The organism is Bacillus sp. NH11B, from assembly GCF_001884205.1.
In the GTDB taxonomy this organism is placed as follows: domain Bacteria; phylum Bacillota; class Bacilli; order Bacillales; family Bacillaceae_G; genus Bacillus_A; species Bacillus_A proteolyticus.
This window is the reverse complement of sequence record NZ_MAOG01000109.1, coordinates 1-57,671: the sequence shown is the minus strand read 5'-3', so window position 1 is coordinate 57,671 and position 57,671 is coordinate 1. Positions and strand designations below refer to the sequence as shown.

The following is a 57,671-nucleotide window of genomic DNA, read 5'->3' as shown; positions in this document are numbered from 1 at the left end:
TGTCTCCACGATTTTCAATAACCTCTTTTAAATGGTAAATATCTTCTACAAAGCAACATGTAATACGGATGCCAATAATATCTTGTAATTGTGTTTGAGCATTTTCAACTGTTGGTGATAAGTTTTTACGCTCAAGCTTTCTAATGATACTTTCGGGTTGTTTAAGTCTTGTTTTTATATGTTCAAACGGGTTGTAGTCTTCTAAAAATTGAGCTTCCCGGTTCATAATTTCAAATTTAGTTTTTAACTCTTCTAAAGCGAATGTATAAGGTAATACAAAAGCTTTCCAGTAGTTAACTGTTGATTGGTTATATTCCATTTATATACACACCTTTTCTTATTTACAAGTGAAGTTGTTATTATACTAAACACCAAATCATGTAGGCGCAAGCAGCAAATGATGAAATCATAAAGCGATATTTAGTTTTCATATTTTCAACTCCTTTCAAATGAAATTTTATATATTAATAAACGCAGTTGTTAGTAAGTTCACTATGTACAATTCCAATAGTAATAGATTCATGTGAAATTCGTATGAACTAATTGTTTCAGTTTTTTGTCTTTTTGTTAATGAGTTTTGGTTTTGTTTGTTATAATTACCTTAAATTGTAATAAGGGGAAGGTATAATGAATCAAAAAGATAAAGAAAGAAAAGAGCAAGTGGCTCATATTATTAACATTCCAGATGATTATAGGCTTGTTGTAGATGATCAAGAAGGTGTGGATGACCCATATCATCTATTATGGTGGGAGCATAAAGAGGATGAGGAGAGAACGGTACAAATTACGTTGAATAGACATACTGGTAGTTTAATTGAATTTAGGATAGAGGATGACAATTCTTTTTCGAGCGGTAAGGAAGCGATAGAGGAGAATAAAGCAAGAGAAATTGCAAATGTATTTATAAAGAAATATGTGAAAGAAAGATTAGAAAGTTATACATATGTGAAGGTCAAGGACGACAGGCGTGGCTGGAAAGAAATAAATTATATGCAAGAAGTGAATGGGTATCCATTGCCGAATACGGGGTGTGTTGTGCGTGTTCATCCTTCAGGTAATGTTGTGAATTTCCATTATAATGGACAAAAAGCGATAGAGAAAAAACCGTTATGGCCAAGTGAAATTGTTGAGGAGAATATCGTTTTAGAAAATTTGAAAGCTAGACAAGATATGAGACTTGTATTTGTAGATTTAACATACTCCTCATGTAAATATGAAAATGGGGAAGAAGTAAAAGGGTACCATCTTGTATATGAACCAGAGCCTAGTCATGCGTTTATTGATGCAAGTACAGGTAAAGATTTATATGGGCCAGGCCATTATAAATTACCTTCTACCGTACTTATTGATAAACCGCTAAAGAGTAGTCCAAAAAAAGATGTGCTTGATTTATTTGATTGGGACAAGGAGAAATTTGTAAAATTAGATGGAAAAGTAGATGAGGATGAAGTCCGGATAAAATTTGTATTAAAAGAAGAATTACAAAAAGAAATAGAAGAGAAGGATCCATATTCAATGGATGAGTTCTATAAAAAACACGTTCCAATGCTGAAGCATGATGAATTTGTTGTAATTACTCTAGATAAAGAAACAAATCAATTGCTTTCTTTTTTTATGTGGAAGGATGAGAAAAAAAGAAGAACAATCTTATCAAGAGAGCAATGTTTAAGCAAAGCACTTCAATTTTTAGAGCATACTATCCCAGATGCGACAAAGTATATTCAGCTTTGGGATGATTATGAAGAGGAAGAGGGGATAGAGAGGTTTTCCTTTTCAATGTATGTAAATGACATTCATGTAGAGCAGAAATATATTATGATCAACATCAATGCAGAAAATGGTGCAGTGATGCACTACTCTGGAGAGTCTAGCAAATTTATAAAAGAATTACTTACATATGAAACAACACCAAAAGTAACAAAAGAAAACGCGTTACAAATATATATAGATGCCATCCGAGTCAAATTAAAATGGCATATAGATGTTGATGCAGAGGAAACGAAATACGAACTACTGTATAAGCAAACGACGGATGAAAATCATAAAGCCCCCTTCGACTGTATTCGAGAAATTCGTTATATTGATGCGCATACTGGGGAGAAAATTTGGAGTGAATATTAGTAAAAGCCAATCGATATATTTCGATTGGCTTTACTATGTTCATAGAATAATGTATCACGCATAAAGTGGCAGTAAAAGTTCCACTTTATTAATTGCCGTTAAGTGCTTGAAGAACACCATCTTGAGCTTTCGACCACTCATATAAATTCCCATCTGATCCTACTGCGAAATTTACAGCACGTTGATGTTCACCGTCACCACGTGTGTATAAAACGTCATATAGCTTAATACCATTTACTGTGCCGATTAGTTGGTCTTCCCCAGAGCCGTAATGAATTTCAGCTGATCGAGCTCCCATTCTTTTTTCGAGAACTCTCACAGCATCTTCACTTGTGAATTTAATAGTATCAGTTTGTTTAGTTGGTTGTTTAGCTGGTTGTTGATCTTTCTGTGTGTTTTTAGATTCTGTTTCAGTTTTTGTATTGTTTTTAGCTGTTTCGTTATTTTCGGTTTTTTTGTTGTTTTCAGTAGTTGTGTTGTTCTCAGTTTTTGCGTTGTTCTCGGTTTTTGCGTTGTTCTCGGTTTTTACGTTGTTCTCGGTTTTTACGTTGTTCTCGGTTTTTGCGTTGTTCTCAGTTCCCGCATTGTCTTCAGCTTTTTGGTTATCTTCCGTTTTTGTGCTGTCTGTTGATGCTGCAGTATCTTGTTTAGTAGTTTCAGTTTTTGTGGGCGAAGTTTGTTGTCCGCAAGCTGACAGTAAGAAAAAAGATAGTGTGAGTACTACAAGGTTTCTTATTTGTGAAGTAAAGTATCGCATGAAAACACCTCTTTCAAAATTTTGGAACTTAAAATATTGTAATACATTGGAAAAAATATTCAAGGTATGAAAGGCTTATTTCGTTCGACAAAAAGCTAAGGATTCCATATTTATGTCGTACAGACACAAACAACCCTACGCCCACATACACATAATAAAGACCACTATTTTGGCGGAGGTGAAAGGTTTGAGTCTATTCGCCGCAATTGGATATATGGTTCGAGAGGTGTTTGTCTTTGTTTCTTATGTGAAGAATAATGCGTTCCCGCAGCCGTTATCATCAGATGATGAGAGAAAGTACTTAGAGTTAATGGAGCAAGGTGATGCTCAAGCGAGAAATCTTTTAATTGAACATAATTTACGGCTTGTAGCTCATATCGTTAAGAAATTTGAAAACACCGGTGAAGATGCAGAAGATTTAATTTCAATTGGTACAATTGGGCTCATTAAAGCGATCGAGAGTTATTCTGCAGGGAAAGGAACTAAGCTTGCGACGTATGCAGCACGCTGTATCGAAAATGAAATTTTGATGCATTTACGTGTGCTAAAGAAGACGAAAAAAGATGTTTCACTTCATGATCCAATCGGGCAAGATAAAGAGGGGAATGAAATATCGCTTATTGATATATTAAAATCAGAGTCTGAAGATGTAATTGATATGATTCAGCTTAGTATGGAGTTAGAAAAGATTAAAGAGTATATAGATATTTTAGACGAACGAGAAAAGGAAGTTATCGTGAAGCGTTTTGGACTTGGGCTTGATAAGGAAAAAACGCAGCGGGAGATTGCTAAGGCACTTGGTATTTCCAGAAGCTACGTATCAAGAATTGAAAAGCGCGCTTTAATGAAAATGTTCCATGAATTTGTAAGGGCAGAGAAAGAGAAGAAAGCGAAAGAATAGAGTATAGGAAAGGCAACCGTATTTCAAAAGCGGCTGCCTTTTCTTCTGTAAAAAGGAAAGAAAACGAGCTACTCTAAGAAGAAATACATGTTCACTGTTGAAAATGGCGGGTTCTATCTGTAATATTAGAAGGTGCTAAACAATTTAAGAATAAAAATTATACTTAGTTTTCTTCATGTATAACGAGACGGCTCCATGCTATATGTGGGAATAAGAACCAATTCTACATATGATATAGAGAGAAAAAAAGGAGAAACTAAAGTTATAGACTGGTTAGGAGGTTTCGTAATTTGCGACGTACATTATATCGACTTATGATCGAACTTACAAATGGTCGTTTTACTTCTTATATATTACGTAAATTTGCACAATCGCGTTTGAGCTCTATCATTATTCCATCGTATGCGAAAGTTTTTCAAATTAATCAAGATGAGATGGAAAAGGGTTTGAAGGAATATCAAACATTGCATGATTTATTTACGCGTAGGCTAAAAGAAGGAAAGCGTAGTATTGATGCAGATGCATCGAGTATCGTTAGTCCTGTTGATGGTGTTTTTGCTGATCAAGGTCCTATTGAGGATACAAAAACATTCGATATAAAAGGAAAGCGTTATTCAATTGTGGATATGCTAGGTAATGAAGAGCGTGCAAAGCGATATGCAGGCGGTACATACATGGTAATTTATTTGAGTCCAAGTCATTATCATCGTATTCATAGTCCGCTCTCTGGATCTGTCACTGAAAGATTTGTACTTGGCAGAAAATCATATCCGGTAAATGCAGCGGGTATGGAGTATGGAAAAGAACCATTGTCAAAAAATTATCGCTCTGTTACAGAAGTAAATAGTGAAGGTGAACATATGGCGCTTGTAAAAGTAGGTGCTATGTTTGTTAATAGTATTGAGCTCCTTCATGAAAGAAGTACTGTTCAAAAAGGTGAAGAGATGGCATACTTTACATTTGGTTCAACAGTTGTTTTATTATTTGAAAAAGATATGATTGAAGCAGTGCAGGAATTGACAAGTGGACAAGAGCTGCGTCTGGGTGAAAAAATTGCAACACGATTATCTCATAAGTAAAGAAAAGATTTTATAATATACTTATGAAGCTCTAATCAAGAAATATGGACAAAGATGCTTAATGAAGAAATCCCCTAGATGGGAGTACTTGTTTATTCGAGAGCCATCGCAGGATGGCTCTTTTTACAGGTCAACCAGCAATCTATATGTACTCAAGAAGATTTGACGAGCTTGTCCTCTAACGAGCGTCGAATAATTTCTTGTTTTATAAGTAAAATGAAGTCGGGATTTAATTTTAGTTCTTTTGCTTTATAATAAGACTCAGTGAGTAACTCAGTAGATAACTGTTCCATATGTTTTGTTTTCAAGGTGAGTCACCTCCTAATAATATAAGGATTGATTCGTTGTTGCATTTAATGTACCAAAAAAATATGACAGTCACAAACAAGAGGTTATCCACATACCTCAGTGGATAAAATGTGTATAGATTGTTAGTAAATTCTAAATTAACTGAAAAATTAATGTGGAAAGTGTGTACAAGTTTATCCACAGGTTATCTATCGAAAAATGTTGTCGAAAAATTTTATGAAAAATCCTCAAAGAGGTGAAAGAAATTGAAGTTATTTTTACCAAATGAATATGTGAAAAATGTATATCATGTTCAACCAGAAGATTTGAAAAAGCGTGGAATTAAAGGAGTTATCACTGATTTAGATAACACTTTGATTGAATGGGATCGTCCAAACGCAACACCACAGCTTGAAGAGTGGTTTTTGAAAATGAAAGAAAATGATATTCAAGTAACGGTCGTTTCAAATAATAACGAGCAACGCGTTAAAGACTTCGCTGACCCATTAGGTATTCCGTTTATTCATAGCGCGCGTAAACCGTTTGTTCGTGCCTTTAAGCGCGCAATAAACGAAATGCACCTGCAACCAGATGAAGTTGTAGTAATTGGAGATCAGTTACTAACGGATGTGCTCGGTGGGAATCGTGTGGGACTTCATACAATTTTAGTTGTACCAGTAGCGCAAACAGACGGATTGGTAACACGCTTTAATCGAAAAATTGAACGAAGAATTATGAGAAACATGAAGAAAAAAGGCTTAATTAATTGGGAGGAATAAAGTTTGACTGAAACAATTAAATGTATTGGTTGCGGTGTAGAAATTCAAACAGAAAATAAAAATGAAGTAGGATACGCTCCTGCATCATCTTTAGAAAAGGAACAAGTAATTTGCCAACGCTGTTTTCGATTGAAACATTATAACGAAATTCAAGATGTATCTTTAACAGATGATGATTTCCTTCGTATTTTGAACGGAATTGGACAATCAGACGCATTAGTGGTTAAAATCGTAGATATTTTCGATTTCAATGGTAGCTGGTTACCAGGCTTACATCGTTTTGTAGGGAATAATAAAGTGTTACTTGTTGGGAATAAGGCTGACTTAATTCCAAAGTCAGTTAAGCATGATAAAGTAAAACATTGGATGCGCTATAGTGCAAAGCAACTTGGTTTAAAACCAGAAGATGTCTTTTTAATCAGTGCAGCTAAAGGGCAAGGAATCACTGAACTTGCGGATGCAATTGAGTATTACCGCGAAGGTAAAGATGTTTATGTTGTTGGATGTACGAATGTTGGTAAATCAACATTTATTAATCGTATGATTAAAGAGTTTAGTGATGAGACTGAGAATGTAATTACAACATCACATTTCCCAGGAACAACACTTGATTTAATTGATATTCCATTAGACGAAGAATCTTCTTTATTTGATACGCCAGGGATTATTAACCATCATCAAATGGCACATTATGTTGGGAAACAAAGCTTAAAGCTTATTACACCGACTACAGAAGTTAAGCCAATGGTATTCCAATTAAATGAAGAACAAACATTATTCTTTGGTGGATTAGCACGATTTGATTATGTAAGTGGGGGCCGCCGTGCATTCACTTGTCATTTCTCAAACCGTTTAACAATCCATCGTACAAAGCTTGAGAAGGCTGATGAATTGTACGAAAGACACGCTGGAGAATTATTGAATCCACCGACACCAGAAGAATTAGAAAATATGCCTGAGTTTGTGAAATATGAATTTAATATTCGTGAGCCAAAAACAGACGTTGTATTCTCTGGATTAGGATGGGTTACTGTGAATGAATCAGGAGCAAAAATTGTTGCTCATGTACCAAAAGGAGTAAGTGTTTCATTGCGTAAATCTTTAATTTAATATGGAGAGGGATTTATGAAACAATTATATGGTGTAATCGGAAATCCAATTGGACATTCATTATCACCCATTATGCATAACGATGCATTTGAACACTTGAATATGGATGCCCATTATCATGCGTTTCTTGTAGAAGAAGAAGCGCTAGGGGAAGCAGTAAAAGGTTTGAAAGCATTAGGTATTTCCGGATTTAATGTCACGACTCCGCATAAAGTTGCGATTATGGAGTACTTGGATGAGATTGCCCCGCTTGCAAGGCAAATCGGTGCGGTAAATACAGTAGTTCATCGAGATGGAAAATTGATTGGGTATAATACGGATGGAATTGGTTTTGTTCGTGCCTTACAGTCAATTAGTAAAGAGCCGCTTCAAGAGAAACGTATTTTATTGCTCGGTGCAGGCGGTGCTAGTCGAGCTATTTATTTCTCACTTGCAGATGTAGGTGTGACAGCAATTGATATTGCTAATCGTACGAGAGATAAGGCGGAGAATCTTGTCGCTGGATGTTTGGAAAATGTTAATTCACATGCTCTATCGCTAGAACACGCAGCAAAAGCTCAAGGGGAATATGATATTATCATTCAAACAACAACGATAGGTATGCATCCGCATGTTGAGCATACGCCGCTCGAAATTCGTTCATTGAAAAAAGGAGCGATTGTTTCTGATATTATTTATAATCCATTTGAAACAAAAATTTTAGGCGATGCGAAAGAACAAGGTGCAATAATTCAAAATGGAATCGATATGTTCGTTTATCAAGGTGCACTTGCATTTGAAATGTGGACAGGTTGTGTGCCGAATATTGATAGAATGAAACAATTAGTAATGAGAGAGCTTGGAGGCTAATTATATGTTAACAGGAAAACAAAAAAGATTTTTACGTGCAAAGGCACATCATTTAACACCGATTTTTCAAGTTGGAAAAGGTGGCGTAAATGAAAATATGGTGAAACAAATTGGAGAAGCATTAGAAGTTCGTGAACTATTTAAAGTGAGTGTACTACAAAACTGTGAATTTGATCGTCGTGAAGTTGCAGAAGAACTTGCACAAGGTGCGCGAGCTGAAATCGTTCAAGTAATCGGAAGCACAATTGTTTTATACAAAGAATCTAGAGAAAATAAGCAAATTAAGCTTCCACGATAAAAGGTATACGTGAGTTATTTCGTAATAGGCGCTTGATATGTAGAAAGTGAAACCAATTGAACTTTTATTAACAGTAGACTCTCTTCGAATATTTATGAGGAGAGTTGCTGTATGTAAAAGGAAGGAGCGTTTCTTTTGAGAAAAATTGGTATTATTGGTGGCACGTTTGATCCACCTCATAATGGGCATTTGTTAATTGCAAATGAAGTGTATCATGCTTTAGGGTTGGAAGAGGTATGGTTTTTACCGAATCAAATTCCACCGCACAAGCAAGGACGTAACATTACGAGTGTGAAAAGTCGATTAAACATGTTGCAAATAGCGACTGAGGAAGAAGCATACTTTTCAATTTGTTTAGAAGAGCTAGACAGAGAAGGCCCATCTTATACGTACGATACTATGGTACAATTAACGGAGAAGTATCCGGATGTGCAGTTTCACTTTATTATTGGCGGAGACATGGTTGAGTATTTGCCGAAGTGGTATAACATTGAAAAGTTACTTAAACTTGTGACTTTCGTTGGAGTTGCAAGACCAGGTTATACATTACATACGCCTTATGATATCGTAAAAGTGGAAATTCCGGAGTTTGCAGTTTCTTCTTCTTTGTTACGTGAGAGATATATGACGAAGAAAACGTGCAAATATTTACTCCCCGAAAAAGTACAGGTATATATCGAGAGGAATGGGTTGTATGAATCGTGAGGAAGCACTTAGCATTGTCAAACAACAAATGCATGAAAAACGTTATATACACACGGTTGGTGTAATGGAAACAGCGATTGAACTTGCTCGGTCATATGGTGTAGATGAGAAGAAGGCAGAGACGGCTGCTATATTTCACGATTATGCAAAATGTAGAGCGATTCCAGAAATGGAAGAGATTATTAAGAGAGAAGCTTTGCCGAAGGATTTGTTGCACTATAACAAAGAGTTATGGCATGCACCTGTTGGGGCATACTTAGTAGAAAAAGAAGTAGGTATTACTGATCCTGAAATTCTACAAGCCATTACATATCATACAAGTGGTCATGAAAAAATGACAATGTTAGATAAAGTTATTTATGTAGCGGATTACATTGAACCAGGACGTAAGTTTCCTGGTGTGGAAGAAGCGAGGGAACTCGCATATAAAGATATAAATCAAGCTTTACTGTTTGCTTTAAAGCGAACAATTCAATTTTTAATGGAAAAAGATCAAACGATTTATCCATTAACATTCCAAACATACAATGCAGTTATCAAGGAGGAAATTAATAAATGAAAGATAAAGAGTTATTAGTATTAGCGGCAAAAGCAGCTGATGATAAGAGAGCAGAAGATATGGTTGTACTAAATATGCAAGGTATTTCACCGATTGCAGACTATTTTATTATTTGTCACGGAAATTCAGACAAGCAAGTGCAAGCAATTGCACGTGAAATTAAAGCGAAGGCACATGAGTTCGAAATTAACGTACAACGTATGGAAGGCTTTGATGAAGCGCGTTGGGTTTTAGTAGATCTTGGTGATGTGGTTGCTCATGTATTCCATAAAGACGAGCGTAATCACTATAATTTAGAGCGTCTATGGGGCGATGTGCCGCGTGAAGATATTGCAGATGAGCTAGATCAATGAAATACGAACAATTTGCTTTGCTGTATGACGAACTGATGAATGATGTCCCTTATGATAAATGGGTGGAATTCACAGAGGAAAGTTTGCAACAGGCATCTATGAAAGAGGCAAAAATTCTTGACGTAGCATGTGGAACGGGTAACGTAACACTTCCGCTTGTGCGAAAAGGTTATGATTTAATTGGTGTAGATCTATCTGAAGAAATGTTAACTGTTGCACAGCAGAAATTGGGGGGAGAAGGTTACTTTATTCCTTTTTACCAACAGGACATGAGAGAGCTTGATGTTCCTGGTGAATTTGATTGTGTGACAATCTTTTGTGACTCATTAAATTATGTATTGCAAGAAGATGGAGTACAAGAAACATTTAGAAGAGTTTTCCACCATTTACGTCAAGATGGCTTGTTTTTATTCGATGTACACTCTTTATATAAAATACATCATGTATTTCAAAATGAAACGTACACAGTGAATGGCGAAGAAATATCACTTATTTGGAACTGCTTCCCTGGAGAAGAATCAGATAGTGTGGAACATGATTTAACATTCTTTGTTCAAGATCCAGAAGAAGATGTGTATCATCGTTTTGACGAATGTCACGTGCAACGTGCATATCAGGTTGAAGAGCTAACGAAATGGCTTGAAGAAGCTGGTTTTACAGTGCTTCGCGTGACTGGTGACTTTGAGCGACTTGAAGTTACAGAACAAACAGAGCGTATTTTCTTCATGGCGAAGAAAAATAGATAAAACAAAAGCAACCGCTAAGGTTGCTTTTGTTTTATAGAAAAGATGTAGTTTTAGTTCTAGAAAAATAAAGAGATGATATGTGTAAAGTGTAAAAATGCTAGTTTTAGTGAAAATGTAGCATGAAAAAGATAAGTATTAATTAAAGGATTTGGAATTACGATGGAGTATTTATTATGTGTGTTTATTGAATTGCTGCTCAACGCATTTTAAATCTTCATCAAATTTCTCATGTGTCCGTTCGATTAATTTATGAAACATATCCCCAACATGTTCTTCTAAAACACGAATACCTTCTCCTGTAACGCCGCCTTTGACACATACCTTTTCTTGTAAAGTAGGTAATGTGAAAATTTCTTTTTCAAGTAACTTCCCCATTCCAATGACCATTTCACTTACTAAAGTAGTGGCTTCTTCATGTGTAATGTTTGTTTTATCTACAGCAGCGTTAATAAAACATTGTAATAAATAACTAAAAAAAGCAGGGCCACAGCTTGCTATATCAGATGAAACGCGCGTTATATCTTCTTCTATAACAAGGGGAGTAGAAATGTTTTTGAATAGATGAAGTAGTTTTTGTTTCCATTCTTCAGAGCAGTTATTTCCAAATGTAAATAGTGATGCGCCAGATAAAGCACGGTTTGTAATACTTGGAATGATTCGTGCGATATGGCAAGGTATAAGCGTTTCTAATTGTGATGGAGATATTGGGCTTGTAATAGAAACTAAGCACTTTTCATCTGAAAAATGTTCAGCGTATTTTTGTAGGATAGGGTATATATCTATCGGTTTTACGCAAATGAAAATAAGCTGGGAGTGTTCGATTACCTCTTGGATTGTTTTGGCTATATGAACAGAAGGGTATTTTTCCTTTATATGATATGCTTTGGCAGGCGTCCGATTAATAATAGTAAGGCACGAAGGTTTGACAGCACGGGTTTCTAAAAATGCATCGATTAGTATATTCCCCATGTTCCCTGTCCCTATAATTCCTATGTTCAATGTTTCATCCCTCCTTCGTAACGGCTTTCTCCTAAACAATATGAATGATGTTATGAATTTATGATTAGAGGTGTAAAATGATGTGGGATTTTCCAAAGAAATGGTTGGGATTAGTGGTTATTATTGGAACTGTAATTTTTCTTCTTTTCTGGAAAACGAACCAGCATGCAGAGCAAACAATTATGACAACAGATGTCAAAATGAAAGAGGTGGAGAAAAAAGGGAAGCCGAAAGAGTTGGGCACAAAGGAGCAGAAAAAAACCATTGTAATTGATGTAAAAGGAGCTGTTTTTAAAGAGGGTGTGTATGAAATGAAGGAAGGGGAGCGGGTGAAGGATGCGGTTGAAAAAGCAGGTGGTTTTTTACCGGATGCAGAGGTAAAGAAAGTGAATTTGGCACAAGTTGTACAAGATCAAATGCTTCTTTATATTCCGAGCAAAAATGAACCAGTGCAAGAGGGAGCTGCTTCTTCAAAAAAAGAGGGGAAAGTACAAATAAATACAGCTTCTAAAGAACAACTTGAAAAAATAACAGGTATTGGTTCCCGGAAAGCGGAAAGTATTTTGAAATATCGAGAAGAACACGGACCGTTTCAGAAAATAGAAGATTTATTGGAGATTGACGGGATTGGAACGAAGTCACTTGAGAAAATAAAAGATCAAATAATTATTCCGTAAAAGATTGACGAAGTTTTTCTTTTTTCGCTACACTACAAGTAGACAAAAAAGTAGGTGAAGATATGGAACGAATTTCATGGGATCAATATTTTATGACGCAAAGCCATTTATTATCTTTGCGTAGTACATGCACAAGGCTTGCGGTAGGAGCGACAATCGTTCGTGATAAACGAATTATTGCTGGCGGATATAACGGTTCAATTAAAGGTGGTGTGCATTGTATAGACGATGGTTGCTATGTCATTGATAATCATTGTGTTCGTACAATTCATGCTGAAATGAATGCTTTATTGCAATGTGCGAAGTTTGGTGTGAAAACAGAGGAATCGGAAATATATGTTACGCATTTCCCTTGTTTGCAATGTTGCAAAGCGATTATTCAAAGTGGTATTACAGCAGTTTATTATGCACAGGATTATAAAAACCATCCGTATGCCATAGAGTTGTTTGAACAAGCAAATGTGACAGTGAAACACGTTCCGCTAGAATATGATATTGCCTCGCTAGAGGAGCAAGAGCGTCATTTGCAGTTAAAAGAACTATTCTCATCTTTCGAAAAAGATAGTTTGTCAATGGAAGAATTACAGCATGTATTCACTAAAGTAAAAATGATGCTATAAGGAGTGGATATGAGTTGCAGGGACAATGGGGCTATGTTGCAATCTCGTTTATAATGGGGATTGCAATTGCCTTTTCCTCGTCGTATTTGTTGACTGCTTGTTGTTTCGTTGGTTATGTTTTATTTTATTTGTATCGTACTTCTCATATAACCTTCACCATTTGTATGTTAGCGTGTTTTAGTGGCGCTATGTATACCGAATATGTTCAAAGTCAAAATAAGCCTCTAGGAGAGTCCTACGAAGTTACACGAGGTGTTATACAAAATACACCTTTTATTAATGGGAATCGCCTTTCTTTTCAAATTAAAGATCAAAATGAGAATATAGTGCAGTTGAACTATAAAATTCAATCTGCATCAGAAAAGGAGCAATTGCGCCAATTATTTGCAGGAATAGCATGTACATTTAAAGGGGAGAAGCAAGAACCGCAAACTGCCAGAAATTTTCATGCTTTTGATTATCGTGATTATTTATACCAGCAAAAAATACATTTTATATTCAATGTGATAGATATTTCTGAATGTCATAAAACATCGTTGTCTCTCGTGCAGTGGATTTTCTTTTTTAGGCAACAAGTAATCTCGAAAGTTACAGAAATATTTCCGGAACAGTCAGGTGCTTTTATGAACGCATTATTATTTGGAGATCGACAACAAATGTCGTTTGAAGTAGAAGAACAATATCAACAATTTGGTCTTATACATCTGTTGGCAATTTCAGGTTCGCATATCGTACTGCTGATAGTTATAATGTATTTTGTTTTACTAAGAAGTGGTGTAACGAAGGAGAGAGCAACAGTATGTCTTATAGTTTGTATTCCTCTGTATATGATTATAGCAGGTGCATCACCGTCTGTCGTAAGGGCTTCTATAACAGGAGTATTGTTACTAGTAGCTTTCATATGTTCTGTTCGCTTATCTAGCTTAGATGCATTAAGTATAACGGCTATATGTATGCTTATATACGATCCGTATCTTATTTTCAATATTGGATTCCAGTTTTCATTTGTAGGTAGCTTTGCCTTACTGTTATCTGCCCCGATATTACTAGCGCGTAGTAACGGAGCAATCCGAAATGCGATTTATATTTCTGTTGTTTCACAGCTCGTTAGCACCCCGATTTTGCTATATCATTTTGGTTATTTTTCTCCTTATAGTATTTTCCTCAATCTTTTGTATGTTCCGTTTCTATCTATTCTTGTATTACCCTGTAGCATTGTTATCCTTCTATGTACGCCAATCATTCCATTTCTTGCGAAAGGAATTGCATATGTATTATCGATATGTTTAACCGTTTCTAATAATTTATTAAGCTACTGTGAAAATTTCCCGTTTATCCGCCTTACTTTCGGCCAAACACCCTTAATTCTTGTGATTATATATTGTTTTAGCATTATTAGCATATTGGTGTTTTGGGAAAAGAGAATATCCCAAAGGATTTTTTTCATGGTTGTAGGCGTATTTCTTTTTATTTGTACGTGTCATTATGTATCACCATATTTTCGCGAAAGTGGGAGTGTTACATTTCTTGATGTTGGACAGGGAGATGCGATATTAATTCGTCTCCCGTACGATAAAGGGGTTTATCTTATTGATACAGGTGGAGCGCTTCATATCAAGAAGGAGGCGTGGCAAGAAAAAAAGCATGAATTTTCTGTTGGACATGATATTCTTATTCCTTTTTTACAAAAGGAAGGTATTAAAACAATTGATAAATTAATTGTAACGCATGGAGATGCGGATCATATAGGTGCTGCACAGGATTTATTATCATCTATTACTATAAAAGAAGTTGTATTTGGGAGAAAAGACCAAGATGCTGTATTAGAAAAAGCGTTAAAGAAACAAGCGTTAGCAAAGAGAGTGAAGGTAAGTGTAGTAGGAGAGGGTGAGAGCTGGAGAGTAAATGAAGCAGAATTTTTTGTGTTAGCTCCAAAAGGAAAAGAAAAAGGAGAAAATGATTCTTCGGTTGTAATATGGGCGAAATTAGGAGGGTTAACATGGTTATTCACGGGTGACCTAGAAGAAGAAGGTGAACGGCTTGTAGTATCAACATATCCGGAGTTGCGGGCTGACATTTTGAAGGTTGCGCATCATGGGAGTAAAACGTCATCTACCGAACCTTTTTTGAGCCTTGTGCAGCCGAGTGTAGCGATTATTTCAGCTGGAGAGCGCAATAGGTATGGGCACCCGCATAAGGAAGTTATAGAGGGTTTTAAGAAGGATGGTATTGAAATATGGCGCACAGATAAGCAAGGTGCCATTTCTTATGTTTTTAAAGGGGAAAAAGGAACCTTTCGCAGTAAAATCACATATGATGAAACACATAATAGATAAAAAAGAAGACTGCCATTAAGCGGCAGCCTTTAAGAACCGATAAATTTAATAACAGTTGCAATGATGAAAAGTGTTGCGAAAAAACCAAATGAGACGATAAATCCTACCCCTGAATCAATAGCGTCATTGCGTTTACTTTGAACGTTTTGTTCAAAATTATTCATTTAGAATCCCTCCCCAACATTCCACTTTAGTATAAAATATTGTCAGAAAAAAATCTACAATTTATAAATGGAGAAAAAAGAGCATATATACTCTTTTTTGTTAGCTAAGTAACAAGAGTTTTTTGTTTCCAAGCATGTTAACAGTTGGCACTTATACTTGGATTACTATTGTAAATAATAAAGGGAAGGTGATTACCGCACACCAATAAGAAATCCGGGGCTTATTGCGTGGCGTTTTATATAAATAAAGGGACGGGTTATAAAGCCTGTTCCTTTGTACTTGTAAAACAAAAGCTAGGGCATTAGTATAAATATATATTGCCAAGTTAGGGAGTAGGAAAAAGTATGAGTGATATACATAAGAAAATTAAAAAGAAACAGTTTGCTCCGTTGTATTTACTGTATGGAACGGAAGCGTATTTTATAAATGAAACGATAAAACTGATTACAACGGAAGCACTCGAAGAGGAAGATCGAGAGTTTAATGTTGTGACATATGATTTGGAAGAAGCGTATTTAGAAGACGTGGTTGAGGATGCACGTACCCTTCCATTCTTTGGAGATCGTAAAGTTATATTAATAAAATCACCATTATTTTTAACGGCACAAAAAGAAAAATTAGAACAAAATATAAAAATTTTAGAAGAATATATCGGAGAACCTTCTCCTTTTTCTATTCTTGTTTTCGTTGCGCCTTATGAAAAATTAGATGAACGAAAAAAAATTACGAAACTATTAAAGAAAACAGCGGATATAGTAGAAGCGAATGCGATGCAAGTGCAAGATGTCCAGAAGTGGGTTGTTTCTCGTGCGGAAGAGGCGCATGTATATATTGATAACACGGCTGTTAGTTTGTTATTAGAGCTTGTGGGAAGTAATGTCACAATGTTAGCGAAGGAAATGGACAAGCTAACGTTATATGTCGGTATGGGCGGGGAAATTACATCGAAACTTGTGGCGGAACTTGTACCAAAATCCGTTGAGCAAAATGTGTTTGCTTTGACAGAAAAAGTAGTAAAAAAAGATATCGCAGGTGCGATGCAAATTTTGGATGGATTATTCACACAACAGGAAGAACCAATTAAGTTACTCGCATTGTTAGTAAGTCAATTCCGTTTGCTGAATCAAGTAAAGGAGTTACAACAGCGCGGTTATGGACAAAATCAAATTGCTTCCCATATTGGTGTACATCCGTATCGTGTAAAGTTGGCGATGAATCAAACGAAATTTTTCTCTTTTGAAGAATTAAAAAGAGTTATTTTAGAATTAGCGGAAGCTGATTACAGTATGAAGACTGGAAAAATGGATAAGAAACTTGTGCTCGAGTTTTTCCTAATGCGGTTAAATCATCTGTAATGATACAAAAAAGTTCATGTACTTGTTACATGAACTTTTTTGTATATAAAAAAACGATCCGAATGGATCGTTTTTTAAACGCCTTACGCGTTTACTTGTTTCGCTAAGCGAGATTTTTGACGAGCTGCAGCGTTTTGGTGGATAAGACCTTTACGAGCTGCTTTGTCAAGTTTTTTAGAAGCAGTTTTGAAAGCTTCTTTAGCATTTTCAAGATCGTTATTAGTAACTAAAGCTTCTACAGTTTTAACAGCAGAACGCATGTCAGACTTGATAGAAGCGTTATGTGCACGACGCTCTTCGCTAAGTTTAGCGCGTTTGATAGCAGATTTGATGTTTGCCATACTTTTCACCTCCCTGGTGCAATCGAATGACTCGATTCTTACATAGAACAAGTGATATTCTATCAAACGGTGAAGAGAATTGCAATAGTATATCAATGAAATTTCACGTAAAGGAAAGAATGACCTTATATAACTTTGGGAAATCTAACGATATTTACTATGAATTACGGAGGAGATACGATGAAAGAACCATTAGATTTAAGTAAATATAATGTTAGAACTGACCTTGCTGTAGAGGCGCACCAAATGCTGCAAGAGCGCCAAGAAGAACAAAAAGGGATACAAGGAGTTATTGTAAAAGAGAGGGAAGAAGAGGGAGTTACAATTACAAAAGTAACTATTGATGAAATTGCATCTGAATCGATGGGGAAAAAACCTGGAAATTATTTAACTCTTGAAGTGCAAGGTATACGTCAACAAGATACAGAACTTCAACAAAAAGTAGAGCGTATTTTTGCGAAGGAATTTTCTTATTTCCTAGAGGATGTTGGAGTTTCAAAAGAAGCAAGTTGTTTAATTGTTGGTCTTGGGAATTGGAATGTAACGCCAGATGCGCTCGGACCGATAGTTGTAGAAAACGTACTGGTAACGAGACATTTATTTCAATTACAGCCTGAAAGTGTAGAAGAAGGATTTAGACCTGTTAGTGCAATCCGTCCAGGAGTAATGGGAATTACAGGAATTGAAACGAGCGATGTGATTTATGGAATCATTGAGAAAACAAAGCCAGACTTTGTAATTGCAATTGATGCATTAGCTGCCCGTTCTATTGAACGAGTAAATAGCACGATACAAATTTCTGATACAGGGATTCATCCTGGATCAGGTGTTGGGAATAAACGTAAGGAACTAAGTAAAGAAACATTAGGAATTCCTGTTATTGCGATTGGTGTTCCAACTGTAGTAGACGCAGTTTCTATTACGAGTGATACAATCGATTTTATTTTGAAGCACTTTGGAAGAGAGATGAAAGAGGGACATAAGCCGTCACGATCTTTATTACCAGCGGGATTTTCATTTGGAGAAAAGAAAAAGTTAACAGAAGAAGATATGCCGGATGAAAAGAGCCGAAATATGTTTTTAGGTGCTGTCGGTACGTTGGAGGATGAAGAGAAGCGGAAATTAATTTATGAAGTGTTATCTCCTCTTGGTCATAATTTAATGGTGACCCCAAAAGAAGTAGATGCTTTTATAGAGGATATGGCAAATGTAATAGCAAGTGGTTTAAATGCAGCGCTGCATCATCAAATTGATCAGGATAATACAGGGGCATATACACATTGATGGGAAGAGATGACAATAGTTGGAATCGATTTGCGCTCTTGTGTATGTGTGGTACAGTCGTATGCTTACTTATGATGATAGCTGGAGTAGGGCTCGCTAATCATGGCTTGAAAAGCATGAAGGGCTATCGTCAGCTGTCATATGAACAAATTGCTCATATGACAGGAACAGAAGGTGCAGGAGCTGAATCGGAAATTTTGAGCGAGGCATTTTCAGCTGCTGAAAAACAAAAACAGTTAGAAAACTTAAGGAGTTTCAATGTCGTAGAAGGTATTGGTATGGCGATAGCAAGTGTTGCTTATGAAATAATAAAGTTTGGAACGGATATAGTTGTTGGGAAAGTCAAAGAGATTTTTAGCTAAGAGTAGCGGGAAGCACGGTTGTCTTATCGTTTTGTACGACAGCCGTTTTTTTATTTGAAAAAGGTTTGTCTCTTATGGTTTGTTCGCATAAGATATAGATAGAATGATTTGTCTTGTAAGCAGCGCGAGTTTTCATTGAATCTTTGCTGCTCTATTGATATAATCAGTGCTAGTGTATATTGGCGAGACTATTAGGAGTTGAGAACATAGATGAATAAAGAAGAAAGAGCAAAAAGACAGTCCAAAATTCGTAACTTCTCCATCATTGCTCACATTGACCACGGGAAATCAACGTTGGCAGACCGTATTTTGGAGAAAACAAACGCGTTAACACAGCGCGAAATGAAGGCGCAATTACTTGACTCTATGGAGTTAGAGCGTGAGCGCGGTATTACAATTAAATTAAATGCAGTACAATTAACGTATAAAGCGAAAGACGGTGAAGAGTATATTCTTCACTTGATCGATACACCAGGACATGTCGACTTTACGTACGAAGTATCTCGTAGTTTAGCGGCTTGTGAAGGTGCAATTCTTGTTGTGGATGCAGCGCAAGGGATTGAGGCACAAACATTAGCGAATGTATATTTAGCTCTTGATAATAATTTAGAAATTTTACCAGTTATTAATAAAATCGACTTACCAAGTGCGGACCCAGAACGCGTACGTCAAGAGGTAGAAGATGTAATTGGTTTAGATGCATCGGAAGCTGTACTTGCTTCGGCGAAAGCTGGCATTGGTATTGAGGACATTTTAGAACAAATAGTTGAAAAAGTACCAGCTCCAACAGGTGATTCAGAAGAGCCGTTACAATGTATGATTTTCGACTCTTTATATGATCCGTATCGTGGTGTAATTGCATATATCCGTGTTGTAAATGGAACGGTAAAAGTTGGCGATAAAGTACGTATGATGGCAACTGGAAAAGAATTTGAAGTAACAGAAGTAGGTGTGTTTACACCGAAAACAACGCAACGTGACGAGTTAACAGTAGGTGATGTAGGTTTCTTAGCAGCGTCTATTAAAAATGTTGGTGATACACGCGTTGGTGATACGATTACACATGCGAAACGTCCAGCTGCAGAGGCGTTAGCAGGATATCGTAAGTTAAACCCAATGGTATTCTGTGGTTTATATCCGATTGATTCTGCTCGTTATAACGACTTACGTGATGCATTAGAAAAACTAGAATTGAATGATTCTGCTCTTGAATTTGAGCCTGAAACATCTCAAGCGCTAGGGTTTGGTTTCCGTTGTGGTTTCTTAGGACTTCTTCACATGGAAATTATTCAAGAACGTATTGAACGTGAATTTAAGATTGACTTAATTACAACAGCGCCAAGCGTTATTTATAAAGTTTATTTAACAAACGGTGAAGATGTTATTGTTGATAATCCATCTAATATGCCAGATCCACAGTCTATCGATCGTGTAGAAGAGCCGTTTGTGAAAGCAGCAATTATGGTTCCGAATGACTATGTTGGAGCTGTAATGGAAATTTGCCAAGGTAAACGTGGAACGTTTATTGATATGCAATATTTAGATGAAACACGTGTTACATTGACATATGACATCCCGTTATCAGAAATCGTATATGATTTCTTCGATCAATTGAAATCAAATACGAAAGGATATGCATCATTTGACTACGAGTTAATTGGTTATAAACCATCTAAACTTGTGAAAATGGATATTCTTTTAAATAATGAACAAGTGGATGCTTTATCATTTATTGTGCACCGTGATTCAGCGTATGACCGTGGTAAAGTAATCGTAGAGAAATTAAAAGAATTGATTCCAAGACAACAGTTCGAAGTGCCAATTCAGGCTACTATCGGAAACAAGGTTGTAGCGCGTTCTACAATTAAGGCGATGCGTAAAAACGTACTTGCAAAATGTTACGGTGGTGACATTTCTCGTAAGCGTAAACTTCTTGATAAGCAAAAAGAAGGTAAAAAACGTATGAAGTCTGTTGGTTCTGTAGAAGTACCACAAGAGGCATTCATGGCTGTACTGAAAATGGATGACAACTAATAATTAAAATAAAAAAGGAGTCGTTTATGCGGCTTCTTTTTTTCTGTATAATTACTTTTTAGACATCTTAGCCTCTCTCATTTACAATGATGAGAGAGCTTTTTAGTGATTGATCTAGAGTTAGGAGACTATTAATGTCCGAAAATATTCGTAAAGATATTCAAGATAAAATAGAAAAAGGGAATTTTAATTGTGAAAAGGAATTGACGCTTTCTATTATTAGTGGGAAGTGGAAAGTTGTGATATTGTGGCACTTAGGTGTGGAAGGTCCGCATCGTTTTAGTGAATTGCAACGACTGTTCCCGAGTATTTCTCATAAAGTGTTGTCGAATCAATTAAAAGAATTAACAGAGGACGGGATTGTTAATCGAACAGTATATCCGGAAATTCCTCCTCGTGTTGAGTATTATATGACGGAGCTAGGCATGTCGCTTTTACCGATCGTTGAAATGATGTATGATTGGGGAAAAATGCGAATGGAACAAATCCGTAATACGTTAGAGAAGTAGAGAATCCTCCGGAGTGCGGAGGTTTTCTTTTTAGAAAGGTAGGAGTTATATTTGGTACAAGCTGCATATATTCATATCCCATTTTGTCAGCATATTTGTCACTATTGTGATTTTAATAAAGTGTTTATTGAACGCCAACCGGTAGATCAATATTTAGAGTATTTAGAGAAAGAAATAATAAACACGGTTCAAAAAGTACCGTTTGATAGTATGAAAACGATTTTTGTTGGTGGAGGAACGCCGACAGCATTAAATATGGAACAGACAAAAAAACTACTCGATATCATTAACCGCCGTTTGCGTCCGTTTGCGCCGAATTGTGAATTAACGTTTGAAGCGAATCCAGGCGACTTACCGAAAGAGAAGTTAAACTTATTGTTAGAAGGTGGAGTAAACCGGATTAGTTTTGGTGTACAAACGTTTCGTGATGAATTGCTTGAGAAGATTGGGCGTAAGCATACGAGGGAAGATGCATTTTTAGCAATTAGAGAAGCGCAGGAAGTGGGCTTTAAAAATATAAATATAGATATTATCTATGCTTTGCCGGGACAGACGATAGAAGATGTAAAAGAAACATTAGATATTGCCTTCACACTTGGGGTACAACATTTCTCAGCATATTCATTAATTGTGGAACCGAAGACTGTATTTTATAACTTAATGAATAAAGGGAAGTTGAGACTTCCGGGTGAAGACCATGAAGCGAAAATGTATGAAATGGTAATGGATGAAATGGAGAAACATGGTTATAGCCAGTATGAAATTAGCAACTTCTCAAAAGGTGATAATGAAAGTAGACATAACCTCACATACTGGAATAATGAAGAGTATTATGGATTTGGAGCTGGCGCGCATAGTTATGTAAATGGGGAACGTATCCAAAATGTAGGGCCGCTCAAGCAATATTTCACGAAAATTGATGAAACAGGCTTTCCTTATTTAGATGTTCATGAAGTGACTGAGAAAGAAAAAATGGAAGAAGAGTTGTTTTTAGGACTTCGAAAAACAAAAGGTGTTTCCAAGGTAGAGTTCCAAAAGAAATTCAATATGGAGATGGATCAAGTTTTCGCGAAGCAGTTACAAAGCAATCAAGAACAAGGATTGCTTGAAGAGAGAGATGGATATGTGCGTTTAACGCGAAAAGGAAAATTATTGGGGAATGAAGTGTTCCAGTCATTTTTGATTGACTAATTAAATGTTCCATAAACGTGAAAAAGTTTCATTATTTCGTGACGTTTCCGTTGACAATTGAATGTCAATTTTGGTAAGTTATTAATAGATTTAGCACTCGAAGACAAAGAGTGCTAACAGAGGTGATGATGAGATGCTTACGGAACGTCAGCTCTTAATTTTACAAACAATTATTGATGACTTTATTGGATCAGCACAGCCCGTTGGGTCTAGAACTTTGGCTAAAAAAGAGGAAATTACATTTAGTTCAGCTACTATTCGAAATGAAATGGCGGACTTAGAAGAATTAGGTTTTATTGAAAAAACGCACAGTTCTTCTGGACGTGTTCCTTCTGAGAAAGGATACCGATTTTATGTAGACCATCTTTTAGCCCCGCAAAACTTACCGAACGCTGAGATTGTACAAATTAAAGATTTGTTTGCTGAAAGAATTTTTGAAGCAGAAAAAGTTGCACAGCAATCTGCTCAAATTTTATCAGAGCTTACGAACTATACGGCCATTGTTCTTGGGCCTAAGTTAAGCACAAATAAACTTAAAAACGTACAAATTGTACCGCTTGATCGTCAAACAGCAGTCGCTATTATTGTAACGGATACAGGGCATGTACAAAGTAAAACGATTACCGTTCCGGAATCTGTTGATTTATCAGATTTAGAAAAAATGGTTAATATTTTAAATGAAAAGCTATCGGGTGTACCTATGTCGGAACTTCATAATAAGATCTTTAAAGAGATTGTTACGGTCTTGCGTGGGTATGTTCATAATTACGATAGTGCAATAAAAATGTTAGATGGTACATTTCAAGTTCCTTTATCGGAAAAGATATACTTTGGAGGAAAAGCAAATATGCTTTCGCAACCAGAGTTCCATGACATTCAAAAAGTAAGGTCCTTGCTGACGATGATTGATAACGAAGCTGAGTTTTATGATATTTTGCGTCATAAACAAGTTGGTATTCAAGTGAAAATTGGTAGGGAAAATTCTTCAATAGCTATGGAAGATTGTAGTTTAATTTCTGCAACATATTCGATTGGAGAAGAGCAACTAGGAACAATTGCGATTTTAGGTCCGACGAGAATGCAATACTCTCGTGTAATTAGTTTGTTGCAGTTATTTACAAGACAATTTACAGACGGACTTAAAAAGTAAATGAGAGTAATACATTCGCTCAAGTGATGAGATTCTCATTGCTGTGTGTAATATATAATGCTTAGGTAATCATGCTATACATGATACCTAATACCTTTTAAGGAGGTGAAAATTGTGGAAGAGCGTAACGAACAAGTGGTAGAAGAAGTGAAAGAAGCGCAAGTTGAAGAAGCTGTCACGCCAGAAAACAGTGAAAAAGCTGTAGAAGAAAAAAGTGAGGCTGCTCTTTTACAAGAAAAAGTAGATGAGTTACAAGCGAAACTAACGGAAACGGAAGGTCGCACATTACGTCTACAAGCTGATTTTGAAAATCATAAGCGCCGTGTCCAAATGGATAAACAGGCTGCTGAAAAATATAGAGCACAAAGTTTAGTTTCAGATATTTTGCCAGCTCTTGATAATTTTGAAAGAGCGATGCAAGTGGAAACAACTGATGAGCAAACGAAATCCTTGTTACAAGGTATGGAAATGGTGCATCGTCAATTGCTAGAAGCGTTGACTAAAGAAGGTGTTGAAGTGATTGAATCTGTTGGTAAACAGTTTGATCCTAATGAGCACCAAGCTATTATGCAAGTGGAAGACAGTGAATTTGAATCAAACGCGGTTGTGGAGGAATTCCAAAAAGGTTATAAACTAAAAGACCGTGTGATTCGCCCATCAATGGTAAAAGTAAATCAATAATTTACATAAAAATAGGAGGAATCGCCATGAGTAAAATTATCGGTATTGACTTAGGTACAACAAACTCTTGTGTAGCTGTTATGGAAGGTGGAGAACCAAAGGTTATCCCAAATCCAGAAGGAAACCGTACAACACCTTCTGTTGTAGCTTTCAAAAATGAAGAGCGTCAAGTTGGGGAAGTTGCAAAGCGTCAAGCAATTACAAACCCAAATACAATCATGTCTGTTAAACGTCACATGGGTACAGACTACAAAGTAGAAGTTGAAGGTAAAGATTATACACCTCAAGAAATTTCTGCAATCATTTTACAAAACCTAAAAGCTTCTGCTGAAGCATACTTAGGTGAAACAGTAACGAAAGCTGTTATTACAGTACCTGCATACTTCAACGATGCAGAGCGCCAAGCAACGAAAGATGCTGGTCGTATCGCTGGTTTAGAAGTTGAGCGTATTATTAACGAACCAACAGCAGCAGCACTTGCTTACGGTCTAGAAAAACAAGATGAAGAGCAAAAAATCTTAGTATATGATTTAGGTGGCGGTACTTTTGACGTATCTATCCTTGAGTTAGCAGACGGAACATTCGAAGTTATTTCAACTGCTGGTGACAACCGTCTTGGTGGGGATGACTTTGACCAAGTTGTTATTGATCACTTAGTAGCTGAGTTCAAAAAAGAAAATAACATTGATTTAAGCCAAGATAAAATGGCACTTCAACGTTTGAAAGATGCAGCTGAAAAAGCGAAAAAAGATCTTTCTGGCGTAACACAAACACAAATTTCATTACCATTCATTAGTGCTGGAGCTGCTGGTCCATTACACTTAGAATTAACATTAACAAGAGCGAAATTCGAAGAGCTTTCAGCAGGTCTTGTTGAAAGAACGTTAGAGCCAACTCGTCGTGCATTAAAAGACGCTGGTTTTGCTCCAAGCGAATTAGATAAAGTTATCCTTGTTGGTGGATCTACTCGTATCCCAGCTGTACAAGAAGCTATTAAACGTGAAACTGGTAAAGAACCGTATAAAGGTGTAAACCCTGATGAAGTTGTAGCATTAGGTGCTGCAGTTCAAGGTGGCGTACTTACTGGTGATGTAGAAGGCGTACTATTATTAGACGTAACTCCACTTTCTTTAGGTATTGAAACTATGGGTGGCGTGTTCACGAAATTAATCGAGCGTAACACTACAATTCCAACAAGTAAGTCACAAGTATTCTCAACAGCTGCTGATAACCAACCAGCAGTAGACATTCACGTATTACAAGGTGAGCGTCCAATGTCAGCTGACAACAAAACATTAGGTCGTTTCCAATTAACAGACCTTCCACCAGCACCACGTGGTATTCCACAAATCGAAGTAACATTCGATATTGATGCGAACGGTATCGTTAACGTACGTGCAAAAGACTTAGGAACAAGCAAAGAGCAAGCTATTACAATCCAATCTTCTTCAGGTCTGTCTGATGAAGAAGTAGATCGTATGGTACAAGAAGCAGAAGCAAATGCTGACGCTGACCAAAAACGTAAGGAAGAAGTTGAACTTCGTAACGAAGCTGACCAACTTGTATTCCAAACGGATAAAGTTGTAAAAGATTTAGAAGGTAAAGTGGATGCGGCTGAAGTTGCAAAAGCAACAGAAGCGAAAGAGGCATTACAAGCTGCGATTGAGAAGAACGAGCTTGAGGAAATCCGTGCGAAAAAAGACGCTTTACAAGAAATCGTCCAACAATTAACTGTTAAATTATACGAGCAAGCTCAAGCTGCTGCAGGGCAAGCGGAAGGTGCACAAGGAGCACAAGATGCTGGCGCGAAGAAAGACAATGTAGTAGACGCTGAGTTTGAAGAAGTAAAAGAAGATAAGTAATATAAATAAGTAAGATGACAAAAAGTCAAAGTCAAGCGTGCCTTGGCTTTGGCTTTTTTCATGAATGAGAAGAAATGTGTGAGGATCTTAAGTTTTTTATTTTGCATACTGTAAGTGAGGAAACTTTGTTGCAAAGCACTTTCTTTCGGTGTTAAAATTACGTTTATGTGAAAGATTCGGGGGTTGCAAATTTATGAGTAAACGAGATTATTATGAAGTCCTTGGCCTTAGCAAAGGTGCTTCTAAAGATGAAATAAAAAAAGCGTATCGTCGTTTGGCTAAAAAATACCATCCAGACGTAAGTAAAGAAGAAAATGCAATTGAAAAGTTTAAAGAAGTACAAGAAGCATACGAAGTATTAAGCGATGATCAAAAGCGTGCGCAGTACGATCAATTTGGTCATGCTGGTGCAAATCAAGGGTTTGGCGGCGCAGGAGACTTCGGTGGTGGCTTCGGCTTTGAAGATATCTTTAGTTCATTCTTTGGCGGCGGTGGCAGACGTCGTGATCCGAATGCTCCGCGCCAAGGTGCTGACTTACAATACCAAGTTACTTTAGAGTTTGAAGAAGCTATTTTTGGTAAAGAGTTAAATGTTGAGATTCCAGTAGAAGATCCATGTGATACTTGTAAAGGTAGCGGAGCAAAACCAGGAACTTCAAAAGAAACATGTAAACATTGTTCAGGATCAGGGCAAGTAAGTGTAGAACAAAATACACCATTTGGTCGTATTGTTAACCGTCAAGCTTGTGGTCATTGTTCAGGAACTGGTCAAATGATTAAAGAGAAATGTACGACATGTCACGGTTCTGGTAAAGTTCGTAAACGTAAAAAGATTAATGTTAAAATTCCAGCGGGTATCGATAATGGTCAACAAATTCGTGTATCTGGAAAAGGTGAAGCAGGCGTAAATGGTGGACCGGCAGGAGATTTATATGTTGTTGTTCATGTAAGAAACCATGAATTCTTTGAGCGCGAAGGAGATCACATTATTTGCGAAATGCCATTAACATTTGCGCAAATGGCACTTGGTGCGGAAGTAGAAGTTCCTACTGTTCATGGCAAAGTGAAGCTAAAAATTCCAGCAGGAACACAAACAGGAACAGAATTCCGCTTAAAAGGAAAAGGTGCTCCGAACGTACGTGGATATGGTCAAGGAGATCAATACGTAGTCGTTCGTGTTGTTGTGCCGACGAAATTAACTTCACACCAAAAAGATTTATTGCGTGAATTTGCAGGGCAAGAAGAGCAAGATGATAGTTTGTTTGGAAAGCTTAAACGTGCTTTCAAAGGGGAATAATGGAAATAAAAAATGGAGTTGGTAAATTGTGAAATGGTCAGAAATTAGTATTCATACAACAGAAGAAGCGGTAGAAGCTGTCTCTCATATTTTACATGAAGCTGGTGCTAGTGGAGTTGCGATTGAGGACCCAGCGGAATTGACGAAAGAGCGCGAGCAACAATATGGTGAAATTTATGCATTGAATCCAGATGAATACCCGGCAGAGGGTGTATTAATTAAAGCGTATTTCCCGCAAACGGATTCTTTACAGGAAACAATTGCAGGTGTAAAATCATCTATTGATGTGCTTCCATCTTATGACATCGAAATCGGTACTGGAAATATTACCATTAACGAAGTCGATGAAGAAGATTGGGCTACTGCTTGGAAAAAATATTACCATCCAGTACAAATTTCTGATACATTCACAATCGTACCGACGTGGGAAGAATATACACCATCTTCTCCGGATGAAAAAATCATTGAATTAGATCCGGGTATGGCATTTGGGACAGGAACTCACCCAACAACAACGATGTGTATTCGTGCATTAGAAAAAACAGTTCAGCAAGGTGATACTGTTATTGATGTAGGAACAGGTTCTGGTGTACTTAGTATTGCAGCGGCAAAATTAGGTGCGTCTTCAGTTCAAGCATATGATTTAGATCCAGTTGCAGTTGAAAGTGCAGAAATGAATGTACGTTTAAATAAAACTGATAACATCGTCAATGTTGGACAAAATAGCCTTTTAGAAGGTATCGAAGGTCCTGTTGATTTAATTGTAGCTAATTTATTAGCAGAAATTATTCTTTTATTCCCTGAAGATGCAGCAAGAGTTGTGAAGTCAGGCGGATTATTTATTACATCGGGCATTATTGCCGCGAAAGAAAAAGTGATTTCTGAGGCGTTAGAAACAGCTGGATTTACAATTGAAGAAGTGTTACGAATTGAAGACTGGGTAGCAATTATTGCACGAAATGCGTAATATAGATTTTAGTCTATAATGAAAAAGGGGAGTCTCTCACTATAAGGTGAGGGGCTTGCCGTTTGTTATATGAAAAAATGATAACGTTTCGTTCTTTTCGTAAGTGTTGACTTACGAAAGGAACGAAACTCTACTAAGGTGATTATATGCAACGTTATTTTGTAGAAGAGAAATATGTAAATGAGACAAATATTCGCATTGTAGGTGACGATGTACATCATATCGTGAGAGTGATGCGTATGTCAGCTGGTGATCACATTTATTGCTGTATAAACGGAAAAACAGCAGTGTGTTCAATTGATGAAATTACCAGTGAATTTGTTAATACAGCTATTGTAGAATGGGTAGAGGCGTCAAGTGAACTTCCTGTTTTTGTGACGATTGCAAGTGGACTGCCAAAAGGAGACAAGCTAGAGTTGATTTTTCAAAAAGGAACTGAGCTTGGGGCAGCCGCATTTTTACCATTCCAAGCATCCCGCTCGATTGTAAAATGGGATGCAAAAAAAGCTGATAAAAAAGTTGAGCGTTTGAAAAAAATTGTGAAAGAAGCTGCGGAACAATCGCATAGGAGCGAAATTCCAGAAGTGCATACTCCGGCATCGTTTAAGCAATTGCTTTCAATGAGTAATGAATATGATGTATGTCTTGTTGCGTATGAAGAGGAAGCAAAAAAAGGTGAGAAATCTAATTTTGCAAAAGCTTTAGCGACAATGACACCAGGTCAAAAGCTATTAATTGTTTTTGGCCCAGAAGGCGGTTTAGCAGAGGAAGAGATTGCTGCGCTTTGTGAACATAAATTTGTACCATGTAGTTTAGGACCAAGAATTTTAAGAACAGAAACGGCTCCGCTTTATGCGTTAAGTGCCGCTTCTTATCATTTTGAATTGATGGGGTGATAATCAATGGCAACTGTTGCGTTCCACACGTTAGGTTGTAAAGTAAACCACTATGAAACAGAAGCGATTTGGCAATTGTTTAAACAAGGTGGTTATGAAAGAACTGAATATGAAAAGAAATCTGATGTATATGTTATTAACACATGTACAGTAACGAATACAGGAGATAAAAAAAGCCGTCAAGTCATTAGACGTGCTGTGCGTCAAAATCCAGATGCGGTTATTTGTGTAACTGGATGTTATGCGCAAACATCTCCAGCTGAAATTATGGCGATCCCCGGTGTAGATATTGTTGTTGGTACACAGGATCGTGAAAAGATGTTAGGATACATCGAAGAATTCCGTAAAGAGCGTCAACCAATTAATGCTGTCCGAAACATTATGAAAACGCGTGTATACGAAGAACTTGATGTACCTTATTTCACGGATCGTACACGTGCATCTTTAAAAATACAAGAGGGTTGCAATAACTTCTGTACATTCTGTATTATTCCTTGGGCACGTGGTTTAATGCGTTCTCGTGATGGGAAAGAAGTTATTAAACAAGCACAGCAATTAGTAGATGCAGGCTATAAAGAAATCGTATTAACAGGTATTCATACAGGTGGATACGGTGAAGATATTAAAGATTATAACTTAGCCGGATTACTTCGTGATATGGAAGCGGAAGTAGGCGGATTAAAACGTCTTCGTATTTCTTCTATTGAAGCGAGTCAAATTTCAGATGAAGTAATTGAAGTGTTAGATAAATCTGAAGTAGTTGTACGCCACTTGCATATTCCATTGCAGTCAGGATCTAATACTGTACTAAAACGTATGCGCCGTAAGTATACGATGGAATTTTTCCAAGAGCGTTTAGATCGTTTGAAAGAAGCGTTACCAGGTCTTGCGATTACATCAGACGTAATTGTTGGATTCCCAGGTGAAACAGAAGAAGAATTTATGGAAACATACAATTTCATTAAAGAGAATCGTTTCTCTGAATTACACGTGTTCCCTTATTCAAAACGTACAGGTACACCAGCGGCGCGTATGGAAGATCAAGTTCCTGAAGATGTGAAGAATGATCGTGTTCATCGTCTAATTGAGTTGTCTAACCAATTGGCGAAAGAGTATGCTTCTGCGTTCGAAGGTGAAGTGCTTGAAATTATTCCGGAAGAGCAATTTAAAGAGGGTGACCGTGAAGGGTTATATGTAGGTTATACAGATAACTACTTAAAAATTGTATTTGAAGGATCTGAAGAATTAATCGGTAAGTTAGTAAAAGTGAAAATTACAAAAGCTGGCTATCCATATAACGAAGCGCAGTTTGTTCGTGTTCTTGAAGATGATATAAAAAAAGAGTCAGCAAGCGCATAATAAAGTGAAACTATAATTAGTGGGAGTTTTACTGCCCACAAATAGCGGGATAAAAAGCATGCAACCGGAAATGGTTTGCATGCTTTTTTCTTTCGTGGAGAATTTAAGTATTGAAATGGATGTAATGGAGTGCCCGTTAAATAAGTGGTTATTTAGCAAATTTTGTATGGGGAAGTTTTCGTGATAAAAATATATTTGTTTTGAGGTGGGAGCGATAACGGCTGTTTACATAGATTTTTGGAAAAGGAAGAGCATCTATTCTTCTTTTATTCTGCCAAATAGTTGACCTGAAGTGATAAAATGTATTATAATCGTAAAAGACATGCTGAAGAAGTGTTTCTTTTTGCATGCTGAAGTTAGTATGTAAGTGTGATGTTTCGGAGGGAGGGAAAGAGAATGTCAAAAACAGTCGTTCGTAAAAACGAGTCTTTGGAGGATGCACTTCGCCGTTTTAAAAGATCGGTTTCTAAAACTGGTACACTTGCTGAAGCAAGAAAGCGCGAGTTTTATGAAAAGCCAAGTGTAAAACGTAAGAAGAAATCTGAAGCGGCAAGAAAGCGTAAGTTCTAAGAGAGGGTGTAAGTGATGAGTCTTCTCGGTCGTTTAAACGATGATATGAAACAAGCGATGAAGAATAAACAAAAAGAAAAATTAACCGTTATTCGTATGGTTAAGGCTGCTTTACAAAATGAAGGTATTAAACTGCAACATACTCTTACTGAAGAAGAGGAATTAACAGTTTTAGCTCGTGAAGTAAAACAGTATAAGGACTCCCTCCTTGAATTTAAAAAAGCTGGTCGTGAAGACCTTGTTGATAAACTGCAAAGTGAAATTCAGATTTTAAGCGCATATTTGCCGGAGCAATTAACAGAAGAAGAACTAGCTGATATAATTAAGCAAGTTATTTCTGAAGTTGGTGCTACATCTAAAGCAGATATGGGTAAGGTGATGACTGCTGTTATGCCGAAAGTAAAAGGTAAAACAGACGGATCACTTGTGAATAAGCTGGTTATCCAGCTATTAGCATAAAAAAGCGTCTCATTTCGTATGAGACGTTTTTTTATGCTTTTTTCAGTTTGGACGTGATATTACAAGCTCTTTTTTCATACATATGATTTTTTTTATAGGGTGTTCTGAATTGCTCAGCTTTTTCTGTAGCAAGACTTAATGTTTCATGGTGTGTGGATGAACCGACTATGGGTTTATCCTGCTCATGCCCCCAGTGAAAATGTGGGAATATCCCCCCATATCCATTGCAAATGAAAAGAGACACCATAGGAAGCCTCTTATAATTGCTTAGCTTTTAGTTCATTCTTTCTGTTAATCAGTGTTCGCTTCTTTATTCCTGTCATCGCTTCAACTTCTTTGTATGTATGAATCTTAAGTAATTCTAAAGCATGTTGTACTTGTTGCTTGGAGTGTTTTCTCGGTCTACCTTCCTTGAAATCATCACGTTGCCTAGCTAATGCTTTACCTTCTTGAGTTCGTTCTACAATCATATCTCGTTCAAACTCTGCGAATGAACTTAGTATATTGAAAATCAGTCTGCCTGTTGGGGTATTTTCTACAAGTCCCATATTAAGGATGTGTACCTTTATTCCTCTTGCAAATAGAGCCTTCACTGTTTGGATACCTTCAACTGCTGACCTTGCAAATCTATCTAGCTTTGTTACGACTAATGTGTCACCTTCTTGTAATGCTTCAAGCACCTTATTAAATTCTGGTCTATCCGTTTTAGTGCCTGTGAACTTCTCCTTGTATATAACCTCGCATCCTTCAGCTTGTAACGCTTGGATTTGAAACTCTAAATCTTGTGCTATTGTTGAGACCCTTGCATATCCATATCTCATTGTTATTTCCTCACATTTCATCAGTTATTTATTGCACTATGTTATTGCACCTTCTAAAGCCTATTATAGCGATAGTATTAAAATGGTGCAATAACTTTCAAGTATTTGCACCTTTAGGCTTATCGTAAACGATACGATAAATTAAGTGATAGCTGTTCCTTCGATATACACTAAAAGCAGTCTTTAGATAACGCTTTGTTACAAAGTTGGAAGATGATGCTTTGTTTTAAGTTTCATAATCCATTTCGATAATTCGTCTCGATAATCCGTCTCGAACTGCATTAGTTAATTACTATCTGATTTATCACTTTATCGCACTAAAACATAACGATTATTTGAGTCGTATCGAACTTTTTCCGAATGCCAGTTTGTGGATAAGAGTGGTTTCTGTAACAAACTAACTTAGAACACCTCTGTAGGCTTACATAATGCCTCAGATTCAATCATAGGGCGAAACTGAACGAGACCTTTCAAAACGCTATTACAAGCAATTTAGAGCGTCTGTGTGTGTACTTTATTGCCACCGCTTTACATATCCATTTATAATGCATCAGTAAGATAAAGATAAGGATGAGGTCGATGGCTACTGAATGCCAGAACCAGCGTCCATAATGAAAGTATGGCTAGATAAATTTAACAATTTAAGTTAATCTTATATTATAACAATTGGAATATTTACTAATAGAGATAAATATAAGGTGGGTTTGAACATGTCTTTTTTGGCTACAGCATATCAAGTATTAATCGCATCCCCCTCTGATGTTTCAGAACAAAGAAAGAAAGTCCCTGAGATTCTAAACAAGTGGAACACATTAAACTCTGCTTATTACGAAGTAGTTTTTCTACCAATAAAATGGGAGACTCATACCGTTCCAGAAATGGGGGACAGACCGCAAGCGATTATAAATAAACAAATAGTAGATAATTCAGATATTTTAGTTGGGACGTTTTGGACTAAGCTCGGTTCTCATACTGGAGTTGCTGAATCTGGTACAGTTGAAGAAATTCAAGAGTTTATGAAGAAGGATAAGAAAGTTATGTTGTACTTTTCATCTGCACCTGTAGTCCCTGATAGTATCGATTTTGACCAATATCAGAAATTAAAGGTTTTTAAAGAAGAATGTCAACAAAAAGGTTTATATGATAGCTACTCATCTTTAGAGGAATTTGAAGAGAAGTTATACAACCACTTAACTTCCTTTGCGCAGAGTCAAAAAACAAAAAAAAAAGAAATAATCAATAGTAAAAATGAGAATGAATTATTAGTTCAATACTACTTACCTAAATACTGTGATTTTTCAAGTCGTTTTAAAGCTTTTAGGAGAGATGATTTGGCAAACTCTAAATTTATACATGAGAAACAGGGGAAGCTAAAGGAACTAATTAAAGATATATCAGAAATTAAGTTAAAAGCATTTAGTGAAATAAATAAGGAAAAATCCGATGGTGAGGATGAAACCCACAGCATTAATCTTTCAGCTTTTGGAGGTAGCCTTTTAACCTCTAAAGAATTGTCACCTAAGAAACGAGCGGATGTGATTCAAAAGACAAATAATCTGCTAAACATACAACTAGAGGATGGTTTTTTTAACGTTGGTGGATTAATGGAGTCACGGTTAAGTTTTTCTAGTCCATTTTTTAACAATAAGAGTATAGAGGGGACTGAAACAGAGAAAGAGAAAGGTGAAAAAATCCAAGATTTCTTAAGGGAATTGAAAGCTTTGGAAGGATATTTAGAAATGTTTAACTATATAGGTTCGTATTTTGTTATCCCTTTAGTTTTAAGCAATACAGGACAAGAATTTAACGAGTCAATTACTGTAAAGTTAAAATTCCCTAAGGAGGTTGAAATTCTAGAACCTCAGGACCTTAAAGTACCGTCTCCTCTAGTTATTGAAGAATTTACTGATGGGATTTTAAACTATATACTTAGACACAATAAAGACAGTAAAGTTCAAGAGAACTTTAAATATACTCCTATCCCTTCACCACCAATACTTTCTCTTTCTCAAAGTTATAGTGAAAAAGTTGAGAGTTTGAATGAAGATTACAGCGATTATATTAACAGTTTGTTTAATGTTGAAATATATAATGAAGATGAATATCACGTGTTTGAATACTATTACAGAGAGTTGAATCCAAAGGAAAATATCTCATTTCCATCCTATATTTTATTTAAGGCTTCGGAAACCTTTAAGTTTTCTTACGAAATAACATCAAAAAACTTGCCCGATATGTTAACGGGAGAACTAGAATATCAGATTGAAAACTGATATGAAAGTATCACTTAGTTTAGGAACTTGGAGAGTTTCCAAGTTCTTTTTTATTTGTTGTTGAACCTTTGTATCCATTTGTTTAAGTGTATTCATTCACAATTAATATAACCTGCTGTATTAAATAATAGGGATAGTTTAGTCTTCATAAAATGACAGATTTATTAATCGTTGTATAAATATTAGCAATTCTATTTTTTATGTAAGAGAACAAAAAAATAAATCGTTATCACACAACGATGGTCCATTCAGGATAGCATAGTATTCATTAATGAAAAATCTTGAGGATGTAATAAACTATCCTCAAGATTTAAATTTAATAGAGCGCCTCATTAGAGGAACAGTTTCTCAAATAAGTTATAATTCGATGTAAATTCAAAAAATATTTCATGGAAATTTTCTTATTCTTATAAAATCTAATAAGACTTTAGATTTTACCAATTCTCTATATCCACAAAAGGATTATAATTAATAATATTCTCTAGTATTTGATTAATATATTTGTCTATTTCTTCCTTTGTGTTGCAACGATGGTATACAAGAGCATAGTCACTTGCAGTTGGATTCTTCTTAGAGGGCGGTAAAAACCACTTTATCTTTTTTAAACTATTGTTTGTTAATTCTGTATGACGAGAAGTTAGTTTTTCAAATACATCTTTGTATGTTTCAAATGCATATTGAACTAAAGTGATTTTTTCTTTGTTTTTTATTTTTAAATAATCTTCTAAAGAATACGAACCTTGAGCAACAAGGAAAGGAATTTTATAAATATCCCATTCGTAGTTAATTTCTACTAACAATTTTCTTGTGACATCATTACTATCCTTAAATGCCTTAAATGTTTGAAGATTGAGCATTAGCCTTTCAATAAACTCATTATATTTTTCAAAATAATCGTGTTGTGATAGATTCCGTATATCATCAGCCAACGCTTCTTTGTTATCTTCTATAAATCTATAAGCAATCTCTGCTTTTGCTTCAACAAATATACTTCGAGCAAATGCTTTTTTCTCTATAACACGTTCTTCCAACTCTTTTTCTAATTCCAATTCCTGTTTTCTTCTTAATTTCATCAAAATTCTCGATAAACTTGCTTCCATCTGTTTTTCAATATCATTATATAGTAAAACGCCATATCTAAATTCTTCATTCATTCTAACCCTAATCTCGTTAATATGACCAGAATGTTTGATAGGATGATGATAAATATATTCTGTATAGACTTCCTTTCTATTTATTATTTTCCTGTCCCAAGAACTAGTGAATTCAAAATCAATAGTTAACTCCATAGCCTCTAAATCTAAAAAATAACAAAGATTTGTTTCATTAAAAATTGTCTTTTCTAAGTCTCTTCTCAGACGAGCATCTGTTATACCTTGTGCTGTTGAGTATCTCAAATATTTACTCTTATCTAAAACCCAGAAGTCTTGAATTCCTGCGGATTCATATAAGTTATGTCTCTTTTGCCAATCCGCAGATGAAAGGGGACTATGTTGGAACTCAAACGCCCAGCGCAAACCTTCTAATTCCTGTTCAGTATGTACTATAAAAACATCTGCTATCTGACCTGTCTCTGGAATATAGACTTCATACTCAATCTCAGCAGTTGGATATTTTAGTTTAAGCCAGTTAAATAGAATTTCTTTTCCTTTTATATGTGAATTTGTTTCTGGTTCTGAATGACTTACTACACATTCAGAATCATGATGAGCGAAATGTGCGCTCATTATCTTTCCTTTTTTAAAGATGACATTCGTTTGACAATTTGGACAGTATAATTTCTTAGCTCTTGCCAATTTTCTAGTAGCAACTTCTTCACAGTTTGGAGCATATAAAGTATTATTATCTGCTGTAATACATCTTAACATATTAATTATTCCTTTCTTTTTGGCTAAATTTAAATAAAGAATACATCACTGAGTAAAAGTATTTAGTTACTTCTAGGCGTGTTAGTGTTCTTCCTCCTCACTAACCCTGTTTAATCCAAAATTTTTTTAAATGCTCTTTTTGCAAGAGTACCCCAGATTCCCTAATATGAGAACCTTTAATTTACCGTAAAAGAGTTATTGAGATATCCTTACAAATCCAATCTTTGGATACTTTAGATTTTATTATATAGCCGATACTATAAAAGACGAGTTTTATTAATGGGAATTTATGTTCTGTATCTATACTGCAAAAAAAGAGAACAGCCTAATGGTTGCTCTCATTTGCATAAATGACAGTTTTACTTGTAGCGAGTTTGAACCTTTCCTTCAATTCTTTATTCGCCTTTCTGTACTCTAGATTATACTTATCTTTGATTTCAGATATACTCCTATCAAATTCTCTGTTTAGTATTGCCTTCTTGCTCTGTATCTCTTTTTTAAATCCATGCTCCCAAGGTTGCATTTGAGAATAATTGACTTGAACATACCTTAGTATCCTATCTTTGGTTGTGTAACCGTGACGTTTAATATCGTTTAAGATAAACTTCTCAATCTGTGTTTGAACATATTGGCTATACTCTGATATATAGCGTTCATCATGGAATATTGTATCAGCAAACTCTTGTCCAAATACCTTTATTAGGAAAAATTTACTAAATCCATTAGCTCGAAAATTATTATCTAAAAGAACTTTTGCTCTTCGATTTGCTTCCGTCAACAATTCATCATTGTAAATAGGGATAGTGTAAAAATTAATAGGTGATAACTTCTCGTGGTCTATATCCATTCTTTTGGCTAATGCTTTTGTTTCTCTTGTTGCTTTACGCTCTACCATTCGATTTTTATCAATTTTCACCTTATTTACTAACCCTAGCGTGCAAAAAATTGAAATGTTTCGATTCCACGTATTGTAGCTACTAAAGTATTTAGCTAAATATCTAGATGATGCAAAGAAATAGTAATTACCTTCTTTTCGTGCCAATAGACTAAATCTCTTTTCTCTTGAATACTCAATTAATTGTGTTAGGAAGCGTAGCCTACGTTTAATCAATCTATAAAGAAAGGAATACTTATCCTCCAATTGTTCTTCATTGTTTAGTTGTTCAAGATTCCATTCTATTTTTACATAGTGAGGTGAATACTCTGTGAAAATAAAGCCGTATTTGGCGTGTAATTGTTCATTAAGAACAAGCTGTATTCTATCGTAAACATTTCCTGTTACTTTATTTTTAATTGTCTCATTATCTATAGGAATGAATTGCTTATATACTTCATTTTCGTTACTACTCAATTTATCACCCTCAATCTGTTATGTTTACTGTGATTGTACCATGCTTATAACTATGTGGAACAATAAATAGTACCAGTTAGATTACTCAAAAAAGGATACCCTTGTTCATGGGATATCCCTCATTTTGAGTCTATTGACAAATCAACAAAATCACCTTGTTCAACTTCCATATATCCTTCTAGTGGAGATGTGATTGTTATCCTTTCATTCACTCTTTCATAATGCACTTTATTGATTATCAGTTTTAATATACGATTACATTCAGCTAAATGTTGATGAGAATCTTCCTTATTATATATCTTATAGAATTGCTCAATCTTCTTCATCTTGGATTCAAATTGAGATGCGAGGGATTCCTTATCCATGGATTCAATATCTTGGAGTAAGTCATCTATTGCAGTGGATATCTTTTTCAATTCATTCTCTGTAGCATCTTTAGTTGTTAGATACTCCTCTTTGTTGAACACTCCATCAAGGTAAGCTTCCTTTGCTTTTGAGAGTCTCATACTCAGTTTGTTTCGTGTCTTATCCAGTTCTTCAACTTGTTGGACTAGAACACCCTTAGAGACCGTTTGAGGTGTATGTAAAGCTTTCTCCCATTCCTCACGATAGAATCCTTGAAGGAAGTAAAATTCATTCATAAAGGATTTTAACAATTGATGCTCAGCGATTCCACGATTTCCACACTTACATGCTGTGATATAGACTGCGTTTCTTTGCTTAGAATCTTTTCTAAACTTTATTTTCAATCCACATTTCTTACAGTATACCAAGTCTTTCAGCATACTTATTACTATCCCTCTAGAACGATTCCTAGTCTCCATATCACCGCTCATGCGACCCTTGATAGCTTGCTGTACTGAGTTAAATTGTTCCCTTGTAATGATTGCTTCATGAGCGTTCCTAGCGACTATGTTTTCGGTGATATTCCCTTTCTTGTCTTTGACATTATATATGATGCTTCCCATGTATGTTTTGTTGTTTAGTATTGCGTAGACTGCTGTATCCGTAAATGAGTTTCCTGCTCTAGTCTTGTATCCCTTTAGCTTGCTTGCGATGTTTGGAACTCCATATCCATTCTCAGCATAATTGAATATCTGTCGAACAAGATTAGCTTCTGATTCAACGATTATAAGTTTTTTATTGTCTCCTCGCTTATATCCAAATGGAGGGATGCCCTGTACCCATTCCCCTCGTCTTACACCTTCTAACTTTCCACTCCTCATTCTGCGAGTGATTGTTCTTAACTCTTTACTGGATATCATGGATTCCATATCATACATGAGTCTGTCTGATTCATCACTTAGATTGTATATTCTGTTTGGGGTGATAATGGGAACGTTATTATCTTCAAGCACTTTAGCAATCATTTGTGAATAGAGATTGTCACGAGCAATACGGCTGAGTTCAACGACAACTAGTCCATCATATAACCCTTGTGCAATATCCCTAAGCAATTGTAACAGGATTTTTCGTTCTTCAAACTTCCCACCCGACTCAATTTCTTCATATAACTTGTACTGATACCCTTTAGATTCGCATAGTCTTGTATTAATAGTTCTGTGGTTAAGGAGAACATCCTCTGATTCACCATTGTCCCGAGAAATCCGATTGTATATAGCAACTGTTTTAATTAACATGATATGAACTCCTTCAGAATATAGTTATGTTAGCGAAGTCATTATAACACAATGACCACTTATAAAAAAACACATACATATGGGATGAGAGGGGGTCTTTTGAGATGAAAAAATTAGAACAAATGAAGAATTGGTTAACGAAGCAAATAGACCTGCCAGTGGATGTGCTAATGGATCTACCTCGGATTACGCTTGTTGGGCAAGTGCATATCTATATAGAAAATCATCGAGGCTTATTAGTATTTTCAGATAAAGAAGTAAGGTTGTTATTAAAACAAGGTCAACTATTAATTAAGGGGCAATCCTTTGTTATTAAAACAATCCTCCCGGAAGAACTTTTGCTTGAAGGGATTATCGAACAAGTGATGTTTTTAGAAAATGAAAAGAAAGAGGAGTGAGGGAAACTTCCGTTTGTGAAGTTTTTCTTCTTTATTTTAGTGAACTGACCTTAATATTCACTTTATCCCTCATTCACTGCCCGTAAAAGCTCGATGGGTGTGCGTTAATAATCAGTGGGTATGGACAAAACCTCCACCTATTAAACTTTCATCTTATGCATATGCCCGATTAGTGAGGAGAAAAACCTCACCGATTAAAGTTTCGATTAGTACGAGCTATTTGATGCTTAAAGTGAAAAGTGTTGTATCTACTTTTAGAAAGGTAGTGAAGGTAGTCGATGAAAAATAAATGGTTTATAAAATGGCTTGGGTATGTAAAAGTGCGAATTGAAGGTAGAGGAGCAGAACGCTTCGTTAACGAATGTGTACGTAGGAAATTATTAGTTTGGGATGTAAAGAAAATAGCGGATGAAACGTTAGTTTTTTGCATGTTATTACGAGATGTGAAAAAGATAAAACCAATTTATAGAAAGAATGAATGTAAATTATATTTTATTGGACGTTACGGTTTTCCATTTTGGAATAAGCGTTTAATTAGGAATAGTGGATTTTTAATTGGGTTTTTAATATTTTTTTTCGGAATGATTGCATTATCAAATATGGTTTGGAAAATTGAAATTACAGGAGCGAAACCTGAAACGGAATATATATTGATGAAAGAATTGGACAAAATGGGTATTAAAAAGGGGAAATTACAGTTTCAAATGCCTAGTGTAGAAGATGTTCAGCGGCATTTAACGGACAATATTAATGCAATTACTTGGGCAGGATTGGAAATAAGAGGAACAACATATCATTTTAAAATTGTTGAAAAAAACGAGCCGAAAAAAGAAAAGGAACAAAGGCCGCAAAATTTAGTTGCGAAAAAAGAAGCAACTATTACGAAAACGTTTGTGGAGGTAGGAAAACCGGTCGTTATGAAAAATGACCATGTAGAAAAGGGACAGCTTCTCGTATCAGGGATGTATGGTAATGAGGAGAATCCGACAGTTGTTTCGGCTAAAGGTATTGTATACGGGGAAACTTGGTACAAATCTGAGGTTGATGTTCCGTTAAAGACACAATTTCAAGTGTATACTGGTAATTCTTATAATGAATATTTTCTGAAATTTGGTAGTGTTAAAATAAAAATATGGGGATTTCAACATGATAAGTATAAGCACTCTCGTACTGAAAGTGTAAAACATGATGTGAAATTATTTGGCTTCACATTACCGATTGCATACAAAAAAGATATTGTACGAGAAGAAGAAGAAGCAAACCGAGAATATACTGAAAAACAAGCGATGAAAGTAGCAAAAGAGATGGCTGAAAAAGAACTAAAGAAAAAATTGGATGAACATGCTATGATTGTAAGTGATAAGATTTTGAGTAAAGAGATTGAGGCGGATCACTTAAAGGTCACGTTACATTACACAGTGATTGAAAATATTGCAGAGCCGCAACCAATATCTGAATCCGATATTCAAGGAGACTGAGTGATGGCAGAACAATTAGTAGAAATGAACCAACAATTGGAAAGTCCTAACGAGGCAATCGCTCTATTTGGGGTAAATGATGCTCATTTAAAAGTAATTGAACGAGAACTTAGTGTATCGATTATAACTAGAGGAGAGTCTGTTCGTGTATCTGGGGCAGATGAAGCTGTAGTGCTCGTAGAAAAAATCTTACAACAGCTACTTGTTGTTATCCGTAAAGGTGTATCAATTTCGGAAAGAGATGTTACGTATGCAATTCAGCTTGGGAAACAAGGGAAAATTGCTCAATTCGAAGAGTTATATGAAGAGGAAATTTTTAAAACAGCAAAAGGTAAATCCATTCGTGTGAAAACGATGGGACAAAGAAGATATATTCATGCAATGAAAAAGAATGATGTTGTATTTGGGATAGGACCTGCTGGGACAGGGAAGACATACTTAGCTGTAGTAATGGCTGTGAGAGCTTTAAAGCAAGGGTATGTAAAGAAAATTATTTTAACAAGACCTGCTGTAGAGGCTGGAGAGAGTTTAGGCTTTTTACCAGGTGATTTGAAAGAAAAAGTAGATCCGTATTTACGCCCATTGTATGATGCGTTGCACGATATTCTTGGGCAAGAATATACACAGCGTATGATGGAACGTGGTGTAATTGAAATTGCACCTCTTGCTTATATGAGAGGACGTACTCTTGATGATTCATTTGTTATATTAGATGAAGCACAGAATACAACTGGTGCTCAAATAAAAATGTTTTTAACACGATTAGGTTTTAGCTCTAAAATGGTTATTACGGGGGATCCCTCACAGGTAGATTTGCCGAAAGGGGTAAAATCAGGTCTTTCTATTGCTGCTAATATTTTATCTGGTGTATCAGGTCTTTCGTTCATAACACTGGAACAAACAGACGTTGTGAGACACCCATTAGTGCAACGTATTATTGAGGCATATGATAAAATGGAATGATCCTATTTGTCAGGATCATTTCTTTTTGTATGATAAAGTTGGCGAATGGCATATTGTTTACTATCATTAAAGACGAGGGAAATGAACTATAGGTGATAGTGGATAAAAATGTTGTCCAAAAGTATCGTTGCCTAGAAGAAATGAAAGCTATAAATAGTTTCACTTTATTTCTGGAGAGGAGAAGGTATTGAAATCATGTCAAGATCTCAAGAAATTTTTAAGTGGTTTCGTAATATACAACATTCGAAAAAACTAAGTTGGGTTTCTTACGTATTATTAGGAGCAGTACTGTTTTTTGCACTTATGAATAATGTAAAGCCAGAGCAATTAGATGTTGAAACATACTCTATTGCTAAAAAAACAATCCACTCTCCTATTAAAATTGAAGATAAAGTTACAACGGAAAAAAAGAAAAAAGAAGCCGCTACCAAAGTTGAAGATCAGTATACATATAGAAGTGAGCTTAAACAAAATAAAGTGGATATTGTTAATGATGTTTTTGCTAAGGTAGATGAAGTGGTGCAAGAGATTAAAGCTGTTGGACCAGATGAGCAAAAAAAGATTACCGATGCTGATAAAGTGGACAAGTTGAAAAAGAAACTACCTGTCGATTTAACAAAAGATTTATCGGATTCAAACTTACTAAACTTGATTAACGCGGATTCAAGCCAATTGGTATTAGCAAAAGATGCAGCAGTCACAGCCGTTAATAGTATAATGGCTATGCATATTAAAATGGACGAATTGAAGGACGCTAAAGAGCGGTATGTAAGTGAGATGAATAATGTTAATGTCGATAGTGGTTTAAGAGAAGCTATTAAGGCACTAGGGAAATATGCAATTTCAGCAAATTATTTTTATGATCCGACTTTAACAAAAGAGAAGAGAAAAGCAGAGGAAGATTTAGTGCCGCCTGTTTATATCCTTCAAGGGCAAGTTCTTGTGAGAGAAGGAGAAACGATTTCAAGTGATATGTATAATCAGTTGAAATTAGTTGGGTTGCTAGAGAAAGGTAATAGCTTCCAACCTTATGTTGGTTTGGCGGTGCTCATTTGTGTGTTGCTATACTTTATGCATAAGCAGTTTGAAGTGTTTTTACAGCGAAAAAGAGAAGATAGGCCGTATGTTTTAGCATACATCACAATTCTGTCTATCACGATTGTTTTAATGAAAATCATTAGTTTATTCCAAAAGCTTGAATATGCAGGAATCGCGTATGTTGTTCCAGTTGCCATGGGAACAATACTTGTAAAATTAATGATTGGTGATCGATTTGTATTTTTAACGAGTATGATCTTTTCTGTATGCGGAAGTATTATGTTTAATGAAGGTGTAACGAGTACACTGAATTATAGTGTGGGGATTTATGTTTTATTAAGTTCATTATCAGTTAGTATTTTCTTGAGAGAAAAAAATCGTCGTACGATGATTTTACAAGCTGGTATACTTGTTTCTGTATTAAATGTAGTCGTATTAGCGGCTTTGCTATTATTACGTAACGGGAATTTTTCACCTCTTGAAATTGGGGTGCAATTATTAATGGCTGCTGTTTCGGGTATTATCTCTTCTGTTCTAGCTATGGGGATTTTACCGTATTTAGAAAGTGGCCTTGGGATTGTATCGAGTATGAAATTGATGGAACTTTCAAGTCCGAATCACCCACTTTTGCGCAAAATTTTATTGGAAGCACCTGGTACATATCACCATAGTGTAATGGTAGCTAATCTCTCAGAAGCTGCTTGTGAAGCAGTTGGAGCAAATGGAGTATTAGCGCGTGTAGGGGCGTATTATCATGATGTAGGGAAAACGGTACAGCCACAGTTTTTTATTGAAAACCAAATGGGTATTGAAAACCCGCACGATAGATTAGACCCTGTAACGAGCAAAGATATTATAATTGCTCATGTAACCGATGGGGTAAGAATGTTAGAAGAACACCATATACCTCAAGAAATTATCGATATTGCTGGACAGCATCATGGTACAACGTTACTTAAATATTTTTACTATAAGGCGATTAAAGAAGATAAAGAGAAATATACGGAGGGAATGTTCCGCTATCCAGGATCAAAAGCAACTTCTAAAGAGTCGGCAATCGTTGGTATTGCTGATAGTGTAGAAGCGGCGGTACGTTCGATGAACCATCCAACACCAGATCAGATTAATAATTTAGTGCAAAGTATTATTAGAGATCGTTTGCAAGATGGTCAATTTAGCGAATGTGATTTGACATTTAAGGAACTACAAATCGTTGGAAAAACGTTATGTGAAACGTTAAATGGTATTTTCCATTCCCGTATTACATATCCGGAACTGCCGGAAGAAAAGGAGAAAGAATGAGTTTATTAATTGATTTTATTGATGAAACAGAAGAAGTTAAAGACGAATATATAAGTTTGATTAGAGGTTTAGTAGAGAAAGCGGCCCAAATGGAGAACATAGAAGAAGGCGCAGAATTATCGGTTACATTTGTAGATAATGAACGTATTCGTGAAATAAACCGTGATTACCGAGATAAGGATCAGCCTACGGATGTTATTTCTTTTGCTATGGAAGAAATGGGAGAAGGAGAAATGGAAATTATCGGTGCGGAGATGCCACGTATGTTAGGGGATCTTATTATTTCTATTCCAAGAGCGAAAGAGCAAGCTGAGGAATATGGACACTCTTTTGATCGTGAACTTGGGTTTTTAGCGTTACATGGCTTTTTACATTTGCTTGGTTATGATCACATGACAGAAGAAGATGAAAAAGAAATGTTTGGAAGACAAAAAGAAATTTTAGAGGCCTTTGGATTAGGGCGATGAAAAAAGGAAAACTTATAAATAGTTTTGGATATGCTATAGCTGGTATATGCTTTTGTCTTCGTCATGAACGAAATATGAAAATTCATTATTTAGCCGCAGTCATTGTCATATGCTGCGGCTTTTATTTCCATATTACAAAAATAGAATGGATTGTATTACTTATTGTGATTGGAATTGTAATGAGTTTGGAGATGGTGAATACGGCTATTGAAAAAACAGTAGATTTAGCAACCACCGATATTCATCCGTTTGCGAAAAACGCAAAGGATGTTGCAGCGGGATCGGTTTTATTATTTACGATTATAGCTGTTGCAATTGGTGCTATTATCTTCTTACCGTATATGGTATAGTTGCATTCCAAAGCTTTTATTAAGCTTTGGGAGCGCCGTGAGGGCCTTTAATAGAAGAATGTATCTATTCACAGCTGTGAACAGGAAGGATGCGGGATATGAATAGTAAACAATTAATTCAAGAAGCAATCGAAGCGCGTAAACAAGCGTACGTACCATATTCAAAATTTCAAGTAGGTGCAGCATTATTAACGCACGATGGGAAAGTATATCGTGGCTGTAATGTTGAGAATGCATCATATGGCTTATGTAACTGTGCAGAAAGAACTGCTTTATTTAAGGCAGTTTCTGAAGGAGATAAAGAGTTTGTAGCTATTGCGGTTGTAGCAGATACAAAACGTCCAGTACCTCCTTGTGGAGCATGTCGACAAGTTATGGTAGAATTATGTAAACAGGATACGAAAGTATACCTATCAAATATACATGGTGACGTTCAAGAGACGACAGTCGGAGAATTGTTACCAGGAGCATTTTTAGCGGAGGATTTACATGAATAGAAAAGGTTATAAATCAGGTTTTGTCTCTATTATTGGCAGACCGAATGTTGGGAAATCTACATTTTTAAATCGTATTATCGGCCAAAAAATTGCTATTATGAGTGATAAGCCACAAACGACTCGTAATAAAATTCAAGGCGTATATACAGAAAATGATTCACAAGTAATTTTCATTGATACACCAGGAATACATAAGCCTAAACATAAGCTAGGTGATTTCATGGTGAAGATGGCTCAAACGACATTGAAAGAAGTTGATATTGTTCTATTTATGGTCAATGCAACTGAAGGATTTGGTCGTGGTGAGGAATTCATTATTGAAAAATTACAAGAAACGAAACAACCGGTATTTTTGGTAATTAATAAAATTGACCAAGTTCATCCAGAGCAATTGCTGGAGTTGATTGATCAATATCGTAAATTATATGAGTTCGCGGAGATTGTGCCAATTTCTGCATTGGACGGTAATAACGTTGAAGCGTTAATCGGAGCAATTAAAAAGTATTTACCAGAAGGACCGCAATATTACCCGGATAATCAAGTAACGGATCATCCAGAGCGATTTATTATTTCAGAGCTTATTCGTGAAAAAGTATTACATTTAACGCGTGAAGAAGTGCCACACTCTGTAGCGGTTGTTATTGATGCAATTCAGAAGCGTGAGGGCGGTGCAGTTTATATAAACGCAACGATTGTTGTTGAACGTGCATCACAAAAAGGAATTATTATAGGTAAGCAAGGGAAGATGTTAAAAGAAGTCGGGAAACGAGCTCGTTTTGATATTGAAGCACTTCTTGGTTCTAAAGTATTTTTAGAGGTATGGGTAAAAGTACAAAAAGATTGGCGCAATAAGATGTCTCAGCTTCGTGATCTTGGTTTCCGCGAAGACGAGTACTAAAATAAAGTAAGGCTGTAATCAGTGGATGTTTGCTCATCCGCTGATTATTGGTTTTTATAAGCTTTAATAAATTAGGAAAAATTTTTCTCACATGAAAATGGACAAAATGGGTCAATTTAATAACAAAGGAAATTGGTTTATAGGCTACGCTTATTGAGAAAGGTGGATTCTTATGCTAGATTTTACCTGGAAGTTTTTCTCCAAAACAGGAAGCATTGAAACGTATTTGCTTTTAAAAGAAATGGAAAAAGACGTAAACGATGAGATGGATCAACATGAAGAGGAGCTAGCGCATCTAGACTCTCCAATTTCTTGACCCGTTTTGTTCAAACCTTGGATGGTGACGAACATGTTTCAAAAAGTTGAGGGCATCGTTATCCGTACGACAGATTACGGAGAAACGAATAAGATTGTTACAATATTCTCAAGAGAATTTGGTAAGATAAGTGCAATGGCAAGAGGGGCGAAAAAACCGAAAAGTCGGTTAGCATCTGTTTCGCAACTTATGACACATGGGCATTTTCTTATCCAAGTGGGATCTGGGCTTGGAACTTTGCAACAAGGCGAGATTATTTCAACTATGAAAGAAATTCGCGAGGATATATTTTTAACTGCTTATGCATCATTTGTTGTTGAGTTAACTGATAAAGCAACAGAAGATAAAAAACATAATCCGTACTTATTTGAAATGTTATATCAAACGTTGCATTATATGTGTGAGGGTGTTGATCCAGAAGTGTTATCATTAATTTATCAAACGAAAATGCTTCCGGTATTAGGGATGCGCCCGTATTTTGATACATGTGCGATTTGTCATCAAGAAACAGATTTTGTCGCCTTCTCTGTCAGGGAAGGCGGTTTTCTGTGCTCACGTCATGCGGAGCAAGATCCGTATCGTATACCGGTGGGAGAAGCTGTACATAAATTGTTACGTCTTTTCTTCCATTTCGATTTACATAGGCTCGGCAATGTATCAGTGAAGGATGGCACAAAAAAACAAATGCGTTTAGTATTGAATACATATTATGATGAATATTGCGGAATTTATTTGAAATCAAGACGTTTCCTAGAACAACTTGATAAGTTTCAAATATAATTTGGGGCCGTATACGGTCCTTTTTACATACTTTCTTTTTCGAATAGCATATTTAGTATATAATATTTAAGAGATAGTATAACTTTTTTCGTTGTGCATTAAAGGTGGTGATTATCATAGAGCTGAATAAACGGCAAGAACATATCATTCAGATTGTAAAAGATCACGGTCCTATTACAGGGGAGTCAATTGCTGCGCAATTGGGTTTAACACGTGCAACGCTAAGACCAGACTTAGCAATTTTAACGATGGCTGGTTATTTAGAAGCGCGTCCACGCGTAGGTTATTTTTATACGGGTAAAACTGGGGGACAGCTATTATCTGAAGCTGTTAAAAAAATTAAAGTGCAAGATTATCAATCTAGACCTGCTGTAATTGATAAAAATGTATCAGTATACGATGCAATCTGTACTATGTTTCTAGAGGATGTTGGTACATTGTTTGTTGTAGATCAAGCTACTTTATTGGTGGGCGTTGTATCTCGTAAAGATTTATTACGAGCTAGCTTAGGAAAGCAGGATTTAACCTCTCTTCCGGTTAATATTATCATGACAAGGATGCCAAACATTGCGATGTGTCGCAGGGAGGATTCTTTATATGATATTGCGATGGAATTAATAGAAAGACAGATTGATGCAATGCCAGTTGTAAAGGACACGAAACAAGGTCTAGAAGTGATTGGGCGAATTACAAAAACAAATATTACACGTGCGTTTGTAAATTTAGTAAATAACGAATAAGTGTAATTTGTTTAAAGTGAGGTAATGTAATGGATAATAAAATCGTATATGTCGTATCTGACTCTGTAGGAGAAACGGCTGATTTGGTTGTTAGAGCGGCAATGGGACAGTTCCCGTTCGCTCCTGATATTAGACGTGTACCTTATGTAGAAGATACAGGGACATTAAAAGAAGTGATCTCGATTGCCAAGAGCAATCAGGCGCTTATTTGTTTTACGTTAGTAAAGCCTGATATGCGTCAATATTTATTGACAGAGGCGGCAAAAGAAGGAGTAGAGGCATACGATATTATCGGACCTCTTATCGATCAAATTGAAGAAATTACAGGGCAAGTACCAAGGTATGAGCCAGGTGTCGTTCGAAGATTAGATGAAGAGTACTTTAAAAAGATTGAAGCGATTGAATTTGCGGTTAAGTATGATGATGGTAGAGATGCACGTGGTATTTTGAAAGCCGATATCGTATTGATTGGAATTTCACGTACATCAAAAACACCACTTTCACAATATTTAGCGCATAACAAACGCTTGAAGGTTGCCAATGTACCGCTTGTACCAGAAGTAGATCCGCCTGAGGAATTATATAAAGTGGCAAAAGAGAAATGTTTCGGTTTGAAAATTACACCGGATAAGTTAAATCATATTCGAAAAGAACGATTAAAATCACTTGGATTAAGTGACGGAGCAACATATGCGAATATTAATCGTATTAAAGAAGAAATCGTTCATTTTGAGAATGTAGTGAGTAAAATAAATTGTCAAGTGATCGATGTATCAAATAAGGCGATTGAAGAAACAGCTAATATTATTGTGAATGCAGTGCAAAACCAAAAAATGTTTTAGCACATTTACCACAGGTGAATGTGCTTTTTTCGCTCATGAGAAGTAGGACAATAACTGTCGATTTAGTAATAGAATACAGTGTAATGGTTATACTTATATTCTTCTGTTTTTTTATTATGTTGAAGGAACGATTTCGTTATCTTTAAATGTAAAATGAAAATTAAAGGGATATGTAGCGTAGTTGAAGAAAATATATTATAATAAAAAATTGTGATAAAAACCTATATTTTACGTTTAGACTTTAATTTTTCAGAATAAACTAGGGATAGGATTTGCGAAAAAGACATGTATTTACGTTAAATCGACAAAATCTAAACAAGAAAACGCACATTATGGAAGGATTCGCAGAAGGGATGTAGAATACAGAAATATGCAAAACATCAGTGAGATATTAGTTGATGCAGATGCATGTCCCGTGAAGGATAAAATTGTGCGCGTTAGAACAAGAATTTATGTCGAAATTTTGTTTGTCGTATCGTAGGCTCATCGTTTAAGAAAACAGCAAGATAATTGGGTCTATGTAGATTTTAAGCAAGATGAAGTCAGTTTTTATATTTATCAACATACAAAAGCTACAGATTTCGTGATCACATACGATATGTGGCTTGCTAGTCTTCTTTTGAAAAAAGGAGTATATGTATTGTCTCCACGAAGTACATTTGTAAAAGATGAGCAAATGGATACAATTTTATATAGTAGGTATGTATTTGTGAAGTTACGCAGGCAAGGTGCTTATACAAAAGGACCAAAATAGTTTACACAACGTGATCGACAGCACTTTCTAATAAATTTAGAAAAAATATTGTCGAATTATAAAGGAATCTTGTAATTAATATCGAATACAAAATACGACACGGAGATGGAGTTATGGGGAACAGAATTCCCGAAGAAGTTGTTGAACAGATTCGGACGTCATCCGATATTGTAGAAGTGATAGGTGAGTATGTTCAACTTAGAAAGCAGGGGCGTAACTATTTCGGCCTTTGTCCATTTCATGGTGAGAATTCCCCTTCATTCTCTGTTTCATCTGATAAGCAAATTTTTCATTGCTTCGGATGTGGAGAAGGTGGAAATGTATTTTCTTTTCTTATGAAAATGGAAGGACTTGCTTTCACCGAGGCTGTTCAAAAGCTAGGTGAAAGCAATGGAATTGCAGTTGCAGAATATACATCAGGGCAAGGACAACAAGAAAACATATCTGATGACACTGTCATCATGCAACAGGCTCATGAACTTTTGAAGAAGTATTATCACCATTTATTAGTAAATACAGAAGAAGGAAATGAAGCACTTTCTTATTTATTAAAACGTGGTATTACAAAGGAAATGATTGAGAAGTTTGAAATTGGTTATGCATCACCAGCTTGGGATGCAGCGACAAAAATTTTGCAAAAAAGAGGTTTTTCGCTATCTAGTATGGAACAAGCCGGCCTTCTTATAAGAAGCGAGAAGGATGGTAGTCATTATGACCGCTTCCGTGGAAGGGTTATGTTTCCAATTTATACTTTACAAGGTAAGGTGATAGCGTTTAGTGGAAGGGCGCTAGGAGATGATACTCCGAAATATTTAAATAGCCCTGAAACACCAATTTTTCATAAAAGTAAGTTGTTGTATAACTTCCACCAAGCAAGGCCGTTTATTAGAAAACGTGGGCAGGTTGTCCTTTTTGAAGGATATGCCGATGTACTAGCCGCGGTAAAAAGTGGTGTGGAAGAAGCGGTTGCGACAATGGGAACAGCTTTAACTGAAGAACAAGCGAAACTTCTGCGACGTAACGTTGAAACTGTTGTTCTTTGCTATGATGGTGATAAAGCAGGGCGAGAAGCGACGATGAAAGCAGGGCAGTTGTTATTGCAAGTTGGTTGCCAAGTGAAAGTCACACCCTTGCCAGATAAGCTTGATCCTGATGAATATGTGCAACAATATGGGACAATGGCTTTTGAAAATCTTGTGAAATCAAGTATAAGTTTTGTTGGTTTCAAAATAAATTATTTGCGTTTAGGGAAAAATTTGCAAGATGAGTCTGGCAAAGAAGAATATGTAAAAAGTGTTTTAAAAGAGTTATCATTGCTACAGGATGCGATGCAGGCTGAATCATATTTAAAGTCATTATCGCAAGAATTTTCGTATTCAATGGAAACACTTTTGAATCAATTGCACCAATATCGCAAAGAACAAAAGGTACAGCAAAAACAAATAAAGCAGGTTTCTAAGCCATCTCAAATTGTTCAAACGAAACCGAAGTTAACAGGTTTTGAAAGGGCAGAAAGAGAAATTATTTACCATATGTTGCAAAGTGCAGAAGTGGCCGTTCGTATGGAACCCCATATAGAAGATTTTCATACAGAAGAACATAAAGGGATTTTATATGAACTATACGCATATTATGAAAAGGGAAATGAACCTTCAGTCGGAACATTTTTAAGTTGGCTCTCTGATGAAAAGTTGAAAAATATTATCACTGATATTTCGACGGATGAATTTATTAATCCAGAATACACAGAAGAAGTGTTGCAAGGTCATTTGGAGACGCTCAAACGTCATCAAGAAAAACTTGAAAAGATGGAAATCATCTTTAAAGTAAAACAAATGGAAAAAACAGATCCTGTAGAGGCTGCTAAATATTATGTGGCATATTTACAAAATCAAAAAGCAAGAAAATAGCTTTTTTGATAAAATTTTAGTATAATGAATGTTTGTATCTCGCGTAAGGAGGGGAACAGATGGCTGACAAACCAGCTCGTTCTAAACAAATTGAAACTGAAATGACCCTTGAGCAAGTGAAAGAACAACTCACTGAGCTCGGAAAAAAACGTGGCGTTCTTACATATGAAGAGATTGCAGAACGCATGAATGGATTTGAAATTGAATCCGATCAAATGGATGAATACTATGAATATTTAGGTGAACAAGGGATTGACTTAGTTGGTGACAATGACAACGAAGAAGGTCCTAATAATCGCCAAATTACAAAAACGGAAGAAGAATTTGACCTTAATGATTTAAGTGTGCCGCCAGGTGTGAAAATCAATGACCCTGTTCGTATGTACTTAAAAGAAATTGGTCGTGTAGACTTACTATCTGCTGAAGAAGAAATTCGACTTGCGACACGTATTGAAGAAGGCGATGAAGAAGCAAAACGCCGTCTTGCGGAAGCAAACTTACGTCTTGTAGTAAGTATTGCAAAGCGCTACGTGGGCCGTGGTATGCTTTTCTTAGACTTAATCCAAGAAGGAAATATGGGTCTAATTAAGGCAGTTGAAAAGTTCGACTACCGTAAAGGTTTTAAATTTAGTACGTATGCAACTTGGTGGATTCGCCAAGCTATTACACGTGCGATTGCAGACCAAGCGCGAACAATTCGTATTCCAGTTCATATGGTTGAAACAATTAATAAGTTAATCCGTGTACAACGTCAATTACTACAAGATTTAGGACGTGAACCATCTCCTGAAGAGATTGGTGAAGAAATGGATCTTGCTCCAGAAAAAGTACGCGAAATTTTAAAAATTGCACAGGAGCCAGTTTCTCTTGAAACACCAATTGGTGAAGAAGATGACTCCCATTTAGGTGACTTTATTGAAGACCAAGAAGCAACATCGCCTGCGGACCATGCAGCGTATGAGTTGCTAAAAGAACAATTAGAAGATGTGTTAGATACACTAACAGATCGTGAAGAAAATGTTCTGCGTCTTCGTTTTGGTTTAGATGATGGACGAACTCGTACGCTTGAAGAAGTTGGGAAAGTATTCGGCGTAACGAGAGAACGTATTCGTCAAATTGAAGCGAAAGCACTTCGCAAATTAAGACATCCAAGCCGTAGTAAGCGTCTTAAGGATTTCTTAGAATAGGCTACCTTTAAGTTTACTTCACTTTTGTGAAGTAAACTTTTTTATTTTGTTAATTTTTGTTAAAATTTAGCTATCGGCAACGATTACAATTTCTTGTAATTTATTTTACAGAATTGTCTTTTGATTTGCAAATGCTCATTTTTCGATTTTTCGATTTATTTTGTTTATTATATACAAAATAATATGTAGAAAAGTAAAAAATATGATGAGAAACGTTAGTAATTATCGAAATAATATGCGATATAATAGTGAAAATCAATAAACTGAATTTATGGAATATTTTTAACAAATGGTAGTTTGCTCTTTTCTGATAGAACGTTTTCAAGTACAATAAAAATGACTGAATCATCTAACTATTTAGGGGTATAGAGGGGGGAGAAGAGATATGAAACGTAATCCGTTGATTCCGTTCGCTCTTATTGCAGCATTAGGTATTATCGTTATGTTTGTATTTTCATTTCAGGGGCTAAATAAATCTAAAGAGTTAGCTGATGCAAAAAATGGTGGGAAACCAGCGCAAACAGCATCAAAGCCAGAGGATATTGTAAAGCAAAGCTGTACGAGCTGTCACGGTGATCAGTTACAAGGGGCAGTGGGACCTAATTTACAAAAAATTGGTGGGAAACTTTCGAAAGATGAAATTAAAGAAATTCTTTCAAAAGGAAAAGGGAATATGCCACCGAATATAGTTCCAGCTGACCAAGCGGCTAAAGTAGCTGATTGGCTATCGAAGAAAAAATAAAGTTCCATAAAACAAGCCTTTTGCTTTTGTGCAAAAGGCTTGTTTTTCTATACTTTCTAAAATACGATGAGTAATAGAGAATGGAATTGTTGTTATGGGCTTGCAACAACTACTATAAATTCATTATCATGGAGACAGACTGACAAGAGAAGGAGTAATGGAAATACATGAATGAAGTAAAGCTTTCAAAACGATTAGAAGAAGTTGTGCGCGAGATTCCAGTAGGATCTACAGTAGCTGATATTGGATCGGATCATGCGTATTTACCGTGTTATACAATTATAAATAATATTGCTACAAAAGCAGTTGCAGGAGAAGTTGTGGATGGGCCGTTTCGTTCTGCGCAAGCAACTGTAGCTGAAAGTGGCTTACAAGATAAAGTAGACGTTCGTAAAGGGAATGGATTAGAAGTAATTACACCAGGGGAAGTAGATGTAATTACAGTTGCTGGTATGGGTGGAGCACTAATTCGTGACATTTTAGAAAGTGGTAAAGAAAAATTAGAAGGTGTAACACGTTTAATTTTACAGCCGAACATTGCAGCACATCACATTCGTGAATGGTTTATTGAAAATGGCTGGGAGCTTATCCGTGAAAAAATCGTAAAAGAAGACGGGAAAATTTACGAAATTTTAGTTGGGGAACGAGGAAATATTGCAGCACCTTACTCAGATAATAAACAAACTGAATTATTTATGGGTCCATTTTTAATAAAAGAAAAAGGTGAGGCTTTTGTTGAAAAGTGGGAAGGAGAATTGAAAAACTTCCAAAATATCTTAAAACAATTAGAACGTGCAGCAGATTCTGAAGAGACAAAAGCGAAACGTATAGAAGTAGAAGCGAAAATGAAAATGATAGGGGAGATTTTATCATGAGTAAAATTCCAAATGGCCATGAGGTTATTTCTTTATTTGAAAGTATGTATCCGAAGCATTTAGCGATGGAAGGTGATAAAATCGGCCTGCAGATTGGGGCACTTAATAAACCTGTGCAGCACGTACTAATCGCGTTAGATGTAACGGAGGGAGTTGTGGACGAGGCGATCCAATTAGGGGCGAATGTCATTATAGCGCACCATCCTTTAATCTTTAGTCCATTAAAAGCGATTCATACAGATAAGGCGTACGGAAGAATTATTGAAACGTGTATTAAAAATGATATTGCGATTTATGCAGCACATACAAATGTAGATATTGCTAAGGGCGGGGTAAATGATTTACTTGCCGATGCGTTAGGGTTACAAAATACAGAAGTATTAGCTCCGACATACGCAGAAGAAATGAAAAAAATTGTTGTGTTTGTGCCAGTAACTCACGCAGAAGAAGTACGTAAAGCGCTAGGAGATGCAGGTGCTGGTCATATCGGCAATTATAGCCACTGTACGTTCAATAGTGAGGGGACAGGCACGTTTGTACCTCAAGAGGGAACAAAGCCTTATATCGGGGAAACTGGACAGTTAGAACGTGTGGAAGAGGTACGTATCGAAACGATTATTCCAGCTTCATTACAAAGAAAAATTATTAAAGCGATGTTGGTATCCCATCCATACGAAGAAGTGGCGTATGATGTATATCCGCTTGATAATAAAGGTGAAACTTTAGGTCTTGGTAAAATAGGATATTTAGAAGAAGAAATGACACTTGGTCAATTTGCAGAACATGTGAAACAATCTTTACATGTAAAGGGTGCAAGAGTTGTCGGCAAGTTAGATGACAAGGTGCGTAAAGTCGCTGTACTTGGTGGAGATGGCAATAAATATATAAATCAAGCGAAATTTAAAGGGGCAGATGTATATGTAACAGGTGACATGTATTATCATGTTGCTCATGACGCGATGATGCTCGGTTTAAATATAGTTGATCCAGGACATAACGTTGAAAAAGTAATGAAGCAAGGTGTGCAAAAGCAATTGCAAGAACAAGTAGATGCGAAAAAACTCAATGTACACATTCATGCTTCTCAGTTACATACAGACCCATTTACATTTGTATAAGAAAAATAAAAACCGTTGCTCATATAGGCAACGGTTTTTATTATTGTTCTTTTTTTACCTTTACACGAGGTAATATCTTTTGAAGTGGTACTTTTCGAATTCTCTCCCATGTAGCTGGGTTCATTGGGTCATATTGATCTAAGAAAGCGATAACTTCTTTTGTAATTGGTGTTGGAGTAGAAGCGCCTGCTGTAACAGCTACGTTTTCTACACCTTGTAGCCACTCTAATTGAATTTCACTTACATCCGCAACACGATAAGCTTTCGTACCAGCAATTTCTTGTGATACTTGCGCTAAGCGATTCGAATTGTTACTTTTTGGATCACCAACAACGATTGTTAAATCTGCAACATCCGCTTGTTTAGCTACAGCTTCTTGGCGAACTTGAGTTGCTAAACAAATTTCTTTATGGAATTCTGCCGTTGGGAATTTCTTTTGGATGTCTTCCATTAAATGTTGAACATCCCATTGGCTCATCGTTGTTTGATTCGTAACTAAAATTTTATCCGTTGGGATTTCTAATGTTTCTAAATCAGCGGCTCTTTCGATAAGATGAACGATGTCAGGTGCAATACCAACCGCACCTTCTGGTTCAGGATGATTTTTTTTACCGATATAAATGACATGGTAACCTTCAGCTTTCTTTGCTTCAATAAGGTCATGCGTTTTTGTAACATCTGGACAAGTGGCATCGATTGTCGTTAAACCTTTTTCTTTTGCACGCTGTTTAACTTCAGGAGAAACACCGTGAGCAGTAAAGATAACAGTACCAGAATCAATTTGATCTAAAATATCTAAGCGACTTGGTCCGTCTAATGTAATGATGCCATCTTCTTCAAAAGCGTCTGTAACATGTTTATTGTGAACAATCATACCTAAAATATAAATAGGTCTCGGTAATGATTTATCTAATGCAGCGTTACGTGCAATTACCATTGCGTCGACAACACCGTAGCAATAACCACGAGGGGAAATTTTAACAATTTTCATATGAGTAATCCTCTCCTTCTAAACAAGGGATACTTTTGTGCATAGTCTTTTACATTATAAAGGAGGAGGGGATAGAAAACAAAGGATTGTTACACATATAGTTTTGGTTTTGTTGCTGATTGTTGAACGGGCTCTTTCGGAACCTCTTTTTCTATTGCCGGTTCCAGCACTATTTTTTTTCGTTTTCGTTTCCTTTTTGGAGGCGGAGGAGGTGGAGTTGCTACCTCAACCTGTTCTGTTGCATCTTCAGTTTGATTTTCTTCCGTACTTTTTCCGGAGGTGAGGATTTTAACAATGCTTGGTAGACTACGCATAATGGGACCGTACTGTTCGACAACAGGACCGACAGATTGCACGACTTGAGATACTTTTTCGATATTATTTATCATATTAGTTGGATTCGCAATTAAATT

The 57,671-nt window shown here is 36.1% G+C and carries 59 protein-coding genes and 1 pseudogene (1 of these 60 running past the window's edge); 48 read left to right on the top strand and 12 right to left on the bottom strand.

All coding sequences use genetic code 11. The features are described from left to right. Positions 1 to 319: the beginning of a GTP pyrophosphokinase gene (locus BAU27_RS19630; protein ID WP_000456231.1), read on the bottom strand. 332 nt of this gene lie to the left of the window's left edge; the window shows 319 of its 651 coding nt (coding positions 1–319); it begins with the start codon at positions 317 to 319; its stop codon lies off the left edge, out of view. 305 nt (positions 320 to 624) lie between these two features. Here BAU27_RS19630 and BAU27_RS19625 point away from each other — a divergent pair, with 305 nt between their 5' ends. Then, complete coding sequence (locus tag BAU27_RS19625; RefSeq protein ID WP_071771693.1) at positions 625 to 2,121, top strand: YcdB/YcdC domain-containing protein; 1,497 nt, start codon at positions 625 to 627, stop codon at positions 2,119 to 2,121. 88 nt (positions 2,122 to 2,209) lie between these two features. Here BAU27_RS19625 and BAU27_RS19620 read toward each other — a convergent pair whose 3' ends face one another. Beyond that, positions 2,210 to 2,878 carry a hypothetical protein gene (locus BAU27_RS19620; protein WP_071771692.1) on the bottom strand — a complete coding sequence of 223 codons (669 nt, stop codon included), beginning with the start codon at positions 2,876 to 2,878 and terminating at the stop codon, positions 2,210 to 2,212. 187 nt (positions 2,879 to 3,065) lie between these two features. On the opposite strand from BAU27_RS19620, the gene sigK reads away from it, so the two are divergent. Together sigK and BAU27_RS19610 are read left to right on the top strand one after the other, a co-directional pair. After that, positions 3,066 to 3,779 (top strand): RNA polymerase sporulation sigma factor SigK, encoded by a 714-nt coding sequence (gene sigK, locus BAU27_RS19615; protein WP_000051382.1) that lies wholly within the window; start codon positions 3,066 to 3,068, stop codon positions 3,777 to 3,779. 290 nt (positions 3,780 to 4,069) lie between these two features. Then, positions 4,070 to 4,858: a phosphatidylserine decarboxylase gene (locus BAU27_RS19610; protein WP_071747392.1), complete on the top strand. Its 789-nt coding sequence runs from the start codon at positions 4,070 to 4,072 to the stop codon at positions 4,856 to 4,858. Between the two features lie 152 nt (positions 4,859 to 5,010). Here the strand turns inward: BAU27_RS19610 and sda are convergent, their stop codons facing one another. Further along, the gene (gene sda, locus BAU27_RS19605; protein ID WP_000850094.1) at positions 5,011 to 5,166 is read right to left on the bottom strand and encodes a sporulation histidine kinase inhibitor Sda; all 156 of its coding nucleotides are present in this window, start codon (positions 5,164 to 5,166) and stop codon (positions 5,011 to 5,013) included. 246 nt (positions 5,167 to 5,412) lie between these two features. Here sda and BAU27_RS19600 point away from each other — a divergent pair, with 246 nt between their 5' ends. The 8 genes from BAU27_RS19600 to BAU27_RS19565 all read left to right on the top strand — a co-directional run bounded on the left by BAU27_RS19600 (position 5,413) and on the right by BAU27_RS19565 (position 10,545). Then, positions 5,413 to 5,925, top strand: coding sequence for a YqeG family HAD IIIA-type phosphatase (locus BAU27_RS19600; protein WP_000765303.1), 513 nt, complete (start codon positions 5,413 to 5,415; stop codon positions 5,923 to 5,925). A 3-nt stretch (positions 5,926 to 5,928) separates the two neighbouring features. Continuing rightward, positions 5,929 to 7,035 carry a ribosome biogenesis GTPase YqeH gene (gene yqeH / locus BAU27_RS19595; RefSeq protein ID WP_071771691.1) on the top strand — a complete coding sequence of 369 codons (1,107 nt, stop codon included), beginning with the start codon at positions 5,929 to 5,931 and terminating at the stop codon, positions 7,033 to 7,035. Between the two features lie 15 nt (positions 7,036 to 7,050). After that, on the top strand, positions 7,051 to 7,884 hold the full coding sequence (aroE, locus tag BAU27_RS19590) for a shikimate dehydrogenase (RefSeq protein ID WP_071747390.1): 834 nt from the start codon (positions 7,051 to 7,053) through the stop codon (positions 7,882 to 7,884). 4 nt (positions 7,885 to 7,888) lie between these two features. Continuing rightward, positions 7,889 to 8,182, top strand: coding sequence for a ribosome assembly RNA-binding protein YhbY (gene yhbY, locus BAU27_RS19585; protein WP_000955223.1), 294 nt, complete (start codon positions 7,889 to 7,891; stop codon positions 8,180 to 8,182). A gap of 135 nt (positions 8,183 to 8,317) precedes the next feature. Then, positions 8,318 to 8,887 carry a nicotinate-nucleotide adenylyltransferase gene (locus tag BAU27_RS19580; protein ID WP_001226028.1) on the top strand — a complete coding sequence of 190 codons (570 nt, stop codon included), beginning with the start codon at positions 8,318 to 8,320 and terminating at the stop codon, positions 8,885 to 8,887. Then, positions 8,877 to 9,446 (top strand): bis(5'-nucleosyl)-tetraphosphatase (symmetrical) YqeK, encoded by a 570-nt coding sequence (yqeK, locus tag BAU27_RS19575; RefSeq protein ID WP_071747388.1) that lies wholly within the window; start codon positions 8,877 to 8,879, stop codon positions 9,444 to 9,446. The genes BAU27_RS19580 and yqeK overlap by 11 nt, the downstream gene beginning before the upstream one ends. Then, entirely contained in the window at positions 9,443 to 9,799 is a 357-nt protein-coding gene (gene rsfS, locus BAU27_RS19570; RefSeq protein WP_000653209.1) for a ribosome silencing factor, read from the top strand. The genes yqeK and rsfS overlap by 4 nt, the downstream gene beginning before the upstream one ends. Continuing rightward, the gene (locus BAU27_RS19565) at positions 9,796 to 10,545 is read left to right on the top strand and encodes a class I SAM-dependent methyltransferase (RefSeq protein ID WP_071747387.1); all 750 of its coding nucleotides are present in this window, start codon (positions 9,796 to 9,798) and stop codon (positions 10,543 to 10,545) included. The genes rsfS and BAU27_RS19565 overlap by 4 nt, the downstream gene beginning before the upstream one ends. Before the next feature lie 171 nt (positions 10,546 to 10,716). On the opposite strand, the gene comER is transcribed toward BAU27_RS19565, so the two are convergent. After that, on the bottom strand, positions 10,717 to 11,544 hold the full coding sequence (gene comER / locus BAU27_RS19560) for a late competence protein ComER (protein ID WP_071747386.1): 828 nt from the start codon (positions 11,542 to 11,544) through the stop codon (positions 10,717 to 10,719). Positions 11,545 to 11,621: 77 nt separating this feature from the next. On the opposite strand from comER, the gene BAU27_RS19555 reads away from it, so the two are divergent. The 3 genes from BAU27_RS19555 (at position 11,622) to BAU27_RS19545 (ending at position 15,177) form a co-directional block, all read left to right on the top strand. Then, complete coding sequence (locus BAU27_RS19555) at positions 11,622 to 12,221, top strand: helix-hairpin-helix domain-containing protein (RefSeq protein ID WP_071747385.1); 600 nt, start codon at positions 11,622 to 11,624, stop codon at positions 12,219 to 12,221. 62 nt (positions 12,222 to 12,283) lie between these two features. Then, a complete protein-coding gene (locus tag BAU27_RS19550) occupies positions 12,284 to 12,841 on the top strand; it encodes a ComE operon protein 2 (RefSeq protein ID WP_071747384.1) in 558 nt (185 codons plus the stop codon). A gap of 14 nt (positions 12,842 to 12,855) precedes the next feature. Then, complete coding sequence (locus BAU27_RS19545; RefSeq protein ID WP_071771690.1) at positions 12,856 to 15,177, top strand: DNA internalization-related competence protein ComEC/Rec2; 2,322 nt, start codon at positions 12,856 to 12,858, stop codon at positions 15,175 to 15,177. 29 nt (positions 15,178 to 15,206) lie between these two features. Here the strand turns inward: BAU27_RS19545 and BAU27_RS19540 are convergent, their stop codons facing one another. Then, on the bottom strand, positions 15,207 to 15,341 hold the full coding sequence (locus BAU27_RS19540; RefSeq protein ID WP_001058627.1) for a YqzM family protein: 135 nt from the start codon (positions 15,339 to 15,341) through the stop codon (positions 15,207 to 15,209). A gap of 345 nt (positions 15,342 to 15,686) precedes the next feature. Here BAU27_RS19540 and holA point away from each other — a divergent pair, with 345 nt between their 5' ends. Then, positions 15,687 to 16,697 carry a DNA polymerase III subunit delta gene (gene holA / locus BAU27_RS19535; protein ID WP_071771689.1) on the top strand — a complete coding sequence of 337 codons (1,011 nt, stop codon included), beginning with the start codon at positions 15,687 to 15,689 and terminating at the stop codon, positions 16,695 to 16,697. 83 nt (positions 16,698 to 16,780) lie between these two features. Here the strand turns inward: holA and rpsT are convergent, their stop codons facing one another. Further along, positions 16,781 to 17,038: a 30S ribosomal protein S20 gene (gene rpsT, locus BAU27_RS19530; RefSeq protein WP_001274011.1), complete on the bottom strand. Its 258-nt coding sequence runs from the start codon at positions 17,036 to 17,038 to the stop codon at positions 16,781 to 16,783. A gap of 180 nt (positions 17,039 to 17,218) precedes the next feature. Between rpsT and gpr the strand changes: the two genes are divergently transcribed. From gpr to BAU27_RS19455, 14 genes are all read left to right on the top strand, one after another. Further along, entirely contained in the window at positions 17,219 to 18,322 is a 1,104-nt protein-coding gene (gpr, locus tag BAU27_RS19525; RefSeq protein ID WP_071747381.1) for a GPR endopeptidase, read from the top strand. After that, positions 18,319 to 18,684, top strand: a complete 366-nt coding sequence (locus tag BAU27_RS19520; RefSeq protein ID WP_083596081.1) for a DUF3679 domain-containing protein — start codon at positions 18,319 to 18,321, stop codon at positions 18,682 to 18,684. Before gpr ends, BAU27_RS19520 begins: the two co-directional genes overlap by 4 nt. 210 nt (positions 18,685 to 18,894) lie before the next feature. Next, on the top strand, positions 18,895 to 20,718 hold the full coding sequence (lepA, locus tag BAU27_RS19515; RefSeq protein WP_071747380.1) for an elongation factor 4: 1,824 nt from the start codon (positions 18,895 to 18,897) through the stop codon (positions 20,716 to 20,718). A gap of 134 nt (positions 20,719 to 20,852) precedes the next feature. Next, entirely contained in the window at positions 20,853 to 21,227 is a 375-nt protein-coding gene (locus BAU27_RS19510; RefSeq protein ID WP_071771688.1) for a winged helix-turn-helix transcriptional regulator, read from the top strand. A gap of 51 nt (positions 21,228 to 21,278) precedes the next feature. Further along, complete coding sequence (gene hemW, locus BAU27_RS19505) at positions 21,279 to 22,418, top strand: radical SAM family heme chaperone HemW (protein ID WP_071771687.1); 1,140 nt, start codon at positions 21,279 to 21,281, stop codon at positions 22,416 to 22,418. 133 nt (positions 22,419 to 22,551) lie between these two features. Next, on the top strand, positions 22,552 to 23,568 hold the full coding sequence (gene hrcA / locus BAU27_RS19500; RefSeq protein WP_071747377.1) for a heat-inducible transcriptional repressor HrcA: 1,017 nt from the start codon (positions 22,552 to 22,554) through the stop codon (positions 23,566 to 23,568). A gap of 114 nt (positions 23,569 to 23,682) precedes the next feature. Next, positions 23,683 to 24,249 (top strand): nucleotide exchange factor GrpE, encoded by a 567-nt coding sequence (grpE, locus tag BAU27_RS19495; RefSeq protein ID WP_071747376.1) that lies wholly within the window; start codon positions 23,683 to 23,685, stop codon positions 24,247 to 24,249. Between the two features lie 26 nt (positions 24,250 to 24,275). Next, the gene (dnaK, locus tag BAU27_RS19490) at positions 24,276 to 26,111 is read left to right on the top strand and encodes a chaperone protein DnaK (protein ID WP_071747375.1); all 1,836 of its coding nucleotides are present in this window, start codon (positions 24,276 to 24,278) and stop codon (positions 26,109 to 26,111) included. Positions 26,112 to 26,304: 193 nt separating this feature from the next. Beyond that, positions 26,305 to 27,408 carry a chaperone protein DnaJ gene (gene dnaJ / locus BAU27_RS19485; RefSeq protein ID WP_071747374.1) on the top strand — a complete coding sequence of 368 codons (1,104 nt, stop codon included), beginning with the start codon at positions 26,305 to 26,307 and terminating at the stop codon, positions 27,406 to 27,408. A 28-nt stretch (positions 27,409 to 27,436) separates the two neighbouring features. Then, the gene (prmA, locus tag BAU27_RS19480) at positions 27,437 to 28,375 is read left to right on the top strand and encodes a 50S ribosomal protein L11 methyltransferase (RefSeq protein WP_071771686.1); all 939 of its coding nucleotides are present in this window, start codon (positions 27,437 to 27,439) and stop codon (positions 28,373 to 28,375) included. Positions 28,376 to 28,521: 146 nt separating this feature from the next. Next, positions 28,522 to 29,271 (top strand): 16S rRNA (uracil(1498)-N(3))-methyltransferase, encoded by a 750-nt coding sequence (locus BAU27_RS19475; protein ID WP_071747372.1) that lies wholly within the window; start codon positions 28,522 to 28,524, stop codon positions 29,269 to 29,271. Positions 29,272 to 29,277: 6 nt separating this feature from the next. After that, entirely contained in the window at positions 29,278 to 30,630 is a 1,353-nt protein-coding gene (mtaB, locus tag BAU27_RS19470; RefSeq protein ID WP_071747371.1) for a tRNA (N(6)-L-threonylcarbamoyladenosine(37)-C(2))-methylthiotransferase MtaB, read from the top strand. 396 nt (positions 30,631 to 31,026) lie between these two features. Continuing rightward, positions 31,027 to 31,200: a 30S ribosomal protein S21 gene (gene rpsU / locus BAU27_RS19460; RefSeq protein WP_000048061.1), complete on the top strand. Its 174-nt coding sequence runs from the start codon at positions 31,027 to 31,029 to the stop codon at positions 31,198 to 31,200. A 15-nt stretch (positions 31,201 to 31,215) separates the two neighbouring features. Then, positions 31,216 to 31,659, top strand: coding sequence for a GatB/YqeY domain-containing protein (locus tag BAU27_RS19455; RefSeq protein ID WP_000054578.1), 444 nt, complete (start codon positions 31,216 to 31,218; stop codon positions 31,657 to 31,659). A 257-nt stretch (positions 31,660 to 31,916) separates the two neighbouring features. Here the strand turns inward: BAU27_RS19455 and BAU27_RS19445 are convergent, their stop codons facing one another. After that, positions 31,917 to 32,480 (bottom strand): recombinase family protein, encoded by a 564-nt coding sequence (locus tag BAU27_RS19445; RefSeq protein WP_071771684.1) that lies wholly within the window; start codon positions 32,478 to 32,480, stop codon positions 31,917 to 31,919. Between the two features lie 710 nt (positions 32,481 to 33,190). Between BAU27_RS19445 and BAU27_RS19440 the strand changes: the two genes are divergently transcribed. Further along, complete coding sequence (locus tag BAU27_RS19440) at positions 33,191 to 34,753, top strand: hypothetical protein (protein ID WP_071771683.1); 1,563 nt, start codon at positions 33,191 to 33,193, stop codon at positions 34,751 to 34,753. A 434-nt stretch (positions 34,754 to 35,187) separates the two neighbouring features. Here BAU27_RS19440 and BAU27_RS19435 read toward each other — a convergent pair whose 3' ends face one another. The 3 genes from BAU27_RS19435 to BAU27_RS19425 form a co-directional block, all read right to left on the bottom strand. Beyond that, entirely contained in the window at positions 35,188 to 36,621 is a 1,434-nt protein-coding gene (locus BAU27_RS19435) for a competence protein CoiA (protein ID WP_071771682.1), read from the bottom strand. A gap of 325 nt (positions 36,622 to 36,946) precedes the next feature. Then, the gene (locus BAU27_RS19430) at positions 36,947 to 37,972 is read right to left on the bottom strand and encodes a hypothetical protein (RefSeq protein ID WP_071771681.1); all 1,026 of its coding nucleotides are present in this window, start codon (positions 37,970 to 37,972) and stop codon (positions 36,947 to 36,949) included. Positions 37,973 to 38,091: 119 nt separating this feature from the next. After that, positions 38,092 to 39,612, bottom strand: coding sequence for a recombinase family protein (locus BAU27_RS19425; RefSeq protein ID WP_002067168.1), 1,521 nt, complete (start codon positions 39,610 to 39,612; stop codon positions 38,092 to 38,094). A gap of 104 nt (positions 39,613 to 39,716) precedes the next feature. On the opposite strand from BAU27_RS19425, the gene yqfC reads away from it, so the two are divergent. The 18 genes and pseudogenes from yqfC to BAU27_RS19335 all read left to right on the top strand — a co-directional run bounded on the left by yqfC (position 39,717) and on the right by BAU27_RS19335 (position 56,267). Further along, the gene (gene yqfC, locus BAU27_RS19420; protein ID WP_000732268.1) at positions 39,717 to 40,010 is read left to right on the top strand and encodes a sporulation protein YqfC; all 294 of its coding nucleotides are present in this window, start codon (positions 39,717 to 39,719) and stop codon (positions 40,008 to 40,010) included. 278 nt (positions 40,011 to 40,288) lie between these two features. Then, entirely contained in the window at positions 40,289 to 41,488 is a 1,200-nt protein-coding gene (gene yqfD / locus BAU27_RS19415) for a sporulation protein YqfD (RefSeq protein ID WP_071747369.1), read from the top strand. 3 nt (positions 41,489 to 41,491) lie between these two features. Further along, on the top strand, positions 41,492 to 42,451 hold the full coding sequence (locus tag BAU27_RS19410; RefSeq protein ID WP_071771680.1) for a PhoH family protein: 960 nt from the start codon (positions 41,492 to 41,494) through the stop codon (positions 42,449 to 42,451). A gap of 195 nt (positions 42,452 to 42,646) precedes the next feature. Then, positions 42,647 to 44,791, top strand: a complete 2,145-nt coding sequence (locus tag BAU27_RS19405) for an HD family phosphohydrolase (RefSeq protein ID WP_071747367.1) — start codon at positions 42,647 to 42,649, stop codon at positions 44,789 to 44,791. Then, positions 44,788 to 45,258 (top strand): rRNA maturation RNase YbeY, encoded by a 471-nt coding sequence (gene ybeY / locus BAU27_RS19400; protein WP_000054678.1) that lies wholly within the window; start codon positions 44,788 to 44,790, stop codon positions 45,256 to 45,258. Before BAU27_RS19405 ends, ybeY begins: the two co-directional genes overlap by 4 nt. Further along, the gene (locus BAU27_RS19395; RefSeq protein ID WP_071747366.1) at positions 45,255 to 45,608 is read left to right on the top strand and encodes a diacylglycerol kinase family protein; all 354 of its coding nucleotides are present in this window, start codon (positions 45,255 to 45,257) and stop codon (positions 45,606 to 45,608) included. Before ybeY ends, BAU27_RS19395 begins: the two co-directional genes overlap by 4 nt. Positions 45,609 to 45,706: 98 nt before the next feature. Then, positions 45,707 to 46,105: a cytidine deaminase gene (locus tag BAU27_RS19390; RefSeq protein WP_071747365.1), complete on the top strand. Its 399-nt coding sequence runs from the start codon at positions 45,707 to 45,709 to the stop codon at positions 46,103 to 46,105. After that, the gene (gene era / locus BAU27_RS19385) at positions 46,098 to 47,003 is read left to right on the top strand and encodes a GTPase Era (RefSeq protein WP_071747364.1); all 906 of its coding nucleotides are present in this window, start codon (positions 46,098 to 46,100) and stop codon (positions 47,001 to 47,003) included. Before BAU27_RS19390 ends, era begins: the two co-directional genes overlap by 8 nt. 172 nt (positions 47,004 to 47,175) lie before the next feature. After that, complete coding sequence (locus BAU27_RS19380; protein WP_000883924.1) at positions 47,176 to 47,319, top strand: YqzL family protein; 144 nt, start codon at positions 47,176 to 47,178, stop codon at positions 47,317 to 47,319. A gap of 33 nt (positions 47,320 to 47,352) precedes the next feature. Further along, positions 47,353 to 48,099 carry a DNA repair protein RecO gene (gene recO / locus BAU27_RS19375; protein WP_071771679.1) on the top strand — a complete coding sequence of 249 codons (747 nt, stop codon included), beginning with the start codon at positions 47,353 to 47,355 and terminating at the stop codon, positions 48,097 to 48,099. Positions 48,100 to 48,206: 107 nt separating this feature from the next. Further along, positions 48,207 to 48,839 carry a transcriptional regulator CcpN gene (gene ccpN, locus BAU27_RS19370; RefSeq protein WP_083596090.1) on the top strand — a complete coding sequence of 211 codons (633 nt, stop codon included), beginning with the start codon at positions 48,207 to 48,209 and terminating at the stop codon, positions 48,837 to 48,839. A 29-nt stretch (positions 48,840 to 48,868) separates the two neighbouring features. After that, positions 48,869 to 49,681, top strand: coding sequence for a pyruvate, water dikinase regulatory protein (locus tag BAU27_RS19365; RefSeq protein WP_071747361.1), 813 nt, complete (start codon positions 48,869 to 48,871; stop codon positions 49,679 to 49,681). A 547-nt stretch (positions 49,682 to 50,228) separates the two neighbouring features. Further along, positions 50,229 to 50,435, top strand: a pseudogene (locus tag BAU27_RS32950) (DUF188 domain-containing protein); the annotation flags it as partial. A gap of 113 nt (positions 50,436 to 50,548) precedes the next feature. Beyond that, a complete protein-coding gene (gene dnaG / locus BAU27_RS19355; protein WP_071771678.1) occupies positions 50,549 to 52,345 on the top strand; it encodes a DNA primase in 1,797 nt (598 codons plus the stop codon). Positions 52,346 to 52,404: 59 nt separating this feature from the next. Further along, the gene (gene rpoD, locus BAU27_RS19350) at positions 52,405 to 53,532 is read left to right on the top strand and encodes an RNA polymerase sigma factor RpoD (protein WP_000764066.1); all 1,128 of its coding nucleotides are present in this window, start codon (positions 52,405 to 52,407) and stop codon (positions 53,530 to 53,532) included. Between the two features lie 385 nt (positions 53,533 to 53,917). Continuing rightward, a complete protein-coding gene (gene cccA / locus BAU27_RS19345; protein WP_000828145.1) occupies positions 53,918 to 54,274 on the top strand; it encodes a cytochrome c550 in 357 nt (118 codons plus the stop codon). 167 nt (positions 54,275 to 54,441) lie between these two features. Continuing rightward, complete coding sequence (locus tag BAU27_RS19340; protein WP_071771677.1) at positions 54,442 to 55,149, top strand: tRNA (adenine(22)-N(1))-methyltransferase; 708 nt, start codon at positions 54,442 to 54,444, stop codon at positions 55,147 to 55,149. Continuing rightward, complete coding sequence (locus tag BAU27_RS19335) at positions 55,146 to 56,267, top strand: Nif3-like dinuclear metal center hexameric protein (RefSeq protein WP_071771676.1); 1,122 nt, start codon at positions 55,146 to 55,148, stop codon at positions 56,265 to 56,267. The genes BAU27_RS19340 and BAU27_RS19335 overlap by 4 nt, the downstream gene beginning before the upstream one ends. A gap of 40 nt (positions 56,268 to 56,307) precedes the next feature. Here the strand turns inward: BAU27_RS19335 and BAU27_RS19330 are convergent, their stop codons facing one another. Next, positions 56,308 to 57,258, bottom strand: coding sequence for a 4-hydroxy-3-methylbut-2-enyl diphosphate reductase (locus BAU27_RS19330; RefSeq protein ID WP_071747357.1), 951 nt, complete (start codon positions 57,256 to 57,258; stop codon positions 56,308 to 56,310). Between the two features lie 89 nt (positions 57,259 to 57,347). Next, a partial coding sequence (vrrA, locus tag BAU27_RS19325; protein ID WP_071771675.1) for a VrrA/YqfQ family protein occupies positions 57,348 to 57,671 on the bottom strand: 324 nt, incomplete at its 5' end.

Coding starts and splice junctions, on each gene's coding strand:
- BAU27_RS19620 (WP_071771692.1), bottom strand. CDS start 2,878: ATGCGATACTTTACTTCACAAATAAGAAACCTTGTAGTACTCACACTA.
- aroE (WP_071747390.1), top strand. CDS start 7,051: ATGAAACAATTATATGGTGTAATCGGAAATCCAATTGGACATTCATTA.
- yhbY (WP_000955223.1), top strand. CDS start 7,889: ATGTTAACAGGAAAACAAAAAAGATTTTTACGTGCAAAGGCACATCAT.
- yqeK (WP_071747388.1), top strand. CDS start 8,877: ATGAATCGTGAGGAAGCACTTAGCATTGTCAAACAACAAATGCATGAA.
- rsfS (WP_000653209.1), top strand. CDS start 9,443: ATGAAAGATAAAGAGTTATTAGTATTAGCGGCAAAAGCAGCTGATGAT.
- BAU27_RS19565 (WP_071747387.1), top strand. CDS start 9,796: ATGAAATACGAACAATTTGCTTTGCTGTATGACGAACTGATGAATGAT.
- BAU27_RS19555 (WP_071747385.1), top strand. CDS start 11,622: ATGATGTGGGATTTTCCAAAGAAATGGTTGGGATTAGTGGTTATTATT.
- BAU27_RS19550 (WP_071747384.1), top strand. CDS start 12,284: ATGGAACGAATTTCATGGGATCAATATTTTATGACGCAAAGCCATTTA.
- BAU27_RS19540 (WP_001058627.1), bottom strand. CDS start 15,341: ATGAATAATTTTGAACAAAACGTTCAAAGTAAACGCAATGACGCTATT.
- holA (WP_071771689.1), top strand. CDS start 15,687: ATGAGTGATATACATAAGAAAATTAAAAAGAAACAGTTTGCTCCGTTG.
- rpsT (WP_001274011.1), bottom strand. CDS start 17,038: ATGGCAAACATCAAATCTGCTATCAAACGCGCTAAACTTAGCGAAGAG.
- gpr (WP_071747381.1), top strand. CDS start 17,219: ATGAAAGAACCATTAGATTTAAGTAAATATAATGTTAGAACTGACCTT.
- lepA (WP_071747380.1), top strand. CDS start 18,895: ATGAATAAAGAAGAAAGAGCAAAAAGACAGTCCAAAATTCGTAACTTC.
- BAU27_RS19510 (WP_071771688.1), top strand. CDS start 20,853: ATGTCCGAAAATATTCGTAAAGATATTCAAGATAAAATAGAAAAAGGG.
- hrcA (WP_071747377.1), top strand. CDS start 22,552: ATGCTTACGGAACGTCAGCTCTTAATTTTACAAACAATTATTGATGAC.
- dnaK (WP_071747375.1), top strand. CDS start 24,276: ATGAGTAAAATTATCGGTATTGACTTAGGTACAACAAACTCTTGTGTA.
- dnaJ (WP_071747374.1), top strand. CDS start 26,305: ATGAGTAAACGAGATTATTATGAAGTCCTTGGCCTTAGCAAAGGTGCT.
- BAU27_RS19475 (WP_071747372.1), top strand. CDS start 28,522: ATGCAACGTTATTTTGTAGAAGAGAAATATGTAAATGAGACAAATATT.
- mtaB (WP_071747371.1), top strand. CDS start 29,278: ATGGCAACTGTTGCGTTCCACACGTTAGGTTGTAAAGTAAACCACTAT.
- rpsU (WP_000048061.1), top strand. CDS start 31,027: ATGTCAAAAACAGTCGTTCGTAAAAACGAGTCTTTGGAGGATGCACTT.
- BAU27_RS19455 (WP_000054578.1), top strand. CDS start 31,216: ATGAGTCTTCTCGGTCGTTTAAACGATGATATGAAACAAGCGATGAAG.
- BAU27_RS19445 (WP_071771684.1), bottom strand. CDS start 32,480: ATGAGATATGGATATGCAAGGGTCTCAACAATAGCACAAGATTTAGAG.
- BAU27_RS19440 (WP_071771683.1), top strand. CDS start 33,191: ATGTCTTTTTTGGCTACAGCATATCAAGTATTAATCGCATCCCCCTCT.
- BAU27_RS19435 (WP_071771682.1), bottom strand. CDS start 36,621: ATGTTAAGATGTATTACAGCAGATAATAATACTTTATATGCTCCAAAC.
- BAU27_RS19425 (WP_002067168.1), bottom strand. CDS start 39,612: ATGTTAATTAAAACAGTTGCTATATACAATCGGATTTCTCGGGACAAT.
- yqfC (WP_000732268.1), top strand. CDS start 39,717: ATGAAAAAATTAGAACAAATGAAGAATTGGTTAACGAAGCAAATAGAC.
- yqfD (WP_071747369.1), top strand. CDS start 40,289: ATGAAAAATAAATGGTTTATAAAATGGCTTGGGTATGTAAAAGTGCGA.
- BAU27_RS19410 (WP_071771680.1), top strand. CDS start 41,492: ATGGCAGAACAATTAGTAGAAATGAACCAACAATTGGAAAGTCCTAAC.
- BAU27_RS19405 (WP_071747367.1), top strand. CDS start 42,647: ATGTCAAGATCTCAAGAAATTTTTAAGTGGTTTCGTAATATACAACAT.
- ybeY (WP_000054678.1), top strand. CDS start 44,788: ATGAGTTTATTAATTGATTTTATTGATGAAACAGAAGAAGTTAAAGAC.
- BAU27_RS19395 (WP_071747366.1), top strand. CDS start 45,255: ATGAAAAAAGGAAAACTTATAAATAGTTTTGGATATGCTATAGCTGGT.
- BAU27_RS19390 (WP_071747365.1), top strand. CDS start 45,707: ATGAATAGTAAACAATTAATTCAAGAAGCAATCGAAGCGCGTAAACAA.
- era (WP_071747364.1), top strand. CDS start 46,098: ATGAATAGAAAAGGTTATAAATCAGGTTTTGTCTCTATTATTGGCAGA.
- BAU27_RS19380 (WP_000883924.1), top strand. CDS start 47,176: ATGCTAGATTTTACCTGGAAGTTTTTCTCCAAAACAGGAAGCATTGAA.
- recO (WP_071771679.1), top strand. CDS start 47,353: ATGTTTCAAAAAGTTGAGGGCATCGTTATCCGTACGACAGATTACGGA.
- BAU27_RS19365 (WP_071747361.1), top strand. CDS start 48,869: ATGGATAATAAAATCGTATATGTCGTATCTGACTCTGTAGGAGAAACG.
- dnaG (WP_071771678.1), top strand. CDS start 50,549: ATGGGGAACAGAATTCCCGAAGAAGTTGTTGAACAGATTCGGACGTCA.
- rpoD (WP_000764066.1), top strand. CDS start 52,405: ATGGCTGACAAACCAGCTCGTTCTAAACAAATTGAAACTGAAATGACC.
- cccA (WP_000828145.1), top strand. CDS start 53,918: ATGAAACGTAATCCGTTGATTCCGTTCGCTCTTATTGCAGCATTAGGT.
- BAU27_RS19340 (WP_071771677.1), top strand. CDS start 54,442: ATGAATGAAGTAAAGCTTTCAAAACGATTAGAAGAAGTTGTGCGCGAG.
- BAU27_RS19335 (WP_071771676.1), top strand. CDS start 55,146: ATGAGTAAAATTCCAAATGGCCATGAGGTTATTTCTTTATTTGAAAGT.
- BAU27_RS19330 (WP_071747357.1), bottom strand. CDS start 57,258: ATGAAAATTGTTAAAATTTCCCCTCGTGGTTATTGCTACGGTGTTGTC.